The sequence below is a fragment of the Paraburkholderia sp. BR10872 genome (assembly GCF_040965835.1).
Lineage (GTDB): Bacteria > Pseudomonadota > Gammaproteobacteria > Burkholderiales > Burkholderiaceae > Paraburkholderia > Paraburkholderia nodosa_A.
This window is the reverse complement of sequence record NZ_JBFRCN010000019.1, coordinates 54583-110365: the sequence shown is the minus strand read 5'-3', so window position 1 is coordinate 110365 and position 55783 is coordinate 54583. Positions and strand designations below refer to the sequence as shown.

Here is a 55783-nt window from a genome sequence, read left to right as displayed (position 1 = left end):
TCGAGCAACGAATGGCAGTTTCTCGGTCGCGGATCCTCGCGCTCCGGTCGACGCGCTGCAGTACCGCAACTATGGCGTCGTCCAGTGGGAGGACCCGACCGGGGCCATTATCGGTGTGAAGTCGCCAGGGCAAGGCATGTTCTCCGTGGCCGATCCCCGCGCGGAACCGTCTACGCGCTGGCATCACGGCCAGAATTACGGTGTTGTGCGCTGGGGCGACGCGAGCGGCACGATCAGCGGTCAGCAGTGGCCGAATCAGGGCCGCTTTGCCGTCGCCGATGTGCGCACCGGTATCAAGCACAACAACTGCTTTCGTGTCGTTTCGTACGACCAGGCAGCGGGCGTCGTGACGGGCGGCACGGGTCCGAGCGCGGGCGGCCAGGCTGTTGCGGATCCGCGCATGGTGCCTGCGCCGTCAGCACACCATGGGGCGGGTGGCGTGCTGCCCGCAGCCAACGAGAAAACGGTTGCTGTGATCCGCTCGCACGATGGCACGTGGCATCGCCCGTTCACCACGCTCGAGCTGGCCGCGCTGCAATCGCTGGTCGAGCCGGAGGAATACCTCGAGCTCGACGGACTCTCCGACCAGGCGTGGCGAGAGCGCATCGGCAACGCTGTACCGCCGAAAGCGGCCAGGGCCGTGGCGGAGGTGATGGGCACAACGCTGCTGCTCGCAGAGTCGGGCGAAACCTTCCAGCTGTCGTCAACGCCAGTCTGGGTCAGGCCGGTAGCGCTCGCGCTCACCCTGCCGCCTGTCGGTACGCAGTGAATGGCTGCCGCGCTGTATCGTGCGTGCCCTCTTCCTTTCCCGGCACATGCCGGGAGCCTCAATCCGTCGTGGGAGTGAATGAATGACTGCAAATCGTGCAAGGCTCACAATCAACCGCCAGATGCTGCTCGGCGAACTCGCTGCCGATGTAGAAAGCCGTTCGATGCCGTCCGGGGATGCGCTAGTGAACCTGCGTGTGATTACCTATGGCGAGGTGCGCGATCGCACGTCGGGCGAACTGCGCGAGATTCCGGAAACGCATCGTGTCGCCGTTTTCGGCAAGCCTGCCGAAGAGCTACGGAGTCTGAAAAAAGGCGAGATCGTGTACGTCGAGGGGCGTACGCGTACCCGCAAGCATCAGCCTGCCGGCGCGGTCGAAGCAAAGTACTTCACCGAAATCGCCGTCTCCGCGTTCGAGGGCCGGTGCTTGCGATGGGCAGATGCGGCCGCCCAGACGAGCGCGCAGCCGCAGGCGGAAGCATCGCGCACGCCGCCGGGCACGGCTGCCGGCGCGGGTCCGCTCGACGACGAACGGCCGTATTGATGGAGCACGCAACATGAGTATTCGCTCGCTGGACGGGAATCGCACGCAGGTTGCGTTCTTCCATATCGTTGACAGCAAGGGCGCGGCTCTGGGCTGGCTCGGCTTCTGCGAGCGCATCGCTGAAGCGATGCTGCCCGCGATCCTGCACCCTGGCGGCCTCGACGAGGCTGAACGTCGATCGCGGGCTGATCCGCCCGCCGTTGTTGGCTACTACAACGGCGATCTCTTCGTACCGGTCTCGTGGCTGCGCCATGCCATGACCGTCGAGTGGGATCTGGACGTGGCGGATCTGATGAAGATGGCCGCTGAGCAGGCGTGGCGCGCGTCGCACGCCACGAGCAGGCGCACCTGACGCGCCAGGTCGCGCCAGACCCGTGCGCTGCCGATCCTTAAAAGTGTGTATCATTGCAACGATGCGGAATAAATGACGGGCACACCTGCCGGGTTGAGACACCGCAGCGGGCAGGAAACTGTCGGCTTGACCATGAACGGGGAACCGGCGAAGCCGGGAATCAGGAAGCTTTGGGAGCGAGGTGAACGGGATGTCGAAAGTCGACGATTTCACGAGGCGCGTTGGCCATCTCCGGCGGCTTACGCAGGACGATATCGAACCGGCGGCTCCGGCTGCTGCGGCTGAGATTCCGACAGGGGCTGAGCTCGCGAACGGAGGTACCCGTCATCCGGGGCGGCCTCGCAGCGTCGGCCAGATTGCTGTCTTCCGCTCGCCCTACGCGCGGGACACATTTCTCGTCGATGTCGTGGAAAAGGACCGGTACGAGCAACTTCGTTGGGTTGCTCTCCCGGATTCGGATCCGCGTTACGGCGAAGCCATCGCCACGGCGACGGGCCAGCTTCCGGCGCTTGATCCCGATACGCCAGTTGAGCCGACGCGGTCGCGTCCGCTCCGGCCGCAGTGAATCCCGGCGACGCGACCGCGATGCAATCCATCGACGCGCACGGTGATTTCTCACTTACCCCGTTCATCGACGCCTTGATCGGCCTATATCCGGATCGGGAAGCCTGCATCCGACGGATGGCGTCAGAGGATACCGGCCCTGCCCTCGCCGATTACGACGTGTACGGCGCGCGCATGGATACCGGCGCGCGCGTCAACGGCTTTCCGGTCTGGCGTTACTTGCGCAACGATGTTCACGTGTGTGAGACCGCGGCCGGCGGCATCACCCTGTACCGCTGGGTCGAACACGATCCCGAGCCGTGTCTGTGAAAAGGAGCCTCAATGCTGCTCTTCTATGTGGATGAACCGTTGAACGACACAGAAGTTGTTCAGGTTGCCGAAGCGTTCGCGGACGTGGGTGAACGACCGGAGGTCGAGCAACGGCGCATTCCGTTTCTGTATCCGGTCGGTGAGCCGGCACGCGCGCCCAGTTCGACCGAGCTCTTGTCGGCATGCCTCGCGCCTGCCGGACTCAAGGAGCGCGAGGTTTGTGCGCTCGCGATACCTCGGGAAGGCGCGTGGCGGGCCGAAGTGCTCGCTGACGCGTTCTACCGGATGACTCACCGTCGGCCCTACCTCGTCCAGCGCTGGTCGCGGGTCACGTCGAATTCGCCCGCGCATCGAGTTTTTCCCGTCCTCGTTCAGGATGGGTTCGACGCATTGTGCGTGTCGCATCTGTCGCGCATGGCCTGATTCGCCCACTGGCAGCGACATTTTTCAAACTGCTTCCGGCTGGTCGCCGGGCCTTCCCATAAAAGGAATGTAGATGAGCAAAGTCTGGTCCCGCATGCGCCGGTCTATGCGCACCGTCATGCGGCGGCGGGCCCTCGAACGAGGGTTGCGACGGGCGATAGGCCTGGGTGAGCTCTATCTGGTCTGGCAGCCGATCGTTGATGGGATGAATAACACGGTGGTGGGGGCCGAAGCATTGCTCCGCTGGAACAGCCATGAGCTCGGTCCGGTGTCGCCGGTCGAATTCATCCCGGTGGCAGAGGATAGCGGATTGATTATCCCGATCGGAAACTGGGTGATCAGGCAGGCGTGCCGTCAGGTGGCAGAGTGGCGTCGTACGCTTGCGCCGAAGCTCTTCGTTTCCGTGAATGTCTCGCCGGTGCAGGTGCGTCGCGAGCTCGTGGGAGTGGTTGAAACGAGCCTGCATCACGAGGGAATCGAAGCTTCCGCGCTCGAGCTCGAGCTCACGGAGCGGCTGCTGCTGCGCGACAGCGGTGATGAGGGTGATGTGCTCCGGCGGCTCGCGGCCGCCGGCATCATGATCGCAATGGACGACTACGGGACCGGCTATGCATCGTTATCGTATCTGCGCCAGTTCCCGCTCCATAACCTGAAGGTCGACCGCTCGTTCGTCGCTGATCTGCCTGAGTCCCAGAGCTCGTCGCAGATCCTGCACGCCGTGGTGTCGATGGCGCACGCAATGGGCATGATCACAACCGTCGAAGGTGTTGAAACGCAGAATCAGTCGAAGTTCCTGCGCACGCTCGGCTGCGACCGGCAACAGGGTTTCTTCCACGGGCGGCCGGTGAGCGATCACGAATACGCACAGATGTTCGTTCGCGCTGCTGGACCTCGACCCTGCGAACCGGCGCAAGGCCGGGTAGCCGTCAGCACCCCTCAGTAGTCTCCGCCTTGGGGCACGTTGCCTTGCGAAAAGCACTGTATTCGTCGCTGTAAGACACGGCGGTTTTCCATGGTGTTTGCTATACGTTCGTTTCGACTCGAAATATCCAAACGTTGATTCAGACTGTGCAAGGTGCAGTTGCATGAGGCCGGTTGAAGAATCTCGGGCCGTCCCGTCGCCATCAACCGATTCGCGATTCGACCGGTCCGCTGCGTCGCCTTTCGGCGCAGAAATCGCCAATATATTCAAGTTGGATACACGCGTTCATTCGCACACCATACCCGTTGCCGCCCTTCGAATGCGGGATGGATATTTTTCGCCTGCCTCCGATCCACACGTGCGAGAAATCCACCTTTTCCGCTTACATTTCTGGCTATCTTGTCTATCCTGAAACGGCGCAGATCAGTCGCTGTCAAGTCCGCAGAGACCGGAGAGGAGTCTCCTGCAGTGCCCGGTTTCCCGACTGTGGAGCGTAGAGCAATTGACCATCAACTCGTATCGAAACATCGGTTAACTGCGTGCTGCGTATCGCCACCTGAGGGGAGACCATGAGCTACAAGGATATTCAGCTACAAGTCTTGATAACTATCTGTGAGAACAAGTTGGAAAGCCGTGAGGTCGTGGTCGGCTATTTCAACAACGAACTCAAAAAGATCTACTTCACAACGCGCTATAAAAAGTGGCCACCTATCGTCAATCTGATCCAGGGTGTTGGATCGCGTCATTTCAATACTGACAATATCTTCTCTGTCGCTTTTTGTCCGCCGGTGTCGATTATGGATGACGGTATGACAAGAGGAATGATCGATTTCCTGAATTCGTTTGAGGGGACAATCAATTGTCTGCCGGTAGCTCGACCAACAGAAACCCCGGAATTCAAGGAAGTTGCCGCGACACGGTTCTTCGACGATTGCCAGTTCATCCATCTCGAGCCTGCAGACGTCGCCGAGAGGGCGGCACTCGATAGTGTCATCGTGACATCCACCGGAGAGCCACCCAATGCCGACCTGAACGACCAGTCCGAAGCGCCTTATTATCACCGCCTGTACATGGCGCTGGCCTATAACCGCGCCGGATTCCGTGGAATGTTTCGCTCTCCTTATACGGAGATGGGACACAATATTTCAGCGATCTTCGCAACCGATGCGGGGCAGGTATTGGCGATTTCATACAACAAGAAGAATTTCAATGATACGTTCCACGCTGAAGTGAATCTCGTCCAGGCTATCGTCAAGAAATTTCCAAACAACGACTTCCACCAGAAAGTGTTCTTTATCTACACGACGCTTAAGCCGTGCAAGATGTGTGCGGCAATGATCGCAACAGTCTTCCCGAACGCGCGTGTCGTCTACGGACAGAACGATCCAGGGAGGCACGCCCAGCAAACACTGACGCCGGTGGGCGGCTCCGTGCGCTCATTGGCTGAAGTGGGCAAGCCGTTATACGCATATGACGACCTGAGGTTTCATCAGCCTGACAGCAAGAAAGGCGAGATAGCGGGACTGTTGTCCCCTGGAGTGGGCACTCCCATTACTCACGGACTCAATACCATTGGGTCCGCCAAGAACATGCTTCGTGCAGGTCTTTCGATAGACAGGAAGTTGAAGAAATATGATGAGGGGCGGGCAGTGGCCAAACCAGCCCATCCGAAGATTCACGCCATCCTGAGACATTTGCAGCCGCTCATGACAAACTGGTAATTGCGAGACCAGTATTGGTTGTGCCCCGGCACGAGGATCCCTTGGGATGGCCAGGCGTGACGGGCCCCGGCCACGCTTCGAAGCCGGTCCTCACCGGCACACTAATCGTGCGAGTACAGCGAGTCGAGCCAGCGATACAACTTCTCGACCTTTTCCTTCATTTCTCCAATTTCTTTCAGCGCCTCGTCGAACCTGCCGCTCATTGATGCGGTCGGCTTGTCGTGGTACGCATGCACGTCCAGTATTGCTGCATGAATGTGGCGAATACCCGCTCTTGCGTCAGCGGCGATCGCGAGCTGCCGGGCGTCAAGGATTGAAGTGAGATTCGCGATGGAGTTGACGAGCTTCAGCCGCTCACGCGCCTCGTCAATCGCCTCCGTGCAAAAATCAGTGACCGTGGCTCGAGCATTGTCTGTGGCACTGCTGATATTCTTGATTTCCGATGCGGTGTACTTCATGTATCAATTCCCCGTTGTGCGACAAAATTTATATGAATGAGGTGACGGCGAGCGGTCCAGAGTGAATGCGGCCAGCCGCAACGCCCATCCAGGATCGTGGCAATTTCGTACTCTCTCCAACTCGCCATTCTCTCGTTCCCTTCTTTTCAGCTTTCCCAGCTATGAGCCATCAAATTGCGACTGCAGCATTCGTGGCTCGCTCGAGGTCGCTCACCCGCGCACAGCAGCGACGCAGGACGCGTACTGTTTTGCGAACTCGACAATATCAAGCACAGCTTTCCACTCGGTCGCGCCTTGCTGACCGTACAGGTAGATCGTTGGCGTCAGGTACTGCCGCCCGTTGTCGTTGTGCTCGATGTCGAAGTTGCGCCGCTGTGCATGGATGACCTTGTTGCACGCTTCGCGCAGCTCGAGGTTAACCGAACGTTCGGGGTTGCGCACGTCCGGGATCAGGCGGCCGCAGGTCCCGGCGACCAGTTCGAGCACACGAGCATGGGCGTCGTCGACGACTCTTGCCGTAATGGCGAGACTGAGCAGGATGCGTGAAATCTCGTCTTCTTCGCAGCCCTGCAGCTTGAATAGGGGATCGTGCAACTCCTGCGCGTGGCCAGCCGGCGCTTCGATCAGATCCGCGAAGCCCCTGCTCGCCAGAAAGATAGACAGGAGCCTGTGCAAATCGATGAAAGTCGCCTCGACGTTCGGTAGGTGTGCACCGGGCACCGGTTCCTGAGGGGGTATGAATTCCGCCATGCCAGTTCTCCGGTCACCTTGCGTCATATCGGGCAAGCGCAAGCTTGCGTCCCGTCGCGCCTGCGGCCGTCGGGAGGAAGGCGCAAGCGCACACGATCGCGGCGAACTTTGTATCGTGGCTAAGCGCAAGTGTGTTCAGGATAATCGCCAGCGCAGCTGCGATTGTGGACGCAGCGCCCATGCATTCGATCCGGAACTTGATGAGGTTCTTTACCTTCGTATGCCCGGCACTTTCGTTCAGGCGAGCCATCGCAATCGTGTAGCCGATCCACATCGCCGAGAGCCCATACACGACAGACACGATAGTAATCCACGTGAGAGTAGCCGAGCCCTGAGGCGTCCAGTTGAACAACACCACCGCGATGAGCACGGCGATGGAAACCAGGTTGAGACTCGCCAGCCCGTAAAACGCGAGTGCTCCCATTGCGCTCGCCGGCACTCGCTCAATCGCATTCTCGGGGAGCTTCTTCCGCCGCCCGATTGCCCACAAGCCAAGAAGGACGATTCCGATTGCGGTTACGTATTCCATATGCATGAGCTCGGATAATTTGGTCTAGTGGGGTGGCCGGCGCGGGGGCAGGTCCGGCCACGAGGCCGGATTGATGCGCCGGCGGCCTAATGCTTGACGACCTGCCGGCGATGGGCAGTCGCGAGCAAGGCATTGTCGCTCGCTGCGGCGTCAACTGACGTGGCCGGCGTGGCGGCCACGACGACATGGAGCGGTTGAGCAAACGCCTCTTCAAACCGCTTGCGCGCGTGCGCGACACAGTCGGCCTCCGGTCCCTCGCCAGCCGCGGCCGCAGCCTGCGCGGACGCCTTCGCGGCCAGACCGAACACGGCGACGGCTTCATCCCATGTCAGGCCTGACGAGATCGCTTCATCAATGAACCGTTCGACCAGTTCACCTGCTTTTGCTCGTAGGGCACTCATGAACTCTTCCCTGTCTCGTTGTGCACATCGCGGCACACTTCGCACCACATTGACGGATCGCCCATGTGGGCGCGACCGTGGGCCAGCGTCGCGTGATTGACGCACGTGCTGTGATCCTCGCAAACCGTCACCCAACGGCCCGCATCGGCATCCATCCCGGCCTGCTCCGCCTGATAGAGACCGGCCAGCGTGCCGGTCACGCGGCTGCGCCGTCGCACGACGCATCCAGCCAGCCCGTCGAAATCATACTGCCGAGGCGCGAGCGCATAGTCCCGTAAGGCCGTCACACTCACGCCCGCGCATTCAGCCGCCCGCGCGATCGCTGCCTGGATTGCGGCGCGACGCTCTGGTAGCGCGCGATCGGCAGCACGAATCAGCTCGCGCAGTGCGCGCCGCGGATCGGCGTTGCGTCTTGAATCAGCCATGCTGATTATCTCCTATGCGTGTGCGGCCGCATCGAGCAGCGAGAGAATCGCGTGACCGTGTTGCGGATCCGTGCGGTTCCAGTCGCCCGCTGCGAACATCCAGCCATCCCCGTCCGGCGCGCGGTAGACCTGTCCAGCAGCACGCGTCGAGACGTAGCCAAGAAGTACGCCCGCGACGTTCACGCGCCACCACGTCTTCGTGCCGGTGACAAGCGACACGTCGCAAAGCGCCACGAGCTCGCGCCGCTCCACCGGCATGGGAGGCGGCTCGCGATAGTCCTGTCGACCCCAGAAGTGGTGATTGCCGCGCATCCTAGAGCTCATCCGCAATCTGATGCGTACATGAGGAAACCGATAGCAGCTGTGGCGGCTCGAGCACGATGCCCCATGCCGTGAGCAGACCGTCAAAGGTCGGTTCGGCTCCGCGCGTGCGCGGAACTGGCAAGGCCACTCCTGTGGCTCGATAGTGCACGCGGTCCTTCGCACCCGCACCGCGGCGGACAACGCGCTCGACCGCTCCGCATCGAAGCGCGTACTGCACGGCGTCAGAGGCTGTCCGCGAGTTCATGAGGCCGGCGGCTGTGATGTCGCTCACCGTCGCGCTGGTGCGTTGTCGCACCCACGCGACCAGGGCCTCTGCGTTTTCATGCGTGCTCATGGTTGCTCCCGCTGCACAGATCGATCGTCTCAAAAGAGGGCGGCCTGCTCGTGGCTTTCGGCTTCCACGACCTTTCCTACGCGCGCTGGGGCGCTGGATTCAGTGCTCGGACGCGGCTGCGCTGTGTAGACGGTGCCCCCTGCCTTGAGGCTGCCGAAAAGCGCGCGAATCGCATCCAGTGCACTGGCGAAGGCGTTGGAGCGTCCGGGCACAAACCAGCCCGCGTTATGCGGCACGGTGTCATTCCTCACGCATCCAAGTTCCGCAGCGATCGCGCCCAGCGCATCCTCAACCGTATCGAGCAGCGGCAAGGAAGGCGGCGCGGCGAGAACGGCGCGCTGCACAGTGGGCGCGACTGGCGCTGGGGACGTTGCGCCAGCTTGACCGCTGACAAGCAACGGGTCGCCGAGCGCGCTATCCGGCGGGGTCGCCGGTCCAACGGGCTCCTTCCACCGCAGCATACGCTCGAAGTCCGCTGCATCTGGAAACCAGCGGATCGCGGTGCCGTCAACGATTGCCTTGCGTGTGCCTGCTCGATGGGTGAGCGTATAGCCGGTGATCTCATAGCCGCAGCGCTCGATGATGCGCGCCGCTTTTTCGCGAGCGAGGGGCGCGACGGGCTCAAGCGACGGGAGCGCGGGTATAGCGGAGGGTGCCGCGTCGCCGGTGCCGGATTGCACCGCCACCTCGGCCTGTTCGACCGTTGAAACTTCTGTCGGGTTGGTTTCCATTCAGTTCGTAGTTGCGCAATAGTGCTGGTGGGTCAGTGCGGCGCACCGACGAGCGTTTCAATCGTTGCCTGGCTGTTCCGTTAGAGCAGCGCCATCTGCACAGAGGCCGCACCGGTCTTTTCGGAGGCAGTGTGAGTGACGGGTTCACACTCGTCGCCTTGCGTTCGCGACGCACGGGATACCGATCCGGCCGTCCCTGCCCCGTGACGATGCTCGCGGCCCCATTCGGGGCTTAGTACTTCCGCCGCAAAAACGACTGCGGGGCTGAAGCGAATGATGTCGGTCATGTACGGTCCTCCCCGTGCCCACCGATGGAGCGTCGGGGCAGTTGCTCGGTTGCCGGTTATCTGCGGCTCACCACTGCTGGCATGGTTGTCAGGCTGCTGCCTTCCAGACGATTGTGCTCACGGTGTTCTGAGCTTCACGTTCAGCTTCGCGGCGCCGTTCGTTAAGTACGGTGCCCACACGCTGAAGGATTTCCGTCGCGGGATGTCCTTCGCGCATGCCCCGTGGTGGAAGCAGTCCCCCACGCTCGATGAGGTGCTTCGCTGCCGCAAGTGTCGTGATGTGCTTTTCGCGATTGACGACTTCCATGTTCGACGCGAGTCCAGCGATGTGTGCCGCACGCTGCCGATGCCGCCCTGAACTTGCGGCGCGTGCGTTGATACGCTGCCACGCGTCCATCCAGTCCTTGAGGGTAGACCACTTGAGGCGCGTGCCCGGCGTCGTGATGACAGCAGGCTGCACTTGCTCCGCCTGCACGCAGCACCATTGCGCGCGCAAGGTCTGTGCACTCCGATTCCGGTCACGATCATAGATTCTGTAGTCACGCGTGCAGCACGTCATCGCTTCGTCCCTGTCTCAATATCGGCAGCTAAGCGCCGATCATTAGGGCTATGATAGTACCGTAGCGGTACTATGTCAACGCGCTGACAAGTGTCTCGAGGACCTCGGCTGAAAACGTCACGCCGCGTGCACTCAGCTCGGCGGGGAGGACACGGCGCATCATGTAGCGCCGGACTTCAACAGGAATGCGCTCGAGCGAATACGCGGAATCCGCCATCTTTGTGGGCCAATTGTGGCGATATGCTGTTCCGCATGCGGCGTTGATTTCGTCCAGCGTCTGCTTGAGCGGCTTGCCGGCGGCCGCCTCAATTTCAAGCCAGCGCTGAAACAGCCCTTTCGAATGAGTGTCTAGTACCATGCCGGTACTATACACTCGGCCAATCGTAAAAGGGGCCAAGAATCCGATGCCTATCCTTGAGTGATTTCCAAATGCTGCATGTGCTCGGCAAGCATCAGATCTCGAACGAGTCGCACCTGTATCGCAGAAGGCGTTTCGATATCCTCGAGGAAATCCGCGACGGGAACCGGAACGAATTGCGGGCCTGCGGCCAGGCTGCGATTTGCAGGCGTGAACGTGTAGAGGTCGGTGAATGTTTCAACGTACACATCTCCCCTGCTGTCCGCATCGTCCGTTCGTTCGACCGAGACAATGACGCGCCCCTCAATGACGTCCTTCTTCAAGACGAAGCCTGCAGCGATCGCAGCCTCAACAAAGCGCTTCGCGGTCGGGATACAGCGCATTACGATCGCGTCCAACGGCTCATTGTCATTGCCATCAATCCGGACAGCCTCGACGGGTACGTCACGTACCCATACGGTTTCCTCCCCAGAGGCTAACGAGAAAATCGAGTAGTCAACGTTCATCGAATCGACCAGATGTTCCATAGCGAATCTCCCGTGCTTCAGGAAGGAGTTTTGCGAGTTGTTGTGGTTACCTTGCTGCAAAGGCGATACGCAGGCACCTCGATCTGTGAGCCCACTATTCCCCGAGAGTCTCACTTCAGCCGAGCACGAACTTGGACCCTATCCTCCATCGCATCGGCTTCCTTCGCGTCCTCGTCGGCCTGCTGGTCGACGACTTTCCAGCCGTCGACCACCGTCTTGCGCGTGGTGGACCTGAACACATCCTGACCGTAGTCGGCCTCGAGTCGCGTGCTCAGGTATTGGTGCTTCGGGTAAAACTGCGCGATGTAGCGGCGCGCGATTGCGTCGAATACCTTCTGTTCGTCCTGCGACATCCCCGGCACCGTGACACCAGTCGGGATGATGGCGTGGTGAGCTGTCACTTTCGAGTCGTCCCAGCACCCGTACTGGATCTTCGGGTCGGCTCCGTTCGCGAGCTTGGTGTACATGCCCGAGATTCCGCCGAGCTTTTCGGTGGCCTCGGCATGCATGGACTTGGGCAGGTACTGGCAATCCGTACCGACGTACGTAACCATCTTTTTGTTTTCGTACAGCGCCTGCGTCACGTCCAGGGTCTTCTTGGCCGAGAAGCCGTGGCGTGCGGACATTTCGGTTTGCAGTTTCGCGAGGTTGTATGGCAGCGGCGGTGTCTGCTCTTTCTTCTGTTGCTGATAGTCGGTCACTACACCTTTCACACCGGATTGCATGATCTGGGCGACGATGGCCTCGGCGATGCGGCGATCGATGATGCGTCCTTCAGCGTCGATGCCCGTGTCTGGCGCTCCCTCGACGCGGCCCGCCCAGGTCAGCACTGTTCCATCCGGAAGGCGGATCTTCGGGACATAGTGGGTGACAGATTTGAAATTGAGGATCTCGAGCTCGCGATGCACGACGATCGCGAGCGTGGGCGTTTGCACGCGCCCGAGTGACAAGGCCTGCTTCGGGCGGATCCCCAGCATTGCCAGAACGGCACGCACTGCGCGCGAGCCGTTCATGCCAACCAGCCAGTCCCACTGTTGACGCGCAACGCCTGCGAGCCGGCTGTTCACGAAACGCGGCTCGCTGTTGCTCTGGCGAGCGTCGCTGGCCAGCGAGCGGCGCAGCGATTCATCATCGAGCGCGGTGATCAGCACGCGCTCGACAGGCTTGTTCCGGCCGGCCGGATCGAAGCCCGCGTACTCGATCATTTCGTCCGCAATGAGCTGACCCTCGCGGTCGATATCGCCGGCATTCACGATGATGTCCGCTTCCTTGAGCAGCTTCACGACGACCTTGATCTGGTCCATCTTGGATCGATCGGGAAACGTCCGGAATTCGGCCGGCATGATGGGGAGCTGATCAAATCCGCGGAGCTGCTGCTGGGCGTCGGTGAGGTAGTCGTCGGGATTCCCGATATGAATCAGGTGGCCGATGTTGTTCGTCACGTAGTCGCCGTTCTTGAGCCGGTATGCGCCCGGCAGGCGGGATTCAATGCCGAGAAACGCGGCGACGTGCTTGGCGACGTCAGGCTTTTCGGTCAGATAGGTGCGCGTTGGCATGGGTAGCTGTGGCGAAAAATTGCCTGCAGTATCTGCGTGGTGGTCCTATTTCGGATCGCTTCCAGGGCCGAAAGCCGTCCCACCACTTCGGCCCTGGCCGCGCTCACGCAGGACGGAAACGCGCTCGGGGCGCGGGTTCGGAAACTGCCTGACTGTCGTCCCTCATGCGGAGCGCTTGCGTGGGCTGCGCGACGTCGAAGATCGTGTTCAATTCGTGCGTCAGCTGTTCTCGCGTTGCAGCGGCCCATTCGGGCGAACCGGTCTTGCATACCGTGCGATCCACGAAGGCCTCGTGGTTCTGTTCGTAGACGACATCCTCGCGCACGTAGAGTGCTGCCGCGTCTAGCTGGTGTTGCCTGGCGAATCGGTGGAGCACGAGGGTATCGCGCTCGAGTGCTGCCCAGAAGGGTGAGCCGACCTTGCACAGCGGTCGCGGCGGACTCGATGGGTCGCTGTAGTGACGCACCTCTCCATTTTCCATCACCAGGTCATCCAGCCGGACACGGTGCGCAAGCGCCAGGCGGCGAAGCATCTCGACGGTGCCGACGCGATCGGGGATTGTGGTCGTAACCTGCGCCGGCTCCCGCCACGAGCCTTCCGTTGCTTCTGTGGCCCGAACTTCCGCCCACGCATACCTTCCGGCGCTGTCCGGCTGCTCCGCGCCATGGGTGCCCCTATGCGCGTCGTCACGCAGGCTCTCTGCGCGCGCGACCAGAGCCTGCTTCATCTTCTCAAACCCTCGCGCGAGAGAGACAGCGGCTGCACTAACCACTGGCGCTACCGCAATGGTGACGAATCCGCGGGCCTGTGTGTCATCGCCAAACGCCTGCAGCTTTCCAGCCAATCCCTGCTCAATCCAGTCGCGAAGGGGGAGTTGCATGGCGCTCATCGCGTCCTTGTATGCATCAAGCGCGGCAATACCGCTGTGCTGCAGCAGCGCGGTTTGACCGTGCACCTCCATCGCGACTCCGGCGAACACCGTCGTCAGACCGACAGCGGCTGGAATCGCGACAGCGAGGCGAAGATCCACCTTCGCGAGCGCCCGCGTGAAACGGGAGAAAATTCCGCGAGCCTGTTCTTCTCGGTTCATGAGGGATGCCTCCGGTTAGTGTGCGGCAGGGGAATCTGCTTCGATCAAGGTGCAGAATTCCTCGACCAAGCCAAGCAGTTCATCGTTCTGGTCCGTTCCGCCGGGCACCCGACCACCCAGCAGGTCTGTCAGGAAGCCGCCATAAACCGCGACGTGCTGGAACAACTCGGAGTTGGTATCAATGCGACTTACGCATGCGTCCAGACGGGGAATAAGGCGTTTTGCGCGCATCGATTGCGCGATGGGGGCGGTAGCCATGTTTCTCCTAACATTGGTGGAGGTGAGTGAACGAGCGTTAGCTGTGCCGGTATTCACGCTCGACGAGGTCGCAAAACTCGGTTGCCATGTCGAGCATCCCTTGTTCGGTGGGGGCGTCTAGTCGGATGCGCCCGTGGAGCGCATCCGCAAGCCATGCTGCATAGACGACGCCGTGCTGCTGCGCCAACCCATGAGGTTCCACGTCGAGAAGGTTGGCGACGCATGCCTCGACACGCGGAATCAGACGCGCGATCCGTGCCGAATCGGCAAGACGGGCAGCAGCGTTGCTCATATCATTTGTGCGAATTCCGTATCAAAGTAATGATACGGAATCTATCATACTCCCGGAGGCGAGCCAAGCCGGACGGCTCGCCTCCGGGAGATTCACAGGCCAGACTCGCTCGAATCGAACGTGAGTTCGTCGAGTTCCATCAGCCGCACAGTTTCGCAAAACCGGTCAAAAAGCCACGCAGCGTCGATTGAGAGATCGATTGCACCGCGCTCGGCGTCCACCTCGGCCCGTCCGCTCATGTAGCTGCTCTCGCCCGCGACGTGTTCATAAATGCCGAACTCAATCTGTGCAAAATCTTCGCTGTAGTCGAGTCGGGCGCTCGCAGTGAAGCCGGCCGCACCGTTGCCCGGCATGATCCATCGAATGCGCGTCGGGATGTGCTCCGCGGTGCGCAGATCCATCCGGTGACCCAGACCGATTTCAGACAGGAATTGGACTCGATCCATTGGATACCTCACACTCTGATGCGGCACGGCCGCGCAACTTCGTTGGCCCACGTCGTGACGTGGGCGTACTGAGCTTCGGCAAAGGCCGCAAGATCGTTTGGGCGACGTTCGCTCCCCATGTCGTCTCCTTACGCTGCCACGCGCGGGCGCGCGGAACGGGTCGCCGGTTCGTCGTCAGCGGCGGCAGCTGCCGCTACGTCATCGTGCGGCTGCGTTTCGTCAGCGACCGGGGCCTGCGGCATTAGCCGGTTGGCTGACGGCGCATCGATCCAGAACGATCGGCCGCACCGATCGACGAGCACGTCGACGATCGCCTCCATCTTCTGGAAGTTGGCCGTGGCGCGCATCTGCGTTCGATTGCCTGCAAAATCGCCGGTGATGGCCAGCAGGTCCTCGTTCGTGTACACCTGCCCTCCGTGCATCTTCGTGCCAGGCGCAACGATCGTGATCTCTGACGGCCGTGAGCGATCGAACACGATCGCGGTGGCCGCCTCGTCGCGGGGATTCGACTCGGACGTGATCCGTGCCGAGTAGCCTTCGGCAAATGCCACTTCAAGCGCACGTTTGATCTGCGCCTTGTTCAGCGAGACCGGCATTTCCATCACGTTTTCGCGGGTCACGTAGCTGTACAGGATGACCGCGCGGTGCCGGTTGCCGGCGTCATCGGTGAAGATCCCCGCCGAGCCGAGACGGTGCTGGGCGGAGAACTGCGCGGCCTGGAACATGTTGCCGAGCAGGACCTGGCGCGAATACGTGACGCGACCCGGCTTTGCGACGTCGAACTCGCGAAGCGGGTTGCGGTAGTCCGAACCAAGTACGCGGACCAGGGAGAATTGGACATCGCCGATCAGGTAGTTCAGCGTGAAGTCGCGGTGCTTGTTCGAACCCGGTACCACAACACGCACCTCGTACTGCCCGAGCAGATGTGACTCCGTACGCGACACCGGCGGGAAGAATGCGGTCACCATGCCCTTCACGGCCTCGCCTTCTTCGTTGGCGAACGACATGATGCCGCCCGGCATCAGTCCGGGCAGCGTCTTGAGCAGCCACAGGCGTCGCGTTTCCGAATTCTTGATCGGGTTCGGGTCCTTCGCGTCGAGCGCTTCCTGCAGCGTATTGAAGTTCGAGAGCGACTTGAGCGCCTTCTTCTGAACCTGGTCAAAGGAGTCGTTCACGTCCTTGAGCATCTTTTCAAGGTTGAACTGCCAGCGGTCGTGCTCGCCGAGCGCGTAGCGGTTCTCCGCCAGGCTGAAGCGGTTGTCGCTTTCGACCAGGTGGCGGCGCGACAGCTCGAGCATTCGCTTGACGTCATCCGAGGTGTGAGGCACGAGATCGACTTCCCATTCGACACGCGCGAGGTACACCGGCTCGTCGAATACCGAACCACTACCGCCGGTGGTATCGGTGCGAAAGAGCTCCTTGCTGGCAATCGTGGCTTTCCAGTCATGTACCGTCGTCTGGAACGGGTTCTCGCCGCGCGCCTCGAGCTCCTTGAGCGTTTCGTTGAACGTGCGCGTGAGATCCGCATATACCGCCTTCTGGCGCGCCACCGGGAGCAGCGCGATGCGGCCGGTCAGCTTGTTGGCGAACCAGGCTTCATCGTCGCTCGCGACCTGCTCTTCCGGGTCGATGTCGAGCAGCGCGGCGATATCCGGGTTCTCTTCGAGATAGCGGCGGCAGATCTCGTCGCCCACCGGATTCAGAATGTCTGGCACGTCACGCATTTCCGCCTGGTTGTTGCGGTTCGACTGCGTGTTGGCTGACAGCTTGCGCAGCTTCGCATTCTGCATGGCCAGTACGCGCATTTCGGATGGAAGGGGGGAAATAACCGTGGTGATTCGCGGCGAGTTCACCTGCCCTCGGCGGTTCACACGGCCGAAGAACTGGACGCGTTGTGCGACGTTATTCGCGATCTGGAGTTCGAACAGCTCGCGCTGACGCTGATCAGCAAATTTGGCGCTCGAGTGAGCCGACAGGCCGGTCGAACCAGCGGTCGTGAGCGTCATCGAATCGATACCGCCATTGTTGAACTGGGCGAGCGACTGGATACGCTCATCCGGGCGGACCGTGACTTGAATCTTGCTGGGGTCTCCCGGAACCGGATCCGTCTGGAACTGCCGCCCCGAGATCTCGCCGTGTGTGAATCCAGCAGCACTGAGCTTCTGCCGGATCGTGTCGATCGGGGACACGGGGATATCCGGCAGCTTGCTGATCTTCTCCTGGATCTCGCGCATGACGCCCTTGATCGCCAGCAACTCCTCCGTGTCCTGCGCCTGGTCGAGCACATGCTCATAGTGCCCATTGCCGTAGTCGTCACGGACATAGATGTATTCGAGCCGGCCGGCGATGCGGCCCATCAGATCCCGGAAGCTCAACGCGTCGATCGTGCGGGACTGATCGGCGCTCTGCATGCCAGTCGTGGCCACGTTCTCGGCGAGCTGTGCCGCGACGCCGGGCTTTTCCAGCTCGCCGTCAGCATCCGCCTCGCCTTCCATCGTGTTCCGTGTCAGGCTATCCGCAAGAGACTCCTTGAGCAACGCTTCAAACGTCTGCTCGAGCACGAAGACCGGCTTGCGCTGATCTTGCATGGCGGAAATCGCCTGGTCGGCCACGGTATCGACCTTGATCGCGAGCGAGAACTGCCGCAGGATGTTGTACAGGCGCGAACCGAAGCCCTGATACGAGACCCCCATGCGGTTGCCCTTGCGTGCCGCTTCGGGCAGTTCCTTGAGGCGTTTCTTGACGTCCTTGTCCATGCGTTTCGTCACGCGCGTCACGTCGCCCGAGAAGTACGCCATGCTGCGCAGCGCGTCCGACAGGGCATCGGCCCACTCTTCGTCGCGCTCACGTGTCTGGTCGGTCAGGATCACATTGAACTCGAGCTTGGACAGGTCGTGCTCGCGCCGGATGAACACCCCCTCTTCGCCGAGCATCGACGACAGGATCTCCTGCAAAGGCTCGCCACCGGCCTGCAGCGTGTCGGCGAGCGATTCGAGCGACACGCTTGCGGGGAAGACCTTGGCGTAGGCGCGCATGTTTTTCGCGTTCTTGGCGAACGTCGCACTTGAGTACACGCCCGAGGCGGCGTGTTCGATTGCGATGCCCATGTTGACGGCCGTGTTCGAGTCGCCGGCGGCCACGTGTGACTCGTCGAGCAGCATCATGGCCCCGCGCGTTGCAGCGGGAAGCCACGCTGCCTTTCTGCTTGCGTTGGCTTCGCGATTGAACTGCGAATACGTGGACAGCATCAGGTTGTAGCCCGTGTCGGCCAGCGACACGTCACCGTCCATGAGCGATTTGAGCTCGGAGGGCTTGATCGAGCGGAACTCAACCTTGCCTGTCTCCATGTTGCGGATGGCCTCGCCATCGTTGAGGATCAGCGGCCGGAACAGGTGCGCGGAATCGATATCCTTGAGGTCACGCCAGAAGTCCGAGAACAGGTTGGCCTTCTCGGTGTTGAACACGACCGGCACATTGTTGAGCACGGCATAGCGAGCCAGCGCAGCCAGTACGCGCCCCTTGCCCTGCCCGGTCTGGTCGCCATTGATGAAGCCGCGGCCTTCTTCGGTGCGCTTGATCGCGAGTGCGATCGCATCGACCTGTTCGGCCGAGAACGCGAGTTCCATTTCTTCGGGGCTCATCTGCAGCTTGGTCGAGACGTAGGTATCCACGTCCATACCGATTTCTTCAGTGAGCCGGGCGAGCGCACGGCGCACCGGTCCTTCGAGGTTGCGCGGAATCATCGCCGTCGGCTCATTCAGCCTCGAGGCCGGCAGGTAGGGAGCCTGATAGTCGTTGACGACGGCTTCGTGTTCGACCGGTTCGTCGCTGACGGTCTGGCCGGCGGCCGCCACGCCTTCTTGCGCGTCTGTTGCTGCGTCCGCGCTGTTGGCTGGGATCGGAAGTTGAGCGCCGCCGGTCTCCGCTTGCGCAACGGCCGCGGCTTCCGGCCGCTCGATCGTCGGTACAGCCGAGAATGCCTCGCGGGTTTCCGCCTGGATTGCGCGTTCTGCAAGGTCGACCGAGTCGTAGGTCCCGATGCCGGCGACGCCATTAAAGGACCGCTCGACCACCAGCCTGCCCGCATCGCGCTCCGTCGGCCAGTAGGCGCGCAGTGAGACGTGCGCATCCGAAAGCGCATCGCCGCGCTCCCACACCTCTTCCCCGGTTTCGCGACCGTCGCCCGTCACTGCATTCAGGCCAATGTCATCCGCGAGGTCGCGCGCCTTCGAAATGACAAGCGGAAGCGTCTTGAATCCACGGGTCTTCCATACGGGAGCACCGCTACCGGTGGCCTGTTTGCCTGCGGCCGGTTCGGCGACGCTTTCCGAAGCGGGCTCGCTCGCCTTCCAGAGATCCTTGAGGCGGAACGAGACGCGACCATCGACGGACAGGTAGCCAGCCTTGACGAGCGGCGCGCCGGTCTGAAACGCCCGGCCGTTGTGCAGCCCAGGCATCACGTGATCGATCGACCGGGTGCCCTTCTGGCGGAGCCACTTGAGGTAGGCGATGGCGTGTTGGCGGTATTCTTCCTCGTCGAACGTGACGGGTGTATCTTCCTCGGCAAGATCCTCGACGACCGCATCGGAGGCTTGCGCATCCGCGGCCGGAGCGGGCTCATGCACGACGGGGAGATTCATCGCCACGCGCACGAGCTCGAGCACCATGCGGGTGGCTTCACCGCCGAGCGGCCCTGACCATTCGTCGGCGAGGTTTCCACTCTCAAAGCGGCTCACTTCGACCACGCCATCCCTGGTGAGGCGCGCGTGGACTTCATGTCCGCTGGCGAGATCAACGGACCACTGACGCGGATCGATACCGTCCATCTCGAGGCCGGCTTGCCGCATCGAGAAGCCGAAATTCTTGACGTCGTCTGCGCCGCCGGCGTCCTCGGTAGCTTCATCGATCGGCGCGCGATCGCGTACGCTCGACGGGATCGCGATTAACTCGTCGCGCGAAAGGGCGCGCAGCGCCTTTCCGGCGAGCTCGGGCGAATCGTAGGTGCCACTTGCGTACTGGCGTTCGAAGAAGCGCACGACAGCAAAGCGGCGCTTGTTCGTGTAGAGCGGCGTGAAAACGTGCAGGCTTTTGAAGTCGTCTTCGCCATGCTTGCCGACCTCCCACTGGTCCGCGCTCTTGCCCGTATAAAGGTTCCGCTCCTGAAGCCCGGTAGCGTCTGCGAGCGCCTGGCCGTCCGCGCGCAGTTCGCGGCGCAGGCGTGCGTCCTTGTCGTAGACGGTGGGGTGCTTGTTCGGTCGACCCGCCTGCAGGCGATGTGCGAGCGTTTGCGTGTGCGTCCAGAGCTCGTCCCATGTGCTCACCACCGGCAGGCGATCGCCCAGGCGAGCGGCCTTCGTGCGCAGCAGATCCGCGGCCTGTTCGGGTGTGCGCCGACGGCCGACCGTGACCATCCGGACGGGGTATTCCGCGCCCTGCTTGCGATACAGCGCGCCGTCGAGCTCGACGGCGTCCTCGATCTCGTAGTGGTCCGCAAGCCACGCGAAGAAACTCTTGCTCCCGCCGGCGATCTTGCCGGGGTTGATCAGGCTCTCGCGATCCGCCGCGATGATGAACACGCCCCGGCCATCTTCCTTGCGTCGTGCGAGTGCGTTGAGCGCGATCAGATGGTCGATGCGGTTGACGCGTACGTCCTCGAACCGCACAGCCGGCTGCAGGCCGCCGAACGGCGGATTCGAGATGACAAAGTCGAAGTCGCCGGGCAGCTCCGCGGCCACCTTCAGTACGTCGCCAGCGACAATCTGCGCCTCGGGCCGGCCGGCGAGGAGCGCATTCACGCGACCGACACGCGCCGGATCGATTTCGACGCCGGTGATCGCCGTGTCAACCGGCAGTGCTGTGACAAGGCTACCGTTGCCAATGGTCGGCTCGTACACCTTGCCACCCGATGTATCGCCGAGCAGAAACTGCGCGGCGATCGACATGGGTAGCGGTGTCGAATACTGCTGCTTTGCGACCGACGTGGACGTACGGAACGCGAAAATGGGCTGCCGTTCGGTCAGACCGACAGCAAAGCGGTACGCGGCTTCGCCGGCGTCCTGATGATGGACCGCGAGGCTGCGCTGCATGGCGGCTTCGACGGCTTCCTGGATGCCGCGCAGGCGTACGTCCGAGACGTCGAGCGGCGCGAGTGCTTGGCCCGCCTGTGTATGGATGACCCCGCCGAAGTGTCGCAGATCCGACGAATCCATGTTGCGGCCCGCGAGCATTTCACCCACGAACGCGTCCGCACAGCGCGCCAATGCCCGTTCGTAGAGCTCGCCTGCCGGCGCACGCAGCAGCGCAGCCGCCATATCGGCTGCCTCGTCGAGCCGCCCGGTTTGCACGAACTCGGCGAGCTGTTGATCGTCGATGCCCGTGGTGCCGTCGTCGAGTTGCACGAAGCGCGAGCCGTCTTCGCGCAACCGGACCGTCGCACCGTCGCGATTGCGGCCCACTACGGCCTGATCGCGCACCGCCGCGGGGGCGCTGATCGGTGCCTGGCCCTTAACGGCCAGCCAGACCTGCGACGTGGGCAGGTCGCGGATTGCGTTTCGCGGGAAAATCTCGCGCAGCGCGCGTGTCTGAACGTCGCTGCCCTGCCGCACGAGGGTCTTGCCAGATGCCGACGGCACGAATCCGAGCGGTTGCACCGCGTCCCACTCGCTGGAGCCCGGCTTTACGCCAGTCAGCACCAGGTTGACGCTGTTGTCGGTGAGGCGGAACAGACGCAGCTTGACGCCATGCGCTGAAAAATCCAGCCATCGCATCATCGGTTCGGTGTCGGCCATATACGAATCCTGTTTCTTGTCGGTATCGGTGCTGCGGAAAAAGGAAAGCCGCCCGGCGGTCAGGCCTGGCGGCTTTCGCTACTTCATGCGAGGGTTCGCATCGGGGATTCGGTTACGGGCGCGGGCGCGGTGCACTCGGAGCGGATGCGGCCACGGCGTCCGAGACGTCGAACTCCACTTCGTCGTCTGCCGGTGCCGCATCGGCTGGACTTGCTGTTTCGACGGCGACCGGATGGGCGACGTCGGCCTTGCTGTCCTGCACGACCGTCGGCCTGCCGCGGTAGAACGCGGTGGAGACGTCGCGCGGATGATAGAGGGGCGGCTTGTTCGAAAGCGGCTCAACCGCCGAGAACACCTGGTTGTCGCCCACGGCGTGCAGGATGATGTACGACGCCGTGAAGCCGGCCTCCTTCGGGTCGTCCTTGACGAAGCGGTAGCCCGCGTTCACCGCATCGAGACCGTCGTTTTTGTTCTCAAACGACGCCTTGGCCTGCGGGCCGATCTGGACCACCGTGCCGGGAATGACTTCCATCTGGAGATCAGGGTCGCCGATCAGCGCCTTGAAGTCCTCGCCCTGGTCGTTGATGAATTTCGTCGCAGCCTGGCCGGGCGTTGCCGTCAGGTACAGCGGCTGGGTCGCATCAGCCTTGCCGAACTCGGGGTTGCGCTTGATGGGCAGCGGGTATTCGATGGTCTTCGCGTTCGTGCCATCCGACACGCGCACGAGGACGAGGGGGCGGCCCTTCACGTCTTCCAGTCCCGCGAAGGCCGTCTTGAGTGCCGCCTTGAGCTCCTCCTCCGATCTGACCACCTGCGCCTTTTGCGGCGCAAGGACGGTTGCGCTTGCAGAGGAATACTCACGTTCGCCTTCGCGCTTGTGAATCGGCGGATCGACGCGCACCATCACGTTCGAGGCGATCTTGCAGTGATCGGCGTATTTCGCCGCCGATTGCAGCCACCCGGCGTTGACAATGCCCGTTTTGCGCTCCGTGTAGGCACGCTGCACGATGATCGTCCCACCCGGCTCGGTCTTGGCCTTGATGCCCTTGAGCACCTGCCGGCGCATTTCGTCGGTCGGGAGCGACTTCATGATCGCCGAGATCTCGCCCTCGTCTGCCACGAAATCCTTGACTTCGGCGCGCGCCGCCTTCGTGGTGCCGCGATACGCGCGCAGGACAACAGAAATCTCTTCACCCGTATCGAGGCGCATGCCCTGAACGGTGTCGCGGTTCTGATCGTCCTGACCGTACCCCGTCACGAGCAGCGCGAAGTTTTCGGTTGGCGGCAGCGCAGCGCGGCCCCCGACTTTTTCGGTAATTGCGTCCAGCTTCGACATACCTTCGCTCCTTCATCGATTGAACCGGCGCGGTCCAACCGGGACCCACCGGCGAAAAGATCAGCCGGCCGGGCGCCAGACGATCCTTGCGGTGACGCACTCAATAAAGTGCGTATCGATACTATGATACACACTTTTAAGAAGTCTAAAGATATGCCCGGAAGCGAATCGGATCGACTTCTGACCCGAAATTTGCACGTATTTGCTCCGAAACGAGCGAAATGTAGAATATGTTCTACATGAGGGGACGTTGCTGCTAGGACAATCTGGCCGATCAACCGCGGCCAGAATGCTCAGTATTAACCTTGCCTTTGGCAGAGCCTTGCGACGTGCGCGCAAAGCCCGACATATCACCCAGCAAGACCTGGCTGCTTTCGCACGTCTTGACCGGACTTTTATCTCGATGCTCGAGCGTGGCGAGAACTCGCCCTCGCTCGTCACGATGGGCGCGCTTTGCCGTGGGCTTGATATCTCGCTCACGGAACTGGCCGCCGAGATCGAACGCGAGCTTGCGGAAGCGCGCCAGCGCAAAGATACGTGAGCTAATCACTCTTGCCCGCGACGCGCGCGAGTCCCTTCCTTCCCTTACCCGTTGCGCATGTTGCGTCTGGATCGCGCACGCGGATCGCAGTCGTGCGCAGCAGGCCTGATAGTCCTCTGCGTACCATCGGAACATCGCAACGACGTTGCCCCTCTGCAGGTTGGGCGGGGACCAGAGACGCGCGAAGTATGCGCATTGAATAGATTGCTGTTTGAATCGCAGCCTTACCTTACCTAACCATCAAGTTTGCTGAGCCACGGCCGTAATCGTAGAGGTCCCGGCCGCATGTTACTGTAGTGCACTTGTGCACCAATGAATTGGAGTTCGCAGATGCCGCTTGAAGATGTCGGATCGGAGACAGGAAACAACGAGCAATTGCGTGAGATGGTCGAACAATCAGGTCTCACGCAGGTTGAAGCGCTAGCCCTGATCAACGCAGGACAGGCCTTTCCCGTTGCACTTTCCACATGGAAGTCCTATCTGGCTGCACCGACAAGCGCGCGCCGGCGCAATTGTCCCGACGCGGTGCTCAAGCGTGCGAAGCAGACGATAGGGCGATTGATGAAATGACCCCTTGACATGGTGCACTTGTGCACCATAAAGTTGGGTCGTAGATCAACCCGACAGGAAGAAAAATGAAGAACAACAAACCGAAGCAGATCGCCGTTGTAGCCAGCCTGGTTGTGTCGTCGATGCTTGTTGCTGCCTGTGGCGGCGGCGGTGGCAGTGGTTCAAGCGGCACGAGCAACAACAGCTCGAGCGGCTCAAGCGGCTCGACGGCAAGCCCGACGACGGGGAACGTCAGCACGCCGCAATACGCTGCGGCCAGCGCGCAGCTGGCGATTTTCGATACGATCAACCAGCAACGTCAGCAGTGCGGCCTTCCGGCCTATACCGAGAATACGGTGCTCGACTCTGCAGCGCAGGCGCACGCGAGCTACATGGGGCAGAACGGCGGAACGATCACCGATACCGAATCGTCGAGCAATCCTGGCTATACGGGGGCGACGTACACCGATCGGGCGACGCACTTCGGCTTCCCGACCTCCACCTACGCGACGGGCGCGAGTGCAGGGTTTTACACGAACTCGAAGCTGACCGAAACGGCGTATGGCCAGCAGATCGCCTTTGAATGGATGTCGGGTGTCTATCACATCGCTGTGGCGGCGTGGCCCATGACGGAACTGGGCGTGGGCTGGAACGAGACGACGTACAACGGCTATCCGGAGATCCAGTCGTCCGTCAGCATGGCAAACCTGCAGCCGCTGAGCGGCAGTCTGCCGCTGACATTCCCGTGCCAGGGCACGACGGGCGTTGCATACGCCGGCAACGGCGAGACGCCGACCCCGCCGAACACGTCCGGCGCGTTTGGTGCACCCGTTGCAGTCGTGGGCAATTCGACGGACAAGATCACGATGCAGACGGGGACGATGACGAGCACCTCGGGGACTGTCATCACCCTGCAGGTGCTGGATTCGAGCACGGACCCGAACAAGCTGCTGCCTGCCTATGAAGGCGTGGCTTACCCGGCGACGCCGCTCACTGCGAACACGACCTACACGGTGTCGCTGACGGGCACGTACAACGGCGCGGCGTTCTCGCGTACCTTTACCTTCACGACCGGCAACCTCGTCGGGTAAGCAGCAGCCGTTCGTAACGCCCTCGCCCCTCGCGGACCGCGCGGGCTGAAATGACAAAGAGTCGGTAGGCCCTCCGGGGCTACCGACTCTTTTGTCTTGTGCGCTGCCGCCTCAGTGGTTGTTGCAACCAGCGTTCGGACTCAGGGGAGACTGGAACACGAGCAGTGCATTCAGCGAGCCGTTACTGTTGATGTAACAGAACGCCTCATACTGGTTGGCTGTTGAGCACAAGGTGGGATAGTACGGCCCGTTGAACATTTGGGATCCCCACGCGCTCGAGTATCCCGAGATATTGTTGACGAGTGCATAGATATGCGACGCCTGGGCGATATCGGCAGTCCCTGTATACCAGTTCAGGCTGCCGGTGTAGCCGGAAGGCATGGCGGCCGTGCACATCGTGGAAGGGTCTGGGGGTGCCGTCGGTGTGCAGCTCAATCCAACCCACTGCGAGCCGTCCCAGGATGGGCCGGTCTGTGTATAGCCGCTCGGACAGCTCGGTGGTGCCGTATAGACGCATTGCGCAGCCGTCCACGACGATCCCGTCCATTGTGAGGCGACGGACGTTGTCCATCCTGCCGCCGTCGAACAACCGGGCGGCGGCGACGTGTAGACGCACACTGCATCGGTCCACGCGGAACCGGTCCACGTCGGATTCGAGATCGTTGTCCAGCCTGGGCCCGTCGAGCAGTTAGGCGGCGGCGGCTGGTAGTTGCAGACCGGCGTACTGTAATACGAGCCTTTCCAGCTCGAGGGGGTGACAGTCGTCCAGCCTGCCCCACTCGAACATTGTGGCTGGGTCTGCGCAGCATAGTGCAGCGGCGTGAGGCAGGTCGAATCCTGACTGCCTGTCTGGCACGTTTGCGCCTCTGCGCTACATGCAGGGACAAGGCACAGGAGCGGCAGCAACAGTCTCAATGCAATGGAGTACAGGCGCATGGCCCCCCCGAACGTTGTTGAAAATACCGTATCATACCTTTGATACGGAATTTCGCTTCATCGCCTTTCGCGTTAGTACTGGCAGTACGTTTCGGCCAGTACCTGTCCGGCAATCGCGTTGCCGCTCCCATCGACGATGCTGACGGTCCACGGGCCTGTGCCGCCTGCAGGGCTCGCATAAACATTCACCGTCGCCGTCGGGTCCACGTAGAACGTCTGGGCCGCCAGTTCAAGCCGCCCGACGCCACCGGCTGAACACACGGGCGCGGCGACGACGCCACCATTGGCGACGGCATTTGACGCCATGCGCATCCACTTGCCGCCGATCGGCGTCCAGACCAGGTTGAGGCACTCGAAGATCTGGCCGGAACCATCGACGTTGCCGGCCATCTGGCCGTTCTTCGGACAGCTTGCGTTGTCCGTCGCGATGTTGGCCAGCTGTAGCGTGCCATTGATGGCGACGGCCGCCGTGCCGCCGGCTGCGTTGATTGTCAGGTGATTGTCTGCGTCGTTGACGACCTGGACGTTGAAGTTCTGGGCGGGCTGTCCGCCCTGGTGAAAATTGATGTACGGCGTCCCGGTGCCCGCGGTCGTGCTGTTGCCCCCGAGATCGAGCGAGCCGCCCTGATCCGCGCTGAACTTCCCCTGACCGTTGACCGAATAGGTCTGCGCGGTCGCCGTGTTGATGCCCGTGATGTTGTGCGCTGTTCCACCAACGTCGGTCATGCCGAGGTCGGTCTGCATGCTGTTGAGCGCGGGTTGCCCGACGTTCACCCGATACAGGTAGTCGTTGTTGTTCGACGCGCCGTTAAACGCCAGCAACGCGGCGAGATGACCCGCACCAGGATTCGTGAATCCGGCGAGGGGCACCTTCCAGGCACCATACGTCCCGTACGCGCTCGTGGGCTGCAGCGACGCATCGCCGGCCTGGTTAGCGTAAGGGATGAACCCTCCCTGGGCGCCAGACTGTGCGGCCACCGCAATCAGCTGCTTCGGGTCCGCAATCGCGGGGCCCGTCGATACCACCAGTGCTTCGAGTTTCCCGGCGGTCGGCTGGAGGATCTGGAGTTGCAGCGTTTGCTGGAACGAATTGGTTGCCACATAGCCGAGCGGGAGCTCTCCCGCAGCGTTGAGCATCGCAGCCGTCACCGGCAGCGCCGCCGTCGCGTTGGTGGTAGAAAGCAGCGTTGATCCGTAATCCTGAATGTATCTGGTCGCGGCGTCACAGAAGATCGACAGTTCGCGAGCCGCAACAGAATTCTGGACGTTCTGCGCGCCCATGTGGATATAGCGAATGACGCCTGTGGTCGAAAGCAGCCCGATCACGGTCGCCATCAGGGTTGCAATGACAATTTCCATAGCTGGCCTCGTTGTACGCGATCAGGGATTGACCACAATGGACAGGGTGATGGCACCGACCGGGATCGTGGCCGGAACCGTGATGGCCGCGGCACCCACCAGGCTCGCCGCCTGGCCGGCCGTGCTGACGCGATACCATGACGCGCTGTACTGCGTGTCTGCGGCCACCTGGCCGTATGCGCCACCGATGCCGGGCATGTACGCGTACACGCGGCGGCCGCCACCCGGATTGGCCGTTGCCATGCAGTTGGCCTGGGGCGGCGTGGCCGCGCCGTCTGGCAGCGTGACGCTCAGGGCGTTCGAAATGGTTCCCGGACTCGCGAGCGCTGCGCTCTCACACGCCGCGCCATAGACTTCAATCTGCCGCGCGACAACTGCCGCTCTCGTGTCCATCAGCCCAACAATGCCCGCACCCGGCACGTTGGATGCCTGCTGGGCGAACAGGTACTGCATGCCAAACGTCACCGAGAGGATCGCCAGCGGAAGAAGTATGTATCCCATCCTAGAACCTCATTGCCTCACCCGTGCTGTCGGCAATCCGCCTTTGCCTCTGCATCTCGGAGGCGAGCAACGAGAAGTCTCCTTCGCGCAGATTCGCACGAATCATTTCCTCGTTCGTTGCGCCAGAGATGATCAGGGGGGAGACATTGACCGTGCGCCGCTCTTCGTCACCGAAGCGGTTGACGGACATGTTCTGGTGGAAGACCGCACACAGCGAATCCGCGAGGAACGACGCGTCGAGCCCAGCTTCACGGGTCATGTTCTTCATGCGCTCGAGCGCCGTCGGCAGGTCGTTGGCGTGCAGTGTGGAGCCAACCAGATGGCCGCTCGTGCCGGCCAGGACCGCTTCACGCGCCGCCTTGCTCTCGCGGATCTCGCCCAGCATGATCATCGTCGGCGCGGCGCGCATCAGGTGAATGATCATCGGGCCGAATTCGTCATCCGAGCGCACCTCGGACTGATAGCACGTGCCGGTGACGTTCTTCTCACCATGATATTGGCGCTGCAGGATCATCTCGATCGGGTTCTCGATCGTGCACGCCGTGCCGCCGAAAACCTTCAGGCGCTCGATGAGCCATGACGCAAGGGACATGGACTTGCCGTCACCGGTCGCGCCCGTGAACAGGACAAGGCCGCCGCGCGAAAATGCATCCGTGAGCATTGCTTTACGCAGCCGCTCCGGATAGCCGATGTCCGCGAAAGCAATGGGATCATGCAGGCGACGGCAGATGTAGACGTCGCCCTCGAGTGTCACGAGCCGGTTGATCCGCAGGTCAATGCCGCTCCAGTGAGCTCGAAACGCCAGTGCGCCTTTTTGCTGTTGCAACTCCTTGCGCAATTCAAGTGCTTCGTCGGCCAGGTGGGACGACAGCGCCCGTCTCTCGCGATCGCGCGGCGACGCCTTGAACCAGGCACCATTCGGCTCGAGATAAAGATCCGAAAACGTGAGGCCGGCAATCGTCTTCTGGCTTCGTTGATCGAGTGCGGTGTGCATTGCTTCCGACATGCGCTGTCCTGTCCAGTGTGTGTCGTTACGTTAGTGCCTGGCTCACTGGAAGACGACCGTGATCGTCGGATCGGCGGCACACGCCGTACCGGCGGAGACCGAATCCGGCAGGTTGTCCTGCGTGAAGGCCTGTCCACCGACCGTCAACGACACGTAGTCCTTGAGCGTCGTCACGACACCCGCGCATTGGCGCGACGTTTCCGAGCCGCCGCCACCGAACTGCACGCTGCCCTGCGTCGCGCCGCTTGCCGAACCGAGCGTGACGTCATTGCCCCAGGCATCCATCAGGCCGGCAGCACGCACCATATCCGGCGGAAAGAGCCCCGCGTTGTTCATGCCTGTCAGGTTGGCGTTGGTGAAATTGGTGTAGCCATTCGCGTTTTGCGAGAAGGCCCCGCGTGCGTTCGTGATGAGCATGTTGATATCCGACGACACGCTCTGGATCTTGTAGTAGCTGTACAGCGAATACCCGAGCGTACCCACGAAGGCAATACCGAGAATGGTGAGCAGCGTAACGGCTACCCGTGCGACGACGTTTTCCATGAAATTCCCCCTTGTTTGCTGCTATGAAATGAAAGCACGTGAGACAGATCGATACGATGGTCACTCACATCGGCATGCCGCCGCCCATTGACGACGTCAGCAGCGACGAAAGCTCGTTGGAGCCGAGCTGGATGATCCCCATGATCATGAACATGACGACCGAGAACACGGCCGTCGTCACGACGATCTTCACGAGCAGCGCGCGCTCAAGTCGCTTCGCGTATGCACGCGCAACCGCTTCGATCCGCTCAGGAAAGTCCGGCGTGCCGACGTACGCCCCGATTTCGTCGATCAGATCCAGCGAGGGAAAGCCGAGTCCCGACCGACGCATTGCGTCGTCAAGCTTCAGACCATTGCGGATCCCTATCTGTATAGGGCGAAGGCGGGACGCAAGCCAGGGACTCGCCGTCTTGATCTGGTCCGCGAGCGCGGTCGCGTCCGGCACCTTCGCGCGCACCAGCGCCGCATAGGAGAGCAGCCATTCAAAGCCGACGAGCTCGCGGTACTCCGCGAAGCCAAATATGTACCGGTCGAAGAACGCCCGGCCCTTGATGCGCCCTTCCCCGGTCCATCGTGGAAGCGCGCGCACGCCAGCCACACCCGCGATCGCCAGCAGGGCTAGCATCGTCGGACCGACCCAGCTGACCGCGAATTCACCCATCAGGTAGAGCGCGTAGGCCCAGCCCGTCCATTTGGAAAGCGGAATCGAGTCGAGGAACGGTTGCAGGGCCGTGCTACCGACGACAAAGAGCGTCAGGTAGATCGATACGAGGTACACGACTGGCGGAAACATGCTCCCCATGAGCTTCCATTTCATGTCGCCAGTGCGCTCGCGGATCTCAAGGATGAGCTGCATCACGAGCGGCAGTTTGCCGATGCGCTCACCGGCATCGAGCAGGCTGCGCTCGCGGTCAGTGAGGCCAGCTCCCATTGCCCGAACCAGCGTGTCGCCGTTGCGCACCTTGCGCCAGATGTCGTACACGGCGGACGCCGACTTCATACGTTTGCGACGTTCGAGTGATACCTGGTATTCCTTCAGTATATCCGGCAGCGTACGGCGATTTTCAAGCTGCGCAGCGGCGCGCTCGTAGAGCCGTTTGCGTTGTGTCCAGGATAGCAGCTGGCTCATAGCCCCTCCGCGTGAGCGAGAATTGGACTGACGCCACGGTGGACGTCAATCGGATCGAACAGGCCATCGAAGACGCAGTCCATGGCGTTGCCAAGCATCGACTTGTCGGAGGTCGGCTTGATCCGGTGGTTGCGTCGCGCGACGCGCATGCCCTGGCTGCGGTAGTCGTCCATCAGTTCCTCGTCCGAGACGATGATCTCCATGACGCCCTGCCGCCCCGTGACACCCTGGCCGTCACATGCTGGACAACCGGGACCGCGCACGTAGACGCGACTGAGGTCACCCCATGTCGCGATCCGCTCGCTGATCTTTTTCGGGATCGCCTCGGGCTTCGCAGTCAGGCGCACGCGGCAGTCCTTGCACAGGACCTGAACGACGCGCTGTGCGATGAGCGAGACCATGAGCTCGTGATCGCAGGTGATTTCGCGGGTGAGCCGCACGTGGTCGATCGTCTCGAGGCGCGAGAGCGCCATGTACGGGTCGGTCACGTGAAGCGTCGTCCAGACAAAGTGACCGGTCATCGCAGCCTGTACGGCAGCGACACCTTCGTCCCCAGCGCGGATTTCGGACAGCAGGATGATGTCCGGATCCATCCGCAGCGAGTACTTGATCATCTGCACGAAGTTGTCATTCGCGGTGAGGGTGATCGCCCACGGATAGGGATACTCCGGTGGATTCTCGATCGTGATCTGGCTCGAGGTCGGGAACAGCCGCGCCTGCTCTTTCATGAATTCGTAGAGCGTGGAGGTCTTGCCGCTGCCGGTCGGCCCCGTGGCGATCACCATGCCATGCGGCTTGTAGAGAATTTCCTGCGCGAGCTCGCGCTGTCGCGCAGTCATGCCGCTGATTGAAAATTCCCCCTTCGGCGCGTCGGGCGTACGCAGGGCGAGCGGCCGCAGGACTGCCGTGAAACTGGGCTTCGCGTCCGGGTTGTACTGCAGACGCGCGACCATGAACGAGCATTTCTGGTCCTCGGGGTACATCGGACCGCGGATCAGACGGATGCTCTCCAGCCCTGAATCCGGCAGGCTGTGGCGCGCGGTAATCTGCGCATCCTGAAATTCCTGCGGGTTGTAGCTCGCCGGCTTTACCGTCGCCAGACCGACGTAGATGGCGCGAATCAGCCGTTCACCGGCGTCGCGATTCATGGACCACGTCTCCGAAACCCGGTAGTCCCCGCGCCAGCGGATCTGCACTTCCGCGTCGCGCTCACGAACGAGGATCCGCAGGTCGTTTGCGCCGATTGCGGCGGCGCTGAGGAACAGCTCGATACCCTTCTCGATCTGGTCGAGATCGCGACCGTCTCCTGTGGCACCGTGGTCGGAGTTGAACTTCTCGCGCAGTGAAAGCAGTTCCTTGGCCGAGACACGTTCGATCTTGAGGCGGAAGCCCCGACGCTCCAGGTCGTTGAGCCACGTTATGCAGGCGGGTGTCGAATACGCGTTCGCATCGACATGGAGTCGGAGCGTTTGTGCGGCAACGATCGTCTGCACCTGCTCGCTCGTCAGCACGCCGAGCGCAACGGCAGCATCGGCCAGCGAAGCAGAACGACCGGCCTGCTGCTCACGGCGACAATGCGCGACGACACGCTCAATTTTCGAGGTGTCGGCAAAGCCGAGTTCGACGGCGATCGCATCAAACCGCTTGCCTGCAGTCGATACGAAGCGATAGGCGACATGTGGCTCAACCGAAGCCGGCGGTTCGGCGAATATGCCGGCGTACGGATTCGCTTGACCTGCCGCAGGCCTGCGCTCTGCAGCGGCCTGCGTGAAGCTCCTGCTGTTGCCGAACAGATTTTTGACGCCATCCATCAGGTTCATGCAGGCTTCTCCGTAGTCTTGGTCTTGTGCGCGCTCCTCATTGGCCGCGGCGCTGCCTGTGGACCAACGCCCGCGACGGGTGCTTCTGTGGCACCGGCGGGCCGCATTGCATAGAGGGTGGAGTCAATCGCCCAGTTGCCGGTCGCGAGCACCAGGTCGATGCTGTGAACGCGCAGCCCCGGAATGTCGCCGAATTGCGTATCGAGGCCCGGCGTCCACGGCGGCATTGCAAGGCTCATTTGCGCTGGCATCGCAAGCCAGGGTTTCGCGGTCTCGGGCACGACGCCAGGCAGACCTGGCGTCGCGGGCGCGTCGGTAAGCTTCAACGTGATGGCATTCTGCTCGGCGAGGGTCCAGACGGCGCGGCGCGCCAGCTCATTGCCAAGCGCGTGCGCGCTGGGTGAGCCAAAGGCGACCGGCAGGGAAACCGTGTCCTTGGAGGTGATGCCCGAGATGTCGAGCTGTCCCGGCGCATCGGCTGCGAGGCCCCCCACGTTATTCCAGTTGGTGTTGATCGTTATCCCGTTGCGCGCGCTGACGCAGTGCCACGCAGAAAGTGCCCAGCCGCCTTTACCGCGTGTCAGCGGTTGCATTGCCCACGCGCGGCCACATGCGTCGAGGACTTCGTCGGTCATTGGTTCACGCGTCCATGGCAGGATCCGCGCTTCGGCGTCGGCCGACGCCTTGCGCGACGCATCGGCGGCTGCGGCGCGCGCCTTGCGCACCGCGCGCACCTGCTCGAGGTCCGAGGCCTGCTGATATTCGTAGATGCCGAGGCCCACCCCCAACGTCAGAACGGCAGCGCCCGCGTAGGCTACAGGCAGCCAGGGATGCCGGTTCAGATCCTTTAGGGGGGGCTGTCGCGGCGTCGCCGACACCATCTCGACGAGATCAGCAAGGGTTCCGTTGACCTCATTCCACGGACCCATCTTGGAAGCATGCTCATCGCGCACCCGCATGAGCTCGTCGAACGTACCGATGCGATCGCCACCCGAGATCACCGCTCCGCCGTCGCGCACAGCGATGTACCAGTAGCGGCCATTCTCGAGCGGGTAGAGCCCCATCCACGGCTCGCGGTGGTGATCGGCGACAACGGCCGCTAGCGGCCGGATGCCCTTGGGTGTCTTTGCGCCCTCAACGGTGTCGCACGAGCCCACCTGGAAGTGCCCGGACGCGCTCGTACGGACCATCCCCCAGCGCCCGTCGGTCAACGCGACTTCGCGCAACTCCCTGTGCGTAGGCTTTGCGTCCGAGTGTCGCCAGGACAGGCCGGCGGCGAACGGTGTGCGGATGCCCGGCAGGTTGACAAGTTCAGCCACGTCACATCCTCAGCGTGAGAGTTTCGCGACCGCGTGCGACCGTGACCGTCCTGTCCGAAATCGCGGTGACGGTCCAGCCGCCTTCGACACTGTCGCCCTCACCGACCTGGATGCGGCGACCCGAAACATCGACGATCGCCAGGCACTTCTGATCGAATACATTGATTGTGACGAGGCGCATGGCCCCTGCGTGACCCTGAGCGACCTGATGAAGATCACCAGTGGTGCCGGAGCTTGCTCGCGCCGTCGGAGCCGGCGTTGCAGCGGGCTGAGCGTTCGTCGTCGGGCGTACCACGATGGCCGTACCGCCGGTCATACCGTTCGGCAGTGTCGGCAGGTCCGAGGTCGGTACCGGCACGCCCGCCTTCGCCTGTTCGGACAACGACTTTGCGATGTCCGCGCGCAGCTTCTCGATCGTGGCTTGTGCGGACAGGAGCGGAATGAGCGCGTTCATTGCCGCGAGCTTCTGCGAGTCCGAGAGCGACGCAGTACCACTCCTTGCCGTCGCGTCGGAGACAGAGGCCACGATCGGCGTCGAAGCCGGTGCTGCACCCGCGGCTGACACCTGTCCGGCCGTCGGTGCGGAGGCGGCTGCAGGCGCAGTGGCTGCGTGTACCACTGCGGCCGGGAGTGCCAGTGCTGCGACGGTCACGCCGGCAGCGAACAGACTGGGTGCAGTGCGCGGCGAAGCCACTGTGCGCATCGGCATTTCGCGAGAGAGCGGCAGGCCATTCATGTCGTCGATCCTCAGAGCAGTTTGACCGTCACGACGACGGCGATGATGATGTCCTGGCGTTGCGCGTCGAGGCCGCCACCGAGCAGCGGCATGTACGCGCTGCCGACGCCGTTATTGGTTGTCGTCGCATCCTGCTGCCTCATACCCGTCAACACGAGCGATTCGCCGGGGTTGAGCGTGACGGACTGCTGGAGTCGCGTGAGCGGCATGTTGAGCAGCTGCACGCTCGAGATATTGCTGGACGAGCTCGTACCGCTACCAGCGGGGTACGGGGTGAATGTCGCAGGGCCCGAAATCGTCATGTCGAAGTCCAGCTGGATCTTGCCGTCGGAATAGGTCGGCGTGAACGCGGACGTGAAACCCGGCACGATCGTCGCGGTCTGTGTGGTCGAGGTCGTCCCCACGCTTGCGGTCTGGCTGGACTGCGTCGATTGCACGTACGTTTTTTCCGTCGCCGCCTGAAGCGCGAGCACCTTGTGGCTTTGCGTTGTACCCGCACGGCTGACCACTTCGGACACCTTGCCAAGCGTCGAGAGCGCCTGAAATGCCGCGCTCGAGCCGGCCATGGGACCTGCAAGAATGGACGCACCGAGTGTCATCGGCGTCGTCGAGCTCGTAATCGTCGGCGCGGACGCGCTGGTGAGCGACAACCCGGTATGCCCCGACGCCGACTTGTACGCCAGTTTCAGGTTGCCGCCGTAGTTGTGTTCCTCGCTCTCCGTAATCTGGTAGACGTCGACCGTGATCGCGATCTGCTTGCCAAACTGTGCACGCAGGCTTTTGACGAACTGCTCCACACGATCGCACTGGGGCGGCGTACCCGACACGGTGATGATCTGCAGCCCCTTGTCCGCCACCACTTTCGCGCCGTTGCCGGCGATCGCCTGTGCGGTCGCCTGCAACGTGAGCCACGGATTCATGTGGACCGCGAGCGACGTTGTTTGTCCGCCGGCCCCGCTCGTGCTCGTGCCAGACGACCCGCCGGACATCGACCCGCTGCCACCCATCGAACCGGCACCGGCCGAATTGCTACCGCCGCTCATATCCCCAGTCGAGATCGACCCGGTCATGCTCTGTTCGTCAGGGACGACCGGAAGAGAAAACGTGCGGGTTTCGGTGCGCAGGAACGTCACTTTCCCGTCGAGCTGGTGGGACCAAACGCCGAAGCGTGTGTCCACGACGTCGAGGAAGCCCTTGAAATCGCCCCGATAGGTCGGAAACGGGACTGCGCCAGCGCCAGCGAACGACAGCGATGCACCGGCCGAAGGCGCGGGCAATTCTGGCAGCGACGCGACGCCGGCCGCAGGCGACGGCAGTGAGCGGCCGTCCGTGACGACACGCGTGAGGCACGTCGAATCCTGGCTGCCCGTGCTGCAAGGCGAGACGACAGTACTCGCCGCAGCGGCAACGGAGTTGTCGATGATGACCGGTACATGGGTCGCGGTCGTGATGAAGTCGGCGATCTCCTGCAGCGTCGCAGTCGAGCCATTCGCGGGCGTGAACTGGACATGCTTGTCGAACAGTTCAGGCTGCGGCTTGCTCGCGTCGATGCGGTCACCGAGCAGCCATGCGCCGTCGTGTACGCGTACAACAGGTCGGGACGCGACAGCCGCCTCGACCTGGGTACGCCCTGCGCTGCCGAGCGCGTTCTGTTGCTGGTAGATATCGTGGACCGCGCAGCCGTTGAGAGCGACCAGTACTGCTGCGGAGATCGCGCGCAGAGCGTATGTGTAGTTGCCTTTCATTGATTCACCCCTGCCTTGTCGACAACGACGGCCTTGTTGCCGCGCCAGATATCGGCGCGTACGTCCGCGCCATTCGAGGCGAGCTGCGTAAAGACGCTGTTGATGGCATCCTCGAAATTTGAGTGATACGAAAGGTCGTGCGGAACGATCCAGTCATCGGCGGTATTCCACGAGACCGACCAGCCGGCGCGCTTCGCCCAGCCCATCAGCTGTGTCTCGAGCGACTGGCCGCCGAGCAGAACGTAGGTCTCGGCTGACGGCGCGGCTTCCGGGCCGGGAAGTTGCGCGGCGGGTGCCTCGGGGGCGATTTCCCCGTGAGGGTTCGCCGGTACGTCCTTGTGGTCAGCCGTCGGCGACGCCGGCAAGCCAGCCGGGCCGTTAGACGCGAGTGCGACAGTGGGGGGCATAGGTGCACCGCCTTTCGGACCCCGATGGAAATTCACCAGGTGACGATCCCAGTCGAACGTCACGTGCACACCGGGGAGCGAGCTCACCGCGTTGGTCAGCACGGTGTCCCACGGGAGTCCACCGCTCCAGTTCACCAGCAAGGTCGGATCGACGTTCCCCAGGTCGACGTGGTAATCGTGTGGCACCACCACCGGAAGCATGTCCGAGAGCGCAATGTCATGCCCTTTCCCACGCGGCATGGTGACGTCGGCCGGGTGGAAACCGATCTGGGTCACGTGCGCACCCTCGCCGATCACCGGGGGCACGCCAGCGACCGCGTTGCCGTCCGCGGCCTTGCTTGCCTGGGCGGGCTGCGCCGGCTGAAGCGATGCCGCCACGGGCGGCGTTACGGCCGGCGTATTCATCGACAGCGTGAGGGGTTGTGCGGCGGGGACGGCCGCCGCGACGGGGGCTGTCTCATTGACAAACCCTGCGTGCGCGACGGACGCTGTCCCCATGCACAAGGCGAACGCCCCCGGCAGTGCCGCTGCGACGCGTTTGCTGTTCTTCATTCGTAGTTTCTCCGGTGATGCCACCACGCGCGCGCGTGAACGACCGTCCCTCGTAGCCTGTGACGGATTGCACGTAGCAGGACGGGCAACGTGTACCCCTTCTTTTCCATGATCACGAATGCGACCATCGCGATGCACGCCAGGATGAACGTCCACTTGCGGGGGTGATAGAGCGCGATCAGAAGCGGGAAATACGCGCGTGCGTCGATCCCGATGATTCGAGGTATGCGCGCGCCATCGCGCCAGTACGATTGCAGGACCTTCATGCGTTCGATTCCCCTGCATATCGCCGGTACGATTTCAGATCGATCAGGTTGCGCTCGAGCAGATCGCGCAATCCCGTTGCCATGTCCTGCTTCTTCTCCGCGACCACGCGGCGCAGATACGCTCCCCATTGCGTGAAGGGCATGTCGCTCATTTCGGCCTTGATCTTGGAATCGAAGTACAGGTATTCGCGAACTGCCGCGCGCTTGCCATCGAGCGTCGGCACGAGAATCTGCACGACGATGAGTCGCAACGAGCCGAGGATCTTCGAAGCGATCGCGGAGTGCTCGTTGCCGGGGAACACCTGGATCGCGCGGCTGATGGTCTCCGCCACGGTCTCGGTGTGCATCGTCCCGTATGCACCGTGGCCGGTCAGGGCCGCCTCGACGAGCGCCCCGATGGTCTCAGCATCACGCGCTTCACCGATGCCGATCAGCATCGGCTTGCAGCGCATCGCGTTGCGGATGCCACGTGCGAAGCTCGGAATGTGCCTGCCGATCTGCGACTGGCGGATTTTCGGCCCGAGGTTCTTGACGTTCGTGAACAGGAACTCGATCGGATCTTCGTAGAGAAGGATCTTGCAATCGGGGTTCGTCTCGGACACGTTCGCGTAGTGCGACGACATGAGGGTCGTTTTGCCGGATCCGGTCGGGCCACAGACGAGCACGAGGCCACGTGGCTGGAACAGGTTCTCCTCGATCTCTTGCGGAAGGCGGTGCCACGCCAGCGGCGGAGGCGTGTCCGGAATGCTCCGCATCGTGAGGGAGAGGCCATCCTCGGCATCGCCGACTTGCGCGCCGGTGATGTTCACGCGATACCGGAATGTATCGCGCTCGATGACGAAGCGATACGGGCGGTCAGCATCGCTACCGGCCTTGAGGACACCGATCAGCTCGGGGCCAAACGCCAGCGACAGCATGGCCTTGATCTCGCCGTCCTTCACCGTGCGCGGCGTCATCTGGACCTGGCGGCCACTGATTTCGCCCCAGACGTAGTCACCCGTCTGGAACACCACGTCCGAGGCTCCGTGCTTCGTGCAGTAGTCGAGAAATTCGCGCAGATCGTCAACGCCGAAGTTCGGCGGGAGCTTGAATGGCTCGACGATGGGGCGAGCCTGTTGTGTCGTGTTCCCGGCGTTCATTGCGGGGGGATCCCTTCGAGATCTTGCGGGGTCGCAAGCGGTGCCGTGCGGACGGCCGGCACATTGATCGGAGCAACGACCGCTTCCGGCGAGGACGGCACCGACGCACCAGAGGCGGCGGCCGGCGCGACGATCACGCGCCACTTGGAGGCGTCCGTCACGAGGCCGCCGTGATTGGTCACGCGGACCAGCGTGTCACCAATGTTCATGCGTTGACTGTCGCCGGTCACCACCTGCTGGGCGACGGCAATGTCCGGCTCAGAGACCATGCCGCGATTGAGCAGCTCCGAGTAGCGCAGCATCCCCACGTAGTCACGGTTGAGTCTGGCGAGGTTGGTGCTCAGGATCTGGTCGGCGAGTTGTGTGCCCTGCCGGTAGCCGAGCTGCACCTGCTCTTTCCAGTAGGCTTCTTCGGCGGCAGTCTTCGGCAGTACAGAAGAAAACGGAATGGGATCAGCCTGTGCCTTCAGGCGCAGGCCGATATAGAGGTAGTCTCGCCACGAGGGTGGCACGGTCACGAGGTGCGCCGGGACGACGATGCGATACATCGCGTCGGCGCGGCGCAGCTGGTCCGTCGTGCCTTCGATCGCGTCAACGGCTTCGACGATCACGGGCGGGAGAACGCCCTTCTTCGTCACGAGCGCGCCGAAGCGATACATCGTATCGAGGCGCGTCGCGCGCGCGTCCAGTTCCTTGATGATGACTTTCGAGCGATCGGCCAGCCCCTTGTGGCTGCCGAGCGGCAACGCCGTCTCGCGCAGTACCTGTGCACGCATCGGCGTCAAAGTGGATGCAGCCGGCGCACTGTCCGCCGTGAGGTTTTCCACGTCTTGCAGTGACATCGACGAGGTATCGACCATCTGGGCGGCCGCCGGTGCGCTCGCCAGGCAGTATGCGAGGCCGATCCACGCCCCTCCAACGTAGCGAATAACGGTAGCCGGGAACGGGCCGCGCTCAGCTCGCACGGTAGCGGATCTCCAGCGCATCCGACTTCAACACGACGTCGGCGCGGCCACCGAGCTGGGTGCCGATATTTTCCAGCACGGAAACGAAATCGGTATTGGTGGCATCGATCGACACCGGCGACGCGATGGGGCGACCGACTTCTGCAAATCGCAGACCCTTCGCCTCGGCAATCTTGCGCAGCACTTCGGCCGCGTTGCCCTTCCAGCGTACGGTGATGAACTGCCCGCTCACCATGACAGTGCCGGCCTGTGGAACGGCGGCAGAGATCGCACCAGCGCGCGCGACCTTGTCGAGCATGCTGTCGATGTTGCGCGCCGACTCGTCGAGCTGCTTGTCCATCTGGATCGCAGCCGGATCAATCGGGGCAGGCTGGGCGCAGCCTGCCAGCGCGCAAGCGGTCGCTACGGCCATCGTCATGATTGACCCGACGCGCAGTCGCATCGCGGCCCCCGTTGGCCTGTTCTTCATGGTCGAGTACCCCGCCTGCTGGCGCTTCATCTTTGCCCTTGGTCCGTCGCTGATTCGTTTCCGGTCACGAACGGCTCGTCGCCGCGACCGCATTTCCTTGTTCCGGGTTGGTCGCGCCGCACGCCGGTTTCGCGGGCCCGCACCGTCGAACCACCTCGTAAAATTCTGTATCAAACATACCATACGGAATACGTCGGCACAATGACATTTTTCGTATCAAGCAAATGATACGGAATTATTGGTGACTGGATTCCGCGCTGCCGCACCCCCGTAAAGGCTCACCTTTTTGGGGGCGGCGAGGCTGCTCCAGGAGATTGAATTCGGGTAATGAACCCGCGATCGCATATTCGCGCCGGGACCCCGCCACGCAGAGGGTGCACCGGGCCGGGCGCGATTCGCGGACGTCGATCGACGGATGTCTGCGTGGCGACAAGTCCGAACGTTCTGATGCGCTCGCGAACGCGCAACTCGGGATCGCGGCGTGATCGATCATGGCAACGCCGCGATCACACCGGCATAGCTCACGACTTGGTAGTTAAGGCCAAAGATGATGTCCACCGACATCGCTGCGCGTTGCTCAGTTGCACCTCCAGCGGTGACGCATTGGAGCGTGCGTGCGGGGACGCAGGAAACGGGAATATCGAAATGGTTAGCCGGAAGCGGGCCAGAGTACAGTCAAGCCGTTTCTCGCAGTTCGCCTTTGGCAATCGCCTCTCCATCCAGATCAGCGGCATCGTCGCGCGAGAAGGACTTCGAAAGTTGCCACAACTGATAGACGCGTTTGTCGTTGTATATAGAGACGATTAGTCGCTCGATGCAGGCTTTGTCGATGTTCAACGCCTTAGCGAGCGCTTGCAGTACTTCCTGTCGGTCGCTCTCACGTTCAATGTTTGCAGCGGCGGCGTCGGCACCAGTGCCATAGTTCTTAGTTTGGTAGTACTGGCCGGCCAAGCCGAGAATGTCCAAGGATCCCCGCACGAGTTGTTCACGCCACTTTGATATGTCATACCCCACATAGCAACAGAGATAGGCCTGATCTTTCCAGTCAACGAGACGCTGCAGGCTGTACCCCGTATTGGTCGCGAGTGTCAGGACGGGGGCCTTCGCCATATGCTCGACATCGGCGATTCCCTCTTCACTGAGACGCAGTTCATCATCACTTGTTATGCCTTGGATGATCCAAAGAGGCAGCGACGCATCGCTGCCCTTGGAGCGCATCAGACCATAGGCCTTCACCCTCAGCAATCGGATGCCTTCGTCGCCAAATGCCCCGGCACAAAATGCAAGCGGAAACGCTAGTTGATCGATGAATAAAGTGGAGAACGCGATCGCGAGGAATGGCGACGCGCATAGCCGGGCAGACAACTGAAAAAGCGTGCGCGGCACGAGATCGAGTCGAACCACGCGCCAGTGCAGGTGCCAGATTGCTGCGAGGGTCGCTCCAAATGCTCCTGTTCCACCCAGCCTGACGACGCGCCAGAATGCAGGCGACACCGCTTGACCTGAATGTGCCGCCGTTAATTCTTCGCCCCATGAAAAGAACGTCCAGTAGAGCAGAACACTGTACACAACATAAAAAACCACCAGTGCCACGGCATAGCCATGCCAGGCATTTGCCTCCTTGTAGCGGTCCTCAATCAGCTTGCGTAGCGGCCGCTTATCCGCCTCATGTTCGTCGGCACCCCCGTTTCTGGGTGGATTGTTCGCCGTATCGACCGTGTCGACGTCCAAGACGTCGCTCGCATTTACTGTACCTCTAATGTAGGAACCTAGTTCGGTGGCACGTCGTTGCCATCCCGTCAAAAGATACGCGATGGTAAGCAGTAGGGGTATGCATCCTAGCGTCACTCCAACGCACCGAAGAGCCTGCATCTGTTGAACGAGCGAGTTCACTGCGGTCTCCTTTTCCTTTACGACCATAGGCGTAGGAACGACAGGCTCAGCGATGTTCCGGCCGCGCGCGGTCCACCGCGACACCGCTGGCCAGTTATCTAGATCGAGACTAGGTCAATTGTCAGGCGGATAAAGGACAAGCAGTGCGCACGCGTGCGCTATCGCACAGACTGATCTCTGGTCCTCCCTGGTTCACTCGCACACCAGGTATCAGCATGCCCCATCGCCGACGTCTCTCGCTCATGCTGCTGATATCGAGAACAGCGAATAGCAAGGTCGACTTCGTCTCAGGGGCCGTGGTGACGGTAATCGGAGAAGGATGTTCGTAAATCAAACGCACCTCTGCGCGGAACGGGGTGACTTCGCTTTTGCACCGAGCGGCTGAAGCGCATCCCACCGCTCGGTGCGTGTCACATCCGCATGCGCGGCGCGGGCGCGTTGCGCATGCCCGGCTGCTCCGGCGCGAGTGCTGCCGCCGAACTCGCTCGCCAGGCGCTCACGTCAGCCGTGAATGCCTGCCACGCGTCGTCTGACGTATCGACACGCACTCCGCTGAGCGTGAAGTCCTGATGCCCGCGGAGATACGCGACGGCATAGAGGCGGTCGTGGTGCCTGGACACGTCGCGTGCAGGTTCGTCGTGACTGGCGTCGCGCGTACCGTCATGAAAGCCCCAATTGAAGCGAACGCGCGTTGAGTCCATGGAGTCGCCACCGTCATCGAGATCGAGATTCGCGAAGGACGCCAGATGATGGATATCAAAATCGTCGGAATCGTCGTGCATAGCAGTCTAAGCTCCCTGGTTTCGGATTCGAAAATCGATGCCGTGACGCGCCCTCGCCCGGATCCTAGAACTTCGGCCGGGCCGGACGTGACACCGGCGCGGCTTCCTGTGCAGCGATTGCCTCGCTGAGTGCGGGCGCGACGACCTCGAATGCACCGGGATCATCGAGGCCTTCGAATCGCTCGATCGCAAAGGCCTCGTCGTTCGATACGCGCCCATGCCGGTCAATCCGGGTGTAATAGACGCCAACCGTTCGCGCTTCATCGAGCGACTTCACCACCAGTGCGCGGTGCTGCGGGCCATCTGCCAGGCGATACGATGCGGCAATCTGCTCGAGTGCAGCGTCCCGTCCGTCCACCGGCAGGAGTTCGTAGGTGAAGTCGCGCGTAGAACAGGTGGCCACCTTGAGAACGTATTCGCCCTGACCATTGGGCTGCGCGCCGAACTCGCGCTCGAGCGCGTCGCGGAGAGCCTCGGGAATTCTCGCCATCGTTACCTCTACAGTTTAGGCTCCGGCGACCGGCCGGATACGGGGCGTTGATCCGCCGTCAATCCCGCCACGCGCGGCGAGACTCACACATCGTTATTTCAGTATGGGTTCGGGTGGCACGGTCCAGCCGCACTCGCCGCCCAACCGCAACAGCATCCCCTTTTCGTCGTGAACCATCAGTGCGCGCTCGACCGGTCGACCGCGTAGCGACCAACCCGCTGCCAGCGCGCGCACGCCTGACCAATCGGCCGAGCATAGCCCGTTGATCGCGCGATCGCCACTCAGCAATTCAATTCCATATGGCTTCGGCATTCGCTGCCTCGTTGCGGAGTCGAAAAAAACCGGATGACAGGGGGGCCTGTTCATCCGGTTGAAGACGCGTGTACGAGGTACGACGACGCATCGGGCAATGGCTGGATCGTGAAGAGACGTACGCCCGCTGACTGCAACACCTACCGTCGGCAAGCCGCGCATTGCGGCAAGGCGCTCCGCCGTCAGAATCCCGGTAGAATCTGCTCCCGTAATTCCGTATGATTGCAACGATACAATATTCAATGAGGAGAGTAAACACCATGCCGTTTGCCTTCGCATCACCGAAATCGAGCCCCGCGCTGTTCCCGAATGTGAAGAACGCCGCCATCCACGACGTGCTCGCAGAGCTCGTCGAAAGCTCGCAGCAACCGGCGCTCGAATCCGAGCTCAACCGCCTTGCCGCCACCCACGCCGGAGCCGATCTGCTGTGTGAAGCCACAATCCGGATCGCGCGCGCCCTGCTGCTGGCCAAGACCGTTTCGCCCGAAAACGAAACAGAGTTCGCGGAACTGGTGTCCACCGAGCTCACCGTGATCCGCGAGCATCACACGCTGGTCCGGCTAGCCCACGCGCTGACGGCTTGTGAAGCGGCAACTGAAGACGACGTGTTCCGCGATCGGCGCGCAATCCCTGACCCGTTGTTCAGCCGGCGGCTCGAACTCATCCGCCAACTCGTCGGCCGCGTGTCGGTTCACCATTGAATGCCTGCCCTTCAGCACACACGGAGATCGCCATGAAAAGCCTGCAACGCCTCGAGCAACACCTGCTAGCTACCGATACCCTGTTCGACGACGGAAACGTTGCGCTCACGCAGCGCGCGCAACGGCTGCGCACTGCGTTTCGACGCGGCGTCGCCGTCGGCGTTACCGCCGCGGCTGCATTTACTGCGGCTGGCACCGGCCTGTACATGAAGACGGGCCCCGGCAGCTTCGATCCCCAGCGGATCTTCTCGGCTGGTCCTGTCAGCAGCCAGCGCATGGCCCAGATTTACGACACTCATCGCAAGCTGGCAGGTGCCCACGAACGCATCCGCGAAATCAAGTCCGACATGATCCAGGGCGAAACCAGTGGCCCCGTCTCGTTGACCCTGGAGCAACAGGTAGCCCAACTGCGTGCAGCTCGCGCAGAGGCCGCTCATATTACGCAGGAATTTTCCCAGGAAACTCACGGACTCACCCCGGAGCAGATCCACCGTATCGTCGGCGACGACGACACGCAAGGCGAAGTCCAGCTCGCGCAGGCCACTGCAACCGAGGAAGCTGACGACGCTCCACGCCGCGCGCCTCGCTTCCGGCCGTAGGGTACGAGGTCAGATCGATCACATGCTGTCCGCACGCGCGCTGCGCCTCTCCCTCGATTCCGGCGGCCGCATCGACACGATATCCGACCTGCCGGGTGCACGCGACTCGCTTGCCATTGCCTTGGGGATGCTCGAAGCGCGCAATGGACGCCAGTGGCGAAACCAGCTTTCGAACGTCGCTCCCGTCCACGTCCACGCGCCGTCCAATACGGCCGCCTCGCTCACTGCGGTTCGTGTGTCTGGCTTGCCATCGGGCATCCACGCGTCGCCACAACCCGTCGTCCATCATGCGCGCTCGATCACGATGTTCCTCGCGCGCGGCGATTGCTACCAGGTGAGGATGCATACGCGGGCCGTCATCGCCACGCTATTCGTGACCCTCGATTACGGGCTCGCACCAAAGCTCTCGACTACCGCCGAGCCCCTTGCCCTGCGAAGCCCGCTCGATCAAATGCCCGCCAATCTGAACGGCTCCCGATTGCTCGAAATCGCTCTCGATCGTGAACTTGCACCCGTTGAAGAGTACGTCGCAGCGGTAACGATGCCGAATGTCTGGTCGCGTTTCGGCGGTGGCCCCGTTCGCGCCATCAGTGCGCCCACCGACAAGGAGATCGAAACGGCTCACGCGTTCTGCCTCAGGCTCAGCAACCCATCGGCGCGTATCGCGGTGCTACGCGCCCAGACGATAGGCTGGGCGCGTGCGATCGACAACTGGGAGCGGCAGCGCCTGCAATCCCCTGCCCCGGTCTCAACCGGGCACGTTCAGGACGTTGTTGAGGGGTACGCAGCTCCAGTGTCAGAAGAAAATGACAAACAGGATAAACAGCCGAAGGCTAATGTGGAGAGCCGTTCGTTGGCAGATCTCCAAGACGCGGCTTCACCACCGGGTGACAGCGCTCCACTGAAGCGGGCGGAGGATTCGCGTTCCGACCGCCGACCGTTCGCCAAAAATCCACATTCGCGGGCGGCCGATCAGGTGTCCACCTCACAGAACGGAAAGACGCATACGCGACGTCCACCGCGTATGCGCGCTTAGCTAGACCAAACGCGCGCGCGATTGCGTCGTCTCATTTCCCCGAGACACCGTTCGCCTCAGGGGAATTAAGACGCCGCTCGACTATGCTGCGGTCTGGGGATTTCAACCGCGTTGAACTGAACCTCATCTACTGCCCCGTTACAGCGGATGCGGCGTTTATCGCCTGTTTGAGCGCGGTTTGTGCCTGCACCAATGCGGTTTGCGCATTTACAATCGACGTTGACTTCCCAACCGTTGCAGTCGCTAATGCCGCCTGGGCGTTGACCACCGCCGTTTGCGCAGTGTTAAGAGAAGCGGCTTGTTGAATCTGAGCTTGCTTTAACGCTGTATCCCCGTTAACTAGGGCGGTTTTCTGTGTGTCCAGATTCACCCTCGCTTGAAAGATGCTGGTGGGAATTTGCATGATGTCAGTAGCAATTCTGACTGGGATTCCGGCGATAGCCATCAGTTCACTCGGACGCTGCGCAGTGTAGTCGGTCAACATCCCATTTGAGAATCCAAAGGTCAGGTTAGTGGTGGTAAAGGAACCTGCAGTGGACGAGAACACGAATTGCGTTCGACTGTCTGGGACAACCGTGGTGATAGATTGCGCCGCTGGATACGACGCCAAGGGACAGGGGCTGCCAGGGTCCATTGCAGACGAGTTCGTAACGAGTTGCATGTCGACAACTGTTGCCACTCGGTAAACCAGCCCAGATATCTTCGGTGGCTCGGTCGACGGCTTTTCTAGGGGGTCTAGCTTCTGGCTCAGCTCCGGAATCGACAATTTAATGTTTGAATGGGCGTTATCCCTCAGTAGCCCGTTCAAGTCACTGACTTCCTTCTCGTTCAATGGATCGAACACTTGCGCGATGCTGTAATAGCAGCTTACCGGAGCGGGATGCGCGCCTGGAGCCGGAGCCGGAGCGGGCCCTGGAAATCCGCCTGTCCCAAGTGTGGCAATCGTAATCGCCGTGTCGGCCAGGCTAATAATCAAATTAGGCGTCTGCCCGACCGAGGTGGACGATGAAGTAGTCAGTAGTCCATTGATCACCGATATCTTGAGGGTGTCGTCTCGCGTCCAGTTATGGGAAAGATTTGCAGTAAATCTGGCTGTTGCGTCGGGCGCGATCGCCAGTACGGTAAGCGTCGCAGATTCTTGCCATTTACCTTGGTTCGCCTTGGCCACGGCGAGTGCGGTAGTAGCTTGATCGAGTGCTGTCTGGTCCGTTTTCTTTGCCGCCTGCGCGGCGCTGATCTTGGTATTGTCGTTCGCCGCTTGAGCCGCCTTGAGGGCGGTGTCGTCTGCGGTCACGGCGCTTGACGCTTTCGCAAAGTCCGCTTGAGCGGACTGGAGTGTCGCCTGACTTATCTGTGTACGTGATGCACTCAGGAGAACCTGCCCCTTCGGAAGGGAGTAGACGAGGCCGTCCGCGGTTGTGGACGCTCTCTCGGATGTAACGACATCCGCGCATGCGGCGATCAGGAGGGATGCTGAGACCCCGAGCAAGATTCGTCTGGTCGGCATAACGGACGCCTTGTTGGTTACAAGCTCTGATTCGAAGGTAAGGTCTAGCCCGTTACGACGCCAGCACACGTTTGATCCATGGCCACCGCCGCCACTCGTGGGAACTGAAGTCAGTAGGCACTGGCTCGGGACCATAGTTAGTCGAGCGGACTCGTGTGAAGTTTAGTTATCCGGAACGGTACAGCGCTCCCTAAATTTGCGACCTTTTGTGGTGAAGCGCACATGTCACGCGCATTCAGGCCTTATGTCATGGTGATTTTGATGTAAGCGTATGAAAGCCAGCTATCGCTGGCGATAGGCGTGTGGCTCCAGGTGCTTGTAGCGTCCTGCGCGATTGACGTCCGGAAACTTCCTTCGGACTGGATTAGCAGCGAAACGTTCTCGACGCACACCGTAAGCGAGTTGTAGTTGTCGATCACCCGCTTGAAGGACTGAATTGATGGCCAAAGAGCGCCACACCCGAAAGATGTTGAATGTGCTCAATTGAGCCGCTTTAGTTGTTTGTGCAGTACTTGACGGCCGTGGCCGACGTTGAACGGGATATCCCATCCCCTCGTTCCTGCGCGGAAAAGTGGTTCGCCCTACATTCGGAGGTTCCCGATGACCATCGTCAAATCAAAGCAGACTGCTCCAAACCTGGATCCAAATGTCTGGTCTCTCAGTCCCAGCGGACCATGCTTGCGTACCAACGTTCATCGGGTTCCAGCCGGTCACCGGGCGCGGCGGCGACGAGACCGGCAATGGGAGTTCGTGGACCTGGCTACCGGTCAATCGCGGACGTTGAATGGGCAATCGACGGCACCGGTTCCACTGGACCCGGTGAATCTTGGGTCGGACGGACACGAGTGGGCCTCATATGCCGCAATCACCAACCCTGGTGATCAACCCTTCACCCTCAGTCAGGCGACGTGGGTAGTACCGCCCACGCCGCTAACCAATACGAACCAGACGATTTACCTCTTTAACTGCCTCCAGCACGACGACCCGAGCGGCGACACCTACATTCTTCAGCCAGTATTGGTCTTCGGAGGCTATCCTGTGCCCCCTGGTGGCGAATGGAACTGGACGGGTGGATCCTGGGCGATCGCTTCCTTCCTGGTGCCGGGTCCCAGCGCCACCGACAAGAGAGTGTTCGCGTCGAATGGTGTCGTCACCGTTCAGCCGGGAGATCAGTTAACGGGACGGATAAGCTATCAGGGCCAAGATCCGGACACAGGCAACAACCTGTATTCGTGCGGCTTTGTTGGCTACCCCTCTACAAATCTGCCCGCGTCGATCGAATCTTGTGACCGGTGCATGGTCTCGCTGGAGCTATGGAACGTCAATGACACCAGTCAGCTGCCGCCGGACACTGCGAATACGCAATTCAGCAATTTGCAGACAGGTATTGCGAATGAGCTTTGTGGGCTAGGCTGGCAGCCCGACGGTCCATGGCGAGCGGTGCCGGTGGATCAAAGCACCGTGGACGTGGTCTACCCAAGCTGATGCGATTGTGACGGCAGCCGCAGCATGGCCAGCCGGTGCGGGTTCATACTCCCCCGAGGTTTGGGGGCACTGACGGTCGAGAACCGCGGGCAGACCGCGTCGATTTCATGCACGACCGGTTTCGAATGCAAGTCGTTACAGCTACCAGTCCCGGAAAAAAATGACAAACACAACAGACAGCCGAAGGCAGGCTGGGGGAGCCTTTAGACCGGCTCTATACTCATCACGAAAACGCGTTGCACACGTCGTTGGGTCAGGGACTCGACCGGAATCCTGCTGCGCGCACGTTTCGCAAGGCGCGCGAAATTGGCGCTGCCATTTTCTGCGGCGATGTAATGATACGAACATAGAGGGAGTCAAGAGGCGGCCGCCTGGCGGGTTTCCAGACCGCCGGCAAGGGAGTTTCTGAGGCGTTCTGGCGGAATAAATAATCGCTCTACACGTGATGAGTTATAGCGGCAGCATGTGCCCATGCGACCTCCCCGTTCCCGGCGAGGCGCATTCGCGGGCGCGTGGCCGACGGGCTCATCGGAGAAGTTTTATGTTTGACCGTCTCAAAACAATCCTGTCGCAGGCCTTTGCCCTTGTGGTCAGGCTCACGCGACTCACCTGTGCAACCGCCGACCTTCTGTGGCACATCCTAGAGTTCATCTGGGGCATAGTGAACGGCGTACTTGCACAACCCTGGCAGTTCCGGGCCCTCATGGCCCTTATCCTGCTGCTCGTGAGCTTCGGACTGAACGCACCACAGGGATAAGCCTTCAGGGCGGACGGCCCGCGTTGCGGGCCGTCTTTTCCGTTAGGATTCGACTCCTGACACGCCAAACTTTCGCCCAGCATTCAGTGCGGGTTGGTTTCTTTCAGGGCGCGCGCGGCGAGTTCGACACGTTTCTGGAATTCGTGAACTTTCGACATATGCCGCCAGGAATCACAGCTTAATCTTCATGCGCGGAACGTGCTTGTACGTCGTTTGCCAGAACGATTCGAGCCGATCGACGCGCCCTGCCGCCTCCATACAAAACTGGGTGAAGTCTTGACGCCCGTCACACGCTGCATCCAGTCGGGCAACGTCAGCGCGCAGCCCCTTCACGGCACCTGCGTATTCCACCTTGAGTACGGTCATGATGCCGTCCAGCGCGCCGAGCGCGTCCGCCCCCATGACCCCGCCGGCTCGCGCAGCGTCGAGCGCCGCACGCAGCGCCAGATAGGTCCGTGCAAACGTATTGGCTAGCACCGTTGTAGTCGCCTGCCGCGATAGCCCGTTAGTTGCGTCATCCACAGCATCGCGAAACGCACGGCCGCGCACCGAAATCATGCGGACGCTCTCGCTCAACCGCGCCATACGAAAGCGCGCGAGCTGCACCCGCGGGTTGGGTATGCCTTCGGTGCGGGCTACCGTCCGGTCTTCTTCGGATGCCATGGTTTCCACGATGTTGGCCTCGTTCTCGGTTCGATCACTTCGCGTTGGTCGCATGCACTTTCTGCAACTGGGCATTCAGCGCAGCGCGTTCGTTGGCGCGAGTCAGCTCCGCAAGGATCTGCCCCAGCAGTACCTCGATATGCTGGGAGTGCTGCTCGTTCTGGTATGTCATGTCGGAAATGAACGCTGTCGTGAACAGGTTCTCTCGAGCGAGTTGCGTCGGATCGGCCTGCGCGCCCATCTGGATAATCCAGTAGGGATTGCGCCAGCGCCGTCCCGCCTCGAAGCTTTTCAGCTCTTCCCAGCTCAGCTGACCCAGCGCCTTTGCATTGGGCGACTCGTTTGCCTGAAAGTACATCTGCGCGGCCTGGCTCGACTGGTTGATATCCGCAATCAGTTGCGCGCTGCCGGCAAACGGTGCCCGCTGCGCGATCAGCATGTTGATCGAATTCTGCGCCGTGGAAATGTTCGCTGAGTAAGCCTTCTGCATGGCGATATAGAGCTTTCCAGCCTCGGTACCCGCCTCGGCTTTTGTGATGCTCTCCGGTGGCTCAGGATCCGTCGCCATGCGCTCCCACGCATGGGCCGCGTCGATCTGCTGCGGCGTGAACGTCAGATCCGTATCCTTGCCCGGTAGGCCCGCGCCGATGAAAAGGGAATCGGCGTTCGCATCCGCATCGGGCATTTGCGACGACGAGCAACCCGGATAGCCAAGCGAGACTTCCAGCGCGCTGCAATATGTCGCCTCGTGGATCGAGGCCGAGGCGCGTCGCGACTCTCCAACAGAAGGCGCGGCACTGTTCAGCATGTGCGAAAGCACGTTGCTTGCTGGCGAGTACGAGCCGCCCGGCCGGTAACTCGACGCCGCCTTGTTGGCCGCATGTGCGGCCTGCATCGCATAGTTGCTGCCCGACGTCGAGCACGGATCGATCGGCATCTGCGTTTCCTGATTTGCCTGGTCGATCTCGGACTGCTGCTGTACCTGGCTCGCCATTTCACGCTGCGTGTTTCCGTTCAGCGCCGACGTACCGGCCATCTTCGCTCCCACCGCGGCGATATCGTTGTCGATCTCCTCAAGCAGTGTCGAGAGCGTGCTGCCCAGCGTGCCGATCGCGCCAGTGATTGCAATGGAGGCGGTTCCAACTGCGGACACGACGCAGCCGTCACATACCGCGTAGGCGCTGTCCGACATACCCCCATAGACCAGCCCCAAAGCGATCGCAATCTTGCCAAACCTTTTAACCGTTTCGCTATGCATCGGCCCCTGCCTCACTTGAACATGCTCATAACGCTGTTGATCGCACTGCTTATTACGCCATTGCTCGACGTCTGGACTGCCGACGACGTCGCATTCCCAAGCAACGTGCCGGATCCGCCGGCATTCTGGATGACGCTGCTCATGGAAGCGTTGATCTGCTGTTGAACCGCGGCCTGGGCCTGCGCCATCGCCGAGGTCGCGGTCGAACGCACCTGCTGCGCCAGACCGTTACACACCGATTGTGCGATCTTGTTGATGTACGTTGTCGCAGCCAGACCGCTACCGATCATCTGGGTTGGCACCGACTGCAGCCCCTGTGTGCACTGCGTCTCGAGACTGTTGAGCAGCGACAGCGCCTGCATGTTGGAGTTGATCGTGTTCAGGCGCGCCTGAAGTGTCGCCTGAGACGCCGTCTGCAACTGCGTTTGCATGGTGCAGTCGGCATTCGCCGAGGGTGCGGCAAGCGCAATGCCACTGACGACTGCCAGAGAAATCGATCTGTTCAGGAATCCAATACGTTTCGTGTTCATGCTCTTTCCCGGAAACTACAGCCGTTGCCGGGACGCAGCCCACACGTCCGGCTGATGATTCGCCGCATCTGGCGACCAGCAATACTCATAGATTGGCGTCAGGTCGATCTCCCGCTCGAGTTCTGCACCAAACACGAGTTCGGCCGCATGCACCAGCTTGAGCAGGAGCGCTTGATCGACGGACTCGGGGAGCACGACCCGACGCCCGATCAGGCCCGCGTCGTCCGCCTCGATCGAGACCGCGATCCCGCTCCCGAAATAATCACGACTCCGGCGATCCGCCGCGTCCGCCACGAGCGGCAGGAACCCGGTTTCGTGAAACACCTCTCCGGAAGCGACGCGCTCCCCGTCGAGCACGAACCGGCATTTCAGGATCATGTCGAAATAGAGGGCGAGCGCTCGCTGCAGCGGAGCGGGGATACGCAAGATCGCCTCCTGGCGCTTTTCGTTCATACCGGTCCTCGCGCGGGTCGCGGCGTGGCCATCGGCTGCTTCGTCTCGAAAGCGCGGAGCTCGTCGGCGTCTCCCTCGCGATCTGAGGCGGTAGTCGCCGCCTGCCGGGCCAGCCTGTCCTCGCCCAGTCTCGTGCAAACGCTCGCCGGATCTGCAGTGAGCTGACGGCGAAGCGCGGCCGCATTCACGTTAAGCGCGTCACAGCACATTTCAAAGTTCATGTGACCCACTCCGCCACCGACCCACCGCACCGCCTCGTCGCGTTCGAGGCGGGCGTTGCACGCCTGCACGCTGACGTCGGCCGGATCCGGTGTCGGTCGGCACAAATCAAGCGCATTCGCTTCCAGCAGATCGAGCGCGATGTCCCGAAAGATCATTGCGGCGGCGATCCGCTCATCGTCCAGATTGACTGGTCGGCTCACTGCGATCTCCCAACGGTTCGGAGTTTGCGTATCACGCGCTGCTGCATAGCCAGCGCGTCACCTGCGAGCGCCGGAAGTGACTGGCCCGCGCCAGCGCCACAACCATTGATGTATCGATCGTTGAAGAAGCTCCACTCGTCGGGAGCAAGTGCTTCGCGCACGCCCTCGATGAACTGCACCAGATGCGATTGCGCCATATGGACCCCTATGCAGCCTTCGGACGCGAATGTGACACGGTGTCCGCATGCGTGTGTTCAATCCCATGAGCGAACTCCTGCCGAGCCATCGCCATCAGCTCCGCCAATGCGCAGTTGGTACGCTCTCGCTCGTGACCTACCGGATAGGGCGAGTGCTTCGCCTCAGCAAACCGCAAGCCCTGCGTGCCGTGCACGAGGTAGTCATCTCGCCAGCCGAGCGACGCGCAACGGTCCTGCACGTACGACTCGAAAGCGCGCGCCGCAAGTTCGATCACCGACGACCAGTATTTCGGCGACCGCCCCTTGTCGAGTGCCTCTCCCGCCTTGAAGTAGTCAGTGTTGACGAGGCCGGTCCCCTCGCGGGAATTGCGCAACGCGTCCAGATCGCTTGCCTGCTGGATCCCGGCCGGCAAGCGCTTGAGGTTGTCTTCGAGACCGTTCAGGCATTGCTTGACGTAGGCGACCTGCTCCCTCGTCAGATCTTTCGCGGCACCCTGTTCGAACATGTCGGCAAGCCGCTCAACGACGTGATGGCGCGGACCCGGCCTCCATCCCTGGACCGAGCCCGTCGTCATTTCTTCGTACACTGCGGCCTCGTATGCAGCGGCCTGCGCCATGCGTTCCTCCGATGCCATTTCAGGCGCAACGTAGCCGAGCACATTGCGCAACCAGCCTGCAACGTTGTGCCGGAGCACGCCGACATTCCGGTCCGCGAGCGCTTGGAGTTCCTCATCCGTCAAGCGCCGCACTGTCAGCGCATTCACCGCATTGACGAGCGGCATCAGGCGGTCCTTCAGATCGGCCGGGATATAGCGCTGCTGTGCGATCTCGCGGTTGTCGTGACGCCTTCCTTCGCGCTTGCGCGTCAGGAACGCATCGGTCGCGAAATACGAGTAGTTCACGTGGCCCTCGTAGCGGCTCGCGGCCACCAGCGCTTTCACGTGGGCACCGAGATGATCGTCGAACGCATGGAACCACTCATGCGCCAGCGACCCCGCTCCGTTCAGGCGGGTCAGGTTGATGACCTTGCGCGTCGGTTCGTAGTGCGCAGCTGCGCGGCCAACACCGCGCGCGCCAAATGCGACCGCAAGTGTCCCGCCCAGACTCAGGAATGGCCGGTCCACACCCAGGACGCGCGACAAGGTTGACAGGGCGTCGTACGCACGATTGAGGACGTCCTGGCGCTCGATATCCGGAAGCCAGTTGCCGAACTCGCATGCACGAAAGCCGAACGTCGTCAGAAAGTCGTCCGGCGATATGTCGCGGCCGTTGCGCTCGTCCGGCAGGCCGACACGCTGAATGTGATCCAGGTGCGGACGCGACAGATAGTCGACCTTGCTCTCATCGCCTTCCGCCTCAGCGCGGGCACTGATCGTACGCTGCCGCCGCGCGCTTGCCTCGGCCTTGCGACCCGCCAGATAGGCATAGATGCCGTCCGAGTCGAGATCCCGAACGTTCTGCCATTCGTCATTCACCTTGACGGCTTTGCCGGAGTACGCCTTGATGGCCCGGCGATAGCCCCTGTCAGGTTCGTAAATGAAGTCGAACATGAACTTCCGTGTTCGGGAGTCCCTGTTCAGCAATTCCTGGTACGCGTCGGCGAGACTCATGCTCTTCGACTGCCGGCCGCCGTATTCGCGGACTTCGACCTCGATGATTCCCGCGTCCTGCAACCGGTTGACGAACGTGCCGGCTTTCGCTTCCCATCGGGACTCCCGTACCTGCGCAATGTCCTCGAGCTCGGCACAGATATCACGCAGTCTCGTGACGAGATCGACGTAGGCTTCAGCGTGCTCAGCTTTCGCAATGGATGGCGGGCATTCGCGCCGGAGCTGCGTGACGAAGAGGGCAACGTTCACGTCCTGCCCTTCCTTCTGGAAGTCCTCGAGGCTCTTGCCCGGCCAGATGTTGTCCTTGGTCACGAGCTTGACCTTCTCGCGCTCGTTCATGCCATCGAGATCAACGCGCGCCAGGGCCCTGGCATAGTAATCCTTACGTGCGCCGCCGATCTTCTCGCCCGCGTCCTCGATCCGTTGCCGTTGACGCGCCTCGCTCTTGACTGGTCGAAGGCGGGGCACATGCACCCCAGCCTCAGCCGCCCCGCCTTCGACCGGCACGTCCTGTTGCGGAGACGCAATCTGAGGCTGCGCGACGGGCTCATCCGCATGCAGATCGTCCGCGCCGACATCCGGGCCGGCGAGCTCTTCAGCGAGCTCGTGGAAGACCTGCATGCGCCGGCGCACATAGTCGATGTTCGCCTGAGACAGCAGCAGGTTCTGGCGCAGTGCCACGACCGGATCGCCACCGTAGACGATTCCCAGGTCGTAGTCCGATACAGCGTCGAGACCACGCTGTCGCAGAGCGTTGTAGCGCGCGATGCTCTCGCTGAGCTCCTGACCGAGCGAACCCCTCAACGCTGCAGCGCGCTCATAGACGTCGAAGCCACGCCCGAGCCCGGTCAGGCCTGCCTCATTCAGGAAGTGGCTACGCGTGCGCTCGTCGATCTCCGCCCTGAATACACGGTTCTCGTCCTCAACAGCGAAGCCGGACAGGACAGTGGCGAGTGCTTCGC

At 61.8% G+C, this 55783-nt stretch carries 62 protein-coding genes (2 of these 62 running past the window's edge); 16 read left to right on the top strand and 46 right to left on the bottom strand.

Features of this window, described 5'->3' with window-relative positions; all coding sequences use genetic code 11:
- The 8 genes from AB4Y43_RS17175 to AB4Y43_RS17140 form a co-directional block, all read left to right on the top strand.
- Positions 1-769 carry the 3' portion of a DNA cytosine methyltransferase gene (locus tag AB4Y43_RS17175; RefSeq protein ID WP_368728377.1) on the top strand. Its footprint begins 932 nt before the window's first position, so the window shows 769 of its 1701 coding nt (coding positions 933-1701); the start codon falls outside the window, past its left edge; the stop codon is at positions 767-769.
- A gap of 82 nt (positions 770-851) precedes the next feature.
- On the top strand, positions 852-1313 hold the full coding sequence (gene ssb, locus AB4Y43_RS17170) for a single-stranded DNA-binding protein (RefSeq protein ID WP_368728376.1): 462 nt from the start codon (positions 852-854) through the stop codon (positions 1311-1313).
- A 13-nt stretch (positions 1314-1326) separates the two neighbouring features.
- Entirely contained in the window at positions 1327-1665 is a 339-nt protein-coding gene (locus AB4Y43_RS17165; RefSeq protein ID WP_368728375.1) for a hypothetical protein, read from the top strand.
- A 190-nt stretch (positions 1666-1855) separates the two neighbouring features.
- Positions 1856-2230, top strand: coding sequence for a hypothetical protein (locus AB4Y43_RS17160; protein ID WP_368728374.1), 375 nt, complete (start codon positions 1856-1858; stop codon positions 2228-2230).
- 20 nt (positions 2231-2250) lie between these two features.
- The gene (locus tag AB4Y43_RS17155; protein WP_368728373.1) at positions 2251-2538 is read left to right on the top strand and encodes a hypothetical protein; all 288 of its coding nucleotides are present in this window, start codon (positions 2251-2253) and stop codon (positions 2536-2538) included.
- 12 nt (positions 2539-2550) lie between these two features.
- Positions 2551-2961: a hypothetical protein gene (locus AB4Y43_RS17150; RefSeq protein ID WP_368728372.1), complete on the top strand. Its 411-nt coding sequence runs from the start codon at positions 2551-2553 to the stop codon at positions 2959-2961.
- Between the two features lie 73 nt (positions 2962-3034).
- Positions 3035-3904, top strand: coding sequence for an EAL domain-containing protein (locus AB4Y43_RS17145; protein WP_368728371.1), 870 nt, complete (start codon positions 3035-3037; stop codon positions 3902-3904).
- 548 nt (positions 3905-4452) lie between these two features.
- A complete protein-coding gene (locus AB4Y43_RS17140; protein ID WP_368728370.1) occupies positions 4453-5604 on the top strand; it encodes a Bd3614 family nucleic acid deaminase in 1152 nt (383 codons plus the stop codon).
- A gap of 101 nt (positions 5605-5705) precedes the next feature.
- On the opposite strand, the gene AB4Y43_RS17135 is transcribed toward AB4Y43_RS17140, so the two are convergent.
- From AB4Y43_RS17135 to AB4Y43_RS17045, 19 genes are all read right to left on the bottom strand, one after another.
- Positions 5706-6062 carry a hypothetical protein gene (locus AB4Y43_RS17135; protein WP_368728369.1) on the bottom strand — a complete coding sequence of 119 codons (357 nt, stop codon included), beginning with the start codon at positions 6060-6062 and terminating at the stop codon, positions 5706-5708.
- 210 nt (positions 6063-6272) lie between these two features.
- Positions 6273-6812 carry a hypothetical protein gene (locus AB4Y43_RS17130; protein WP_368728368.1) on the bottom strand — a complete coding sequence of 180 codons (540 nt, stop codon included), beginning with the start codon at positions 6810-6812 and terminating at the stop codon, positions 6273-6275.
- Positions 6813-6825: 13 nt separating this feature from the next.
- Positions 6826-7341, bottom strand: a complete 516-nt coding sequence (locus AB4Y43_RS17125; RefSeq protein WP_368728367.1) for a hypothetical protein — start codon at positions 7339-7341, stop codon at positions 6826-6828.
- Positions 7342-7427: 86 nt separating this feature from the next.
- Entirely contained in the window at positions 7428-7742 is a 315-nt protein-coding gene (locus tag AB4Y43_RS17120) for a hypothetical protein (RefSeq protein WP_368728366.1), read from the bottom strand.
- Positions 7739-8167: a hypothetical protein gene (locus AB4Y43_RS17115; protein ID WP_368728365.1), complete on the bottom strand. Its 429-nt coding sequence runs from the start codon at positions 8165-8167 to the stop codon at positions 7739-7741. The genes AB4Y43_RS17120 and AB4Y43_RS17115 overlap by 4 nt, the downstream gene beginning before the upstream one ends.
- Before the next feature lie 12 nt (positions 8168-8179).
- Complete coding sequence (locus AB4Y43_RS17110; protein WP_368728364.1) at positions 8180-8491, bottom strand: hypothetical protein; 312 nt, start codon at positions 8489-8491, stop codon at positions 8180-8182.
- Complete coding sequence (locus AB4Y43_RS17105; RefSeq protein ID WP_368728363.1) at positions 8481-8825, bottom strand: hypothetical protein; 345 nt, start codon at positions 8823-8825, stop codon at positions 8481-8483. Before AB4Y43_RS17105 ends, AB4Y43_RS17110 begins: the two co-directional genes overlap by 11 nt.
- A 29-nt stretch (positions 8826-8854) precedes the next feature.
- Positions 8855-9556: a hypothetical protein gene (locus AB4Y43_RS17100; RefSeq protein ID WP_368728362.1), complete on the bottom strand. Its 702-nt coding sequence runs from the start codon at positions 9554-9556 to the stop codon at positions 8855-8857.
- An 80-nt stretch (positions 9557-9636) separates the two neighbouring features.
- Positions 9637-9843 (bottom strand): hypothetical protein, encoded by a 207-nt coding sequence (locus tag AB4Y43_RS17095; RefSeq protein ID WP_368728361.1) that lies wholly within the window; start codon positions 9841-9843, stop codon positions 9637-9639.
- An 88-nt stretch (positions 9844-9931) separates the two neighbouring features.
- Entirely contained in the window at positions 9932-10303 is a 372-nt protein-coding gene (locus tag AB4Y43_RS17090) for a hypothetical protein (protein ID WP_368728360.1), read from the bottom strand.
- A 169-nt stretch (positions 10304-10472) separates the two neighbouring features.
- Entirely contained in the window at positions 10473-10760 is a 288-nt protein-coding gene (locus AB4Y43_RS17085) for a hypothetical protein (RefSeq protein ID WP_368728359.1), read from the bottom strand.
- Between the two features lie 50 nt (positions 10761-10810).
- A complete protein-coding gene (locus AB4Y43_RS17080) occupies positions 10811-11287 on the bottom strand; it encodes a hypothetical protein (RefSeq protein WP_368728358.1) in 477 nt (158 codons plus the stop codon).
- Positions 11288-11397: 110 nt separating this feature from the next.
- Positions 11398-12843 (bottom strand): DNA topoisomerase, encoded by a 1446-nt coding sequence (locus AB4Y43_RS17075; RefSeq protein ID WP_368728357.1) that lies wholly within the window; start codon positions 12841-12843, stop codon positions 11398-11400.
- 103 nt (positions 12844-12946) lie between these two features.
- Positions 12947-13933: a hypothetical protein gene (locus AB4Y43_RS17070; RefSeq protein WP_368728356.1), complete on the bottom strand. Its 987-nt coding sequence runs from the start codon at positions 13931-13933 to the stop codon at positions 12947-12949.
- A 15-nt stretch (positions 13934-13948) separates the two neighbouring features.
- Positions 13949-14191 carry a hypothetical protein gene (locus tag AB4Y43_RS17065; protein ID WP_368728355.1) on the bottom strand — a complete coding sequence of 81 codons (243 nt, stop codon included), beginning with the start codon at positions 14189-14191 and terminating at the stop codon, positions 13949-13951.
- A gap of 37 nt (positions 14192-14228) precedes the next feature.
- Positions 14229-14483 (bottom strand): hypothetical protein, encoded by a 255-nt coding sequence (locus tag AB4Y43_RS17060; RefSeq protein WP_368728354.1) that lies wholly within the window; start codon positions 14481-14483, stop codon positions 14229-14231.
- 92 nt (positions 14484-14575) lie between these two features.
- The gene (locus tag AB4Y43_RS17055; protein ID WP_368728353.1) at positions 14576-14929 is read right to left on the bottom strand and encodes a hypothetical protein; all 354 of its coding nucleotides are present in this window, start codon (positions 14927-14929) and stop codon (positions 14576-14578) included.
- Between the two features lie 128 nt (positions 14930-15057).
- Positions 15058-21717, bottom strand: a complete 6660-nt coding sequence (locus tag AB4Y43_RS17050) for a strawberry notch C-terminal domain-containing protein (protein WP_368728352.1) — start codon at positions 21715-21717, stop codon at positions 15058-15060.
- Positions 21718-21829: 112 nt separating this feature from the next.
- The gene (locus tag AB4Y43_RS17045) at positions 21830-23053 is read right to left on the bottom strand and encodes a hypothetical protein (protein WP_368728351.1); all 1224 of its coding nucleotides are present in this window, start codon (positions 23051-23053) and stop codon (positions 21830-21832) included.
- Positions 23054-23303: 250 nt separating this feature from the next.
- Here AB4Y43_RS17045 and AB4Y43_RS17040 point away from each other — a divergent pair, with 250 nt between their 5' ends.
- The 3 genes from AB4Y43_RS17040 to AB4Y43_RS17030 all read left to right on the top strand — a co-directional run bounded on the left by AB4Y43_RS17040 (position 23304) and on the right by AB4Y43_RS17030 (position 25234).
- Positions 23304-23594 (top strand): helix-turn-helix domain-containing protein, encoded by a 291-nt coding sequence (locus AB4Y43_RS17040; RefSeq protein WP_368728350.1) that lies wholly within the window; start codon positions 23304-23306, stop codon positions 23592-23594.
- 330 nt (positions 23595-23924) lie between these two features.
- The gene (locus tag AB4Y43_RS17035) at positions 23925-24164 is read left to right on the top strand and encodes a hypothetical protein (protein ID WP_368728349.1); all 240 of its coding nucleotides are present in this window, start codon (positions 23925-23927) and stop codon (positions 24162-24164) included.
- A gap of 65 nt (positions 24165-24229) precedes the next feature.
- A complete protein-coding gene (locus tag AB4Y43_RS17030; RefSeq protein ID WP_368728348.1) occupies positions 24230-25234 on the top strand; it encodes a CAP domain-containing protein in 1005 nt (334 codons plus the stop codon).
- A gap of 111 nt (positions 25235-25345) precedes the next feature.
- Here the strand turns inward: AB4Y43_RS17030 and AB4Y43_RS17025 are convergent, their stop codons facing one another.
- The 19 genes from AB4Y43_RS17025 to AB4Y43_RS16935 all read right to left on the bottom strand — a co-directional run bounded on the left by AB4Y43_RS17025 (position 25346) and on the right by AB4Y43_RS16935 (position 43603).
- On the bottom strand, positions 25346-25615 hold the full coding sequence (locus AB4Y43_RS17025; RefSeq protein ID WP_368728347.1) for a hypothetical protein: 270 nt from the start codon (positions 25613-25615) through the stop codon (positions 25346-25348).
- Between the two features lie 627 nt (positions 25616-26242).
- Positions 26243-27529: a shufflon system plasmid conjugative transfer pilus tip adhesin PilV gene (gene pilV, locus AB4Y43_RS17020; RefSeq protein WP_368728346.1), complete on the bottom strand. Its 1287-nt coding sequence runs from the start codon at positions 27527-27529 to the stop codon at positions 26243-26245.
- Between the two features lie 21 nt (positions 27530-27550).
- Positions 27551-28030, bottom strand: coding sequence for a hypothetical protein (locus AB4Y43_RS17015; RefSeq protein ID WP_368728345.1), 480 nt, complete (start codon positions 28028-28030; stop codon positions 27551-27553).
- A 1-nt stretch (position 28031) separates the two neighbouring features.
- Entirely contained in the window at positions 28032-29036 is a 1005-nt protein-coding gene (locus AB4Y43_RS17010; RefSeq protein WP_368728344.1) for an ATPase, T2SS/T4P/T4SS family, read from the bottom strand.
- A gap of 42 nt (positions 29037-29078) precedes the next feature.
- Positions 29079-29579 (bottom strand): prepilin type IV pili, encoded by a 501-nt coding sequence (locus AB4Y43_RS17005; protein WP_368728343.1) that lies wholly within the window; start codon positions 29577-29579, stop codon positions 29079-29081.
- A gap of 64 nt (positions 29580-29643) precedes the next feature.
- Positions 29644-30708: a type II secretion system F family protein gene (locus tag AB4Y43_RS17000; RefSeq protein WP_368728342.1), complete on the bottom strand. Its 1065-nt coding sequence runs from the start codon at positions 30706-30708 to the stop codon at positions 29644-29646.
- The gene (locus tag AB4Y43_RS16995; protein WP_368728341.1) at positions 30705-32528 is read right to left on the bottom strand and encodes an ATPase, T2SS/T4P/T4SS family; all 1824 of its coding nucleotides are present in this window, start codon (positions 32526-32528) and stop codon (positions 30705-30707) included. The genes AB4Y43_RS17000 and AB4Y43_RS16995 overlap by 4 nt, the downstream gene beginning before the upstream one ends.
- Entirely contained in the window at positions 32525-33847 is a 1323-nt protein-coding gene (gene pilO2, locus AB4Y43_RS16990; RefSeq protein WP_368728340.1) for a type 4b pilus protein PilO2, read from the bottom strand. The genes AB4Y43_RS16995 and pilO2 overlap by 4 nt, the downstream gene beginning before the upstream one ends.
- 1 nt (position 33848) lies before the next feature.
- Positions 33849-34301 (bottom strand): hypothetical protein, encoded by a 453-nt coding sequence (locus AB4Y43_RS16985; RefSeq protein ID WP_368728339.1) that lies wholly within the window; start codon positions 34299-34301, stop codon positions 33849-33851.
- 293 nt (positions 34302-34594) lie between these two features.
- A complete protein-coding gene (locus tag AB4Y43_RS16980; RefSeq protein WP_368728338.1) occupies positions 34595-36328 on the bottom strand; it encodes a secretin N-terminal domain-containing protein in 1734 nt (577 codons plus the stop codon).
- On the bottom strand, positions 36325-37287 hold the full coding sequence (locus AB4Y43_RS16975) for a toxin co-regulated pilus biosynthesis Q family protein (protein WP_368728337.1): 963 nt from the start codon (positions 37285-37287) through the stop codon (positions 36325-36327). Before AB4Y43_RS16975 ends, AB4Y43_RS16980 begins: the two co-directional genes overlap by 4 nt.
- Positions 37284-37553, bottom strand: coding sequence for an IcmT/TraK family protein (gene icmT, locus AB4Y43_RS16970; protein WP_368728336.1), 270 nt, complete (start codon positions 37551-37553; stop codon positions 37284-37286). The genes AB4Y43_RS16975 and icmT overlap by 4 nt, the downstream gene beginning before the upstream one ends.
- Entirely contained in the window at positions 37550-38692 is a 1143-nt protein-coding gene (locus tag AB4Y43_RS16965; RefSeq protein WP_368728335.1) for a type IV pilus twitching motility protein PilT, read from the bottom strand. The genes icmT and AB4Y43_RS16965 overlap by 4 nt, the downstream gene beginning before the upstream one ends.
- On the bottom strand, positions 38689-39657 hold the full coding sequence (locus tag AB4Y43_RS16960; RefSeq protein ID WP_368728334.1) for a type IV secretory system conjugative DNA transfer family protein: 969 nt from the start codon (positions 39655-39657) through the stop codon (positions 38689-38691). Before AB4Y43_RS16960 ends, AB4Y43_RS16965 begins: the two co-directional genes overlap by 4 nt.
- Positions 39647-40156: a DotD/TraH family lipoprotein gene (locus AB4Y43_RS16955; RefSeq protein WP_368728333.1), complete on the bottom strand. Its 510-nt coding sequence runs from the start codon at positions 40154-40156 to the stop codon at positions 39647-39649. The genes AB4Y43_RS16960 and AB4Y43_RS16955 overlap by 11 nt, the downstream gene beginning before the upstream one ends.
- Positions 40157-40801: 645 nt before the next feature.
- Positions 40802-41857: a hypothetical protein gene (locus AB4Y43_RS16950; RefSeq protein WP_368728332.1), complete on the bottom strand. Its 1056-nt coding sequence runs from the start codon at positions 41855-41857 to the stop codon at positions 40802-40804.
- A 572-nt stretch (positions 41858-42429) separates the two neighbouring features.
- Positions 42430-42801 carry a hypothetical protein gene (locus AB4Y43_RS16945; RefSeq protein WP_368728331.1) on the bottom strand — a complete coding sequence of 124 codons (372 nt, stop codon included), beginning with the start codon at positions 42799-42801 and terminating at the stop codon, positions 42430-42432.
- 64 nt (positions 42802-42865) lie between these two features.
- On the bottom strand, positions 42866-43291 hold the full coding sequence (locus AB4Y43_RS16940; RefSeq protein WP_368728330.1) for a hypothetical protein: 426 nt from the start codon (positions 43289-43291) through the stop codon (positions 42866-42868).
- A gap of 93 nt (positions 43292-43384) precedes the next feature.
- On the bottom strand, positions 43385-43603 hold the full coding sequence (locus AB4Y43_RS16935) for a hypothetical protein (protein ID WP_368728329.1): 219 nt from the start codon (positions 43601-43603) through the stop codon (positions 43385-43387).
- 260 nt (positions 43604-43863) lie between these two features.
- Between AB4Y43_RS16935 and AB4Y43_RS16930 the strand changes: the two genes are divergently transcribed.
- Genes AB4Y43_RS16930 through AB4Y43_RS16920 form a run of 3 tightly spaced genes read left to right on the top strand, consistent with a single transcriptional unit; the run spans position 43864 to position 45939 of the window.
- Positions 43864-44304: a hypothetical protein gene (locus AB4Y43_RS16930; protein ID WP_368728328.1), complete on the top strand. Its 441-nt coding sequence runs from the start codon at positions 43864-43866 to the stop codon at positions 44302-44304.
- Positions 44305-44336: 32 nt separating this feature from the next.
- The gene (locus AB4Y43_RS16925) at positions 44337-44903 is read left to right on the top strand and encodes a hypothetical protein (RefSeq protein ID WP_368728327.1); all 567 of its coding nucleotides are present in this window, start codon (positions 44337-44339) and stop codon (positions 44901-44903) included.
- 22 nt (positions 44904-44925) lie between these two features.
- Positions 44926-45939, top strand: a complete 1014-nt coding sequence (locus tag AB4Y43_RS16920) for a hypothetical protein (RefSeq protein ID WP_368728326.1) — start codon at positions 44926-44928, stop codon at positions 45937-45939.
- 127 nt (positions 45940-46066) lie between these two features.
- Here the strand turns inward: AB4Y43_RS16920 and AB4Y43_RS16915 are convergent, their stop codons facing one another.
- Positions 46067-47233 (bottom strand): hypothetical protein, encoded by a 1167-nt coding sequence (locus AB4Y43_RS16915; protein WP_368728325.1) that lies wholly within the window; start codon positions 47231-47233, stop codon positions 46067-46069.
- Positions 47234-48046: 813 nt separating this feature from the next.
- On the opposite strand from AB4Y43_RS16915, the gene AB4Y43_RS16910 reads away from it, so the two are divergent.
- A complete protein-coding gene (locus AB4Y43_RS16910) occupies positions 48047-48931 on the top strand; it encodes a hypothetical protein (protein WP_368728324.1) in 885 nt (294 codons plus the stop codon).
- A 541-nt stretch (positions 48932-49472) separates the two neighbouring features.
- Positions 49473-49688 carry a hypothetical protein gene (locus AB4Y43_RS16905; protein ID WP_368728323.1) on the top strand — a complete coding sequence of 72 codons (216 nt, stop codon included), beginning with the start codon at positions 49473-49475 and terminating at the stop codon, positions 49686-49688.
- A 171-nt stretch (positions 49689-49859) separates the two neighbouring features.
- On the opposite strand, the gene AB4Y43_RS16900 is transcribed toward AB4Y43_RS16905, so the two are convergent.
- The 7 genes from AB4Y43_RS16900 to AB4Y43_RS16870 all read right to left on the bottom strand — a co-directional run.
- Positions 49860-50360 carry a hypothetical protein gene (locus AB4Y43_RS16900; RefSeq protein WP_368728322.1) on the bottom strand — a complete coding sequence of 167 codons (501 nt, stop codon included), beginning with the start codon at positions 50358-50360 and terminating at the stop codon, positions 49860-49862.
- A 25-nt stretch (positions 50361-50385) separates the two neighbouring features.
- On the bottom strand, positions 50386-51543 hold the full coding sequence (traW, locus tag AB4Y43_RS16895) for a conjugal transfer protein TraW (protein WP_368728321.1): 1158 nt from the start codon (positions 51541-51543) through the stop codon (positions 50386-50388).
- A gap of 77 nt (positions 51544-51620) precedes the next feature.
- Positions 51621-52139 (bottom strand): hypothetical protein, encoded by a 519-nt coding sequence (locus tag AB4Y43_RS16890; protein WP_368728320.1) that lies wholly within the window; start codon positions 52137-52139, stop codon positions 51621-51623.
- Positions 52140-52154: 15 nt separating this feature from the next.
- Entirely contained in the window at positions 52155-52592 is a 438-nt protein-coding gene (locus AB4Y43_RS16885; protein WP_368728319.1) for a hypothetical protein, read from the bottom strand.
- Complete coding sequence (locus tag AB4Y43_RS16880; protein WP_368728318.1) at positions 52589-53014, bottom strand: hypothetical protein; 426 nt, start codon at positions 53012-53014, stop codon at positions 52589-52591. The genes AB4Y43_RS16885 and AB4Y43_RS16880 overlap by 4 nt, the downstream gene beginning before the upstream one ends.
- Entirely contained in the window at positions 53011-53211 is a 201-nt protein-coding gene (locus AB4Y43_RS16875; protein ID WP_368728317.1) for a hypothetical protein, read from the bottom strand. The genes AB4Y43_RS16880 and AB4Y43_RS16875 overlap by 4 nt, the downstream gene beginning before the upstream one ends.
- A gap of 8 nt (positions 53212-53219) precedes the next feature.
- Positions 53220-55783, bottom strand: the 3' portion of a protein-coding gene (locus AB4Y43_RS16870) for an LPD1 domain-containing protein (protein WP_368728316.1). It continues 391 nt past the right edge of the window; 2564 of the gene's 2955 nt are visible here — the last part of the coding sequence; the start codon falls outside the window, past its right edge; its stop codon occupies positions 53220-53222.

Bases quoted from the DNA above. Each gene is read 5' to 3' on its own strand.
- AB4Y43_RS17120 (WP_368728366.1), bottom strand. From the start codon at position 7,742: ATGAGTGCCCTACGAGCAAAAGCAGGTGAACTGGTCGAACGGTTCATT.
- AB4Y43_RS16945 (WP_368728331.1), bottom strand. From the start codon at position 42,801: ATGCACGACGATTCCGACGATTTTGATATCCATCATCTGGCGTCCTTC.
- AB4Y43_RS17025 (WP_368728347.1), bottom strand. From the start codon at position 25,615: ATGCCTTCCGGCTACACCGGCAGCCTGAACTGGTATACAGGGACTGCC.
- AB4Y43_RS17160 (WP_368728374.1), top strand. From the start codon at position 1,856: ATGTCGAAAGTCGACGATTTCACGAGGCGCGTTGGCCATCTCCGGCGG.
- AB4Y43_RS17045 (WP_368728351.1), bottom strand. From the start codon at position 23,053: ATGTCGAAGCTGGACGCAATTACCGAAAAAGTCGGGGGCCGCGCTGCG.
- AB4Y43_RS16955 (WP_368728333.1), bottom strand. From the start codon at position 40,156: ATGAAGCGCCAGCAGGCGGGGTACTCGACCATGAAGAACAGGCCAACG.
- AB4Y43_RS17030 (WP_368728348.1), top strand. From the start codon at position 24,230: ATGAAGAACAACAAACCGAAGCAGATCGCCGTTGTAGCCAGCCTGGTT.
- AB4Y43_RS17150 (WP_368728372.1), top strand. From the start codon at position 2,551: ATGCTGCTCTTCTATGTGGATGAACCGTTGAACGACACAGAAGTTGTT.
- AB4Y43_RS16980 (WP_368728338.1), bottom strand. From the start codon at position 36,328: ATGAAAGGCAACTACACATACGCTCTGCGCGCGATCTCCGCAGCAGTA.
- AB4Y43_RS17065 (WP_368728355.1), bottom strand. From the start codon at position 14,191: ATGGCTACCGCCCCCATCGCGCAATCGATGCGCGCAAAACGCCTTATT.
- AB4Y43_RS17110 (WP_368728364.1), bottom strand. From the start codon at position 8,491: ATGAGCTCTAGGATGCGCGGCAATCACCACTTCTGGGGTCGACAGGAC.
- AB4Y43_RS16965 (WP_368728335.1), bottom strand. From the start codon at position 38,692: ATGAACGCCGGGAACACGACACAACAGGCTCGCCCCATCGTCGAGCCA.
- AB4Y43_RS17005 (WP_368728343.1), bottom strand. From the start codon at position 29,579: ATGGAAAACGTCGTCGCACGGGTAGCCGTTACGCTGCTCACCATTCTC.
- ssb (WP_368728376.1), top strand. From the start codon at position 852: ATGACTGCAAATCGTGCAAGGCTCACAATCAACCGCCAGATGCTGCTC.
- AB4Y43_RS16885 (WP_368728319.1), bottom strand. From the start codon at position 52,592: ATGAACGAAAAGCGCCAGGAGGCGATCTTGCGTATCCCCGCTCCGCTG.
- AB4Y43_RS17070 (WP_368728356.1), bottom strand. From the start codon at position 13,933: ATGAACCGAGAAGAACAGGCTCGCGGAATTTTCTCCCGTTTCACGCGG.
- AB4Y43_RS17010 (WP_368728344.1), bottom strand. From the start codon at position 29,036: ATGTCGGAAGCAATGCACACCGCACTCGATCAACGAAGCCAGAAGACG.
- AB4Y43_RS16890 (WP_368728320.1), bottom strand. From the start codon at position 52,139: ATGAACACGAAACGTATTGGATTCCTGAACAGATCGATTTCTCTGGCA.
- AB4Y43_RS17085 (WP_368728359.1), bottom strand. From the start codon at position 10,760: ATGGTACTAGACACTCATTCGAAAGGGCTGTTTCAGCGCTGGCTTGAA.
- AB4Y43_RS17125 (WP_368728367.1), bottom strand. From the start codon at position 7,341: ATGGAATACGTAACCGCAATCGGAATCGTCCTTCTTGGCTTGTGGGCA.
- AB4Y43_RS17035 (WP_368728349.1), top strand. From the start codon at position 23,925: ATGCCGCTTGAAGATGTCGGATCGGAGACAGGAAACAACGAGCAATTG.
- AB4Y43_RS17135 (WP_368728369.1), bottom strand. From the start codon at position 6,062: ATGAAGTACACCGCATCGGAAATCAAGAATATCAGCAGTGCCACAGAC.
- icmT (WP_368728336.1), bottom strand. From the start codon at position 37,553: ATGAAGGTCCTGCAATCGTACTGGCGCGATGGCGCGCGCATACCTCGA.
- AB4Y43_RS16925 (WP_368728327.1), top strand. From the start codon at position 44,337: ATGAAAAGCCTGCAACGCCTCGAGCAACACCTGCTAGCTACCGATACC.
- AB4Y43_RS17050 (WP_368728352.1), bottom strand. From the start codon at position 21,717: ATGGCCGACACCGAACCGATGATGCGATGGCTGGATTTTTCAGCGCAT.
- AB4Y43_RS17055 (WP_368728353.1), bottom strand. From the start codon at position 14,929: ATGGATCGAGTCCAATTCCTGTCTGAAATCGGTCTGGGTCACCGGATG.
- AB4Y43_RS17130 (WP_368728368.1), bottom strand. From the start codon at position 6,812: ATGGCGGAATTCATACCCCCTCAGGAACCGGTGCCCGGTGCACACCTA.
- AB4Y43_RS16875 (WP_368728317.1), bottom strand. From the start codon at position 53,211: ATGGCGCAATCGCATCTGGTGCAGTTCATCGAGGGCGTGCGCGAAGCA.
- AB4Y43_RS16995 (WP_368728341.1), bottom strand. From the start codon at position 32,528: ATGAACCTGATGGATGGCGTCAAAAATCTGTTCGGCAACAGCAGGAGC.
- AB4Y43_RS17080 (WP_368728358.1), bottom strand. From the start codon at position 11,287: ATGGAACATCTGGTCGATTCGATGAACGTTGACTACTCGATTTTCTCG.
- AB4Y43_RS16930 (WP_368728328.1), top strand. From the start codon at position 43,864: ATGCCGTTTGCCTTCGCATCACCGAAATCGAGCCCCGCGCTGTTCCCG.
- AB4Y43_RS17100 (WP_368728362.1), bottom strand. From the start codon at position 9,556: ATGGAAACCAACCCGACAGAAGTTTCAACGGTCGAACAGGCCGAGGTG.
- AB4Y43_RS17015 (WP_368728345.1), bottom strand. From the start codon at position 28,030: ATGGGATACATACTTCTTCCGCTGGCGATCCTCTCGGTGACGTTTGGC.
- AB4Y43_RS17060 (WP_368728354.1), bottom strand. From the start codon at position 14,483: ATGAGCAACGCTGCTGCCCGTCTTGCCGATTCGGCACGGATCGCGCGT.
- AB4Y43_RS17140 (WP_368728370.1), top strand. From the start codon at position 4,453: ATGAGCTACAAGGATATTCAGCTACAAGTCTTGATAACTATCTGTGAG.
- AB4Y43_RS16905 (WP_368728323.1), top strand. From the start codon at position 49,473: ATGTTTGACCGTCTCAAAACAATCCTGTCGCAGGCCTTTGCCCTTGTG.
- traW (WP_368728321.1), bottom strand. From the start codon at position 51,543: ATGTCGGACAGCGCCTACGCGGTATGTGACGGCTGCGTCGTGTCCGCA.
- AB4Y43_RS16985 (WP_368728339.1), bottom strand. From the start codon at position 34,301: ATGAACGCGCTCATTCCGCTCCTGTCCGCACAAGCCACGATCGAGAAG.
- AB4Y43_RS16940 (WP_368728330.1), bottom strand. From the start codon at position 43,291: ATGGCGAGAATTCCCGAGGCTCTCCGCGACGCGCTCGAGCGCGAGTTC.
- AB4Y43_RS16975 (WP_368728337.1), bottom strand. From the start codon at position 37,287: ATGAAGAACAGCAAACGCGTCGCAGCGGCACTGCCGGGGGCGTTCGCC.
- AB4Y43_RS16910 (WP_368728324.1), top strand. From the start codon at position 48,047: ATGACCATCGTCAAATCAAAGCAGACTGCTCCAAACCTGGATCCAAAT.
- AB4Y43_RS17155 (WP_368728373.1), top strand. From the start codon at position 2,251: ATGCAATCCATCGACGCGCACGGTGATTTCTCACTTACCCCGTTCATC.
- AB4Y43_RS17000 (WP_368728342.1), bottom strand. From the start codon at position 30,708: ATGAGCCAGCTGCTATCCTGGACACAACGCAAACGGCTCTACGAGCGC.
- pilV (WP_368728346.1), bottom strand. From the start codon at position 27,529: ATGGAAATTGTCATTGCAACCCTGATGGCGACCGTGATCGGGCTGCTT.
- AB4Y43_RS17115 (WP_368728365.1), bottom strand. From the start codon at position 8,167: ATGGCTGATTCAAGACGCAACGCCGATCCGCGGCGCGCACTGCGCGAG.
- AB4Y43_RS16920 (WP_368728326.1), top strand. From the start codon at position 44,926: ATGCTGTCCGCACGCGCGCTGCGCCTCTCCCTCGATTCCGGCGGCCGC.
- AB4Y43_RS17095 (WP_368728361.1), bottom strand. From the start codon at position 9,843: ATGACCGACATCATTCGCTTCAGCCCCGCAGTCGTTTTTGCGGCGGAA.
- AB4Y43_RS17165 (WP_368728375.1), top strand. From the start codon at position 1,327: ATGAGTATTCGCTCGCTGGACGGGAATCGCACGCAGGTTGCGTTCTTC.
- AB4Y43_RS17145 (WP_368728371.1), top strand. From the start codon at position 3,035: ATGAGCAAAGTCTGGTCCCGCATGCGCCGGTCTATGCGCACCGTCATG.
- AB4Y43_RS16935 (WP_368728329.1), bottom strand. From the start codon at position 43,603: ATGCCGAAGCCATATGGAATTGAATTGCTGAGTGGCGATCGCGCGATC.
- AB4Y43_RS17105 (WP_368728363.1), bottom strand. From the start codon at position 8,825: ATGAGCACGCATGAAAACGCAGAGGCCCTGGTCGCGTGGGTGCGACAA.
- AB4Y43_RS17075 (WP_368728357.1), bottom strand. From the start codon at position 12,843: ATGCCAACGCGCACCTATCTGACCGAAAAGCCTGACGTCGCCAAGCAC.